This window comes from Sporosarcina sp. P34, assembly GCF_002743375.1.
Classification (GTDB): Bacteria; Bacillota; Bacilli; order Bacillales_A; family Planococcaceae; genus Sporosarcina.
In genome coordinates this window covers 1-57,671 of record NZ_PDZC01000002.1, presented here as the reverse complement: position 1 = coordinate 57,671, position 57,671 = coordinate 1, and the positions used below count along the sequence as shown (strand labels likewise).

General features: G+C 40.1%; 57 protein-coding genes and 3 riboswitches (1 of these 60 running past the window's edge). Of the genes, 36 read left to right on the top strand and 21 right to left on the bottom strand.

Translation table 11 applies throughout. From position 1 onward, the window contains the following. A protein-coding gene (locus tag CSV63_RS04050) for an LLM class flavin-dependent oxidoreductase (RefSeq protein ID WP_099694700.1) crosses the window boundary here: on the top strand, window positions 1–451 show its final stretch. 557 nt of this gene lie to the left of the window's left edge; the window shows 451 of its 1,008 coding nt (coding positions 558–1,008); the start codon falls outside the window, past its left edge; it ends in the stop codon at window positions 449–451. An 8-nt stretch (window positions 452–459) separates the two neighbouring features. Next, window positions 460–759, top strand: a complete 300-nt coding sequence (locus CSV63_RS04045) for a cupin domain-containing protein (RefSeq protein ID WP_099694699.1) — start codon at window positions 460–462, stop codon at window positions 757–759. Between the two features lie 63 nt (window positions 760–822). On the opposite strand, the gene CSV63_RS04040 is transcribed toward CSV63_RS04045, so the two are convergent. After that, window positions 823–1,266, bottom strand: a complete 444-nt coding sequence (locus CSV63_RS04040; protein ID WP_099694698.1) for a YaiI/YqxD family protein — start codon at window positions 1,264–1,266, stop codon at window positions 823–825. A gap of 88 nt (window positions 1,267–1,354) precedes the next feature. On the opposite strand from CSV63_RS04040, the gene CSV63_RS04035 reads away from it, so the two are divergent. The 3 genes from CSV63_RS04035 (at window position 1,355) to CSV63_RS04030 (ending at window position 3,285) form a co-directional block, all read left to right on the top strand. Further along, window positions 1,355–1,591 (top strand): hypothetical protein, encoded by a 237-nt coding sequence (locus tag CSV63_RS04035; protein WP_099694697.1) that lies wholly within the window; start codon window positions 1,355–1,357, stop codon window positions 1,589–1,591. Window positions 1,592–1,716: 125 nt separating this feature from the next. Then, a complete protein-coding gene (locus CSV63_RS16615; protein ID WP_199171269.1) occupies window positions 1,717–1,872 on the top strand; it encodes a hypothetical protein in 156 nt (51 codons plus the stop codon). Window positions 1,873–1,917: 45 nt separating this feature from the next. Then, on the top strand, window positions 1,918–3,285 hold the full coding sequence (locus CSV63_RS04030) for a leucyl aminopeptidase family protein (RefSeq protein WP_099694696.1): 1,368 nt from the start codon (window positions 1,918–1,920) through the stop codon (window positions 3,283–3,285). Window positions 3,286–3,476: 191 nt separating this feature from the next. On the opposite strand, the gene CSV63_RS04025 is transcribed toward CSV63_RS04030, so the two are convergent. The 4 genes from CSV63_RS04025 to CSV63_RS04010 form a co-directional block, all read right to left on the bottom strand. After that, window positions 3,477–3,680: a hypothetical protein gene (locus tag CSV63_RS04025; RefSeq protein WP_099694695.1), complete on the bottom strand. Its 204-nt coding sequence runs from the start codon at window positions 3,678–3,680 to the stop codon at window positions 3,477–3,479. Window positions 3,681–3,923: 243 nt separating this feature from the next. Beyond that, window positions 3,924–4,859: a TRM11 family SAM-dependent methyltransferase gene (locus CSV63_RS04020; RefSeq protein ID WP_099694694.1), complete on the bottom strand. Its 936-nt coding sequence runs from the start codon at window positions 4,857–4,859 to the stop codon at window positions 3,924–3,926. Continuing rightward, a complete protein-coding gene (locus CSV63_RS04015) occupies window positions 4,859–5,311 on the bottom strand; it encodes a protoporphyrinogen oxidase (RefSeq protein ID WP_099694693.1) in 453 nt (150 codons plus the stop codon). The genes CSV63_RS04020 and CSV63_RS04015 overlap by 1 nt, the downstream gene beginning before the upstream one ends. 4 nt (window positions 5,312–5,315) lie before the next feature. Next, window positions 5,316–6,248 (bottom strand): cation diffusion facilitator family transporter, encoded by a 933-nt coding sequence (locus CSV63_RS04010; RefSeq protein WP_099694692.1) that lies wholly within the window; start codon window positions 6,246–6,248, stop codon window positions 5,316–5,318. 306 nt (window positions 6,249–6,554) lie between these two features. Between CSV63_RS04010 and argH the strand changes: the two genes are divergently transcribed. After that, the gene (gene argH, locus CSV63_RS04005; RefSeq protein WP_199203600.1) at window positions 6,555–7,880 is read left to right on the top strand and encodes an argininosuccinate lyase; all 1,326 of its coding nucleotides are present in this window, start codon (window positions 6,555–6,557) and stop codon (window positions 7,878–7,880) included. Window positions 7,881–7,988: 108 nt separating this feature from the next. Here the strand turns inward: argH and brnQ are convergent, their stop codons facing one another. After that, the gene (gene brnQ, locus CSV63_RS04000) at window positions 7,989–9,308 is read right to left on the bottom strand and encodes a branched-chain amino acid transport system II carrier protein (RefSeq protein ID WP_099694691.1); all 1,320 of its coding nucleotides are present in this window, start codon (window positions 9,306–9,308) and stop codon (window positions 7,989–7,991) included. Between the two features lie 111 nt (window positions 9,309–9,419). After that, a complete protein-coding gene (locus CSV63_RS03995) occupies window positions 9,420–10,199 on the bottom strand; it encodes an enoyl-ACP reductase FabI (RefSeq protein ID WP_099694690.1) in 780 nt (259 codons plus the stop codon). Between the two features lie 199 nt (window positions 10,200–10,398). Here CSV63_RS03995 and argC point away from each other — a divergent pair, with 199 nt between their 5' ends. The 6 genes from argC to CSV63_RS03965 all read left to right on the top strand — a co-directional run bounded on the left by argC (window position 10,399) and on the right by CSV63_RS03965 (window position 18,445). Beyond that, window positions 10,399–11,433: an N-acetyl-gamma-glutamyl-phosphate reductase gene (argC, locus tag CSV63_RS03990; RefSeq protein WP_199203599.1), complete on the top strand. Its 1,035-nt coding sequence runs from the start codon at window positions 10,399–10,401 to the stop codon at window positions 11,431–11,433. 39 nt (window positions 11,434–11,472) lie between these two features. Continuing rightward, window positions 11,473–12,696, top strand: coding sequence for a bifunctional ornithine acetyltransferase/N-acetylglutamate synthase (gene argJ / locus CSV63_RS03985; RefSeq protein ID WP_199173164.1), 1,224 nt, complete (start codon window positions 11,473–11,475; stop codon window positions 12,694–12,696). Further along, window positions 12,659–13,438 carry an acetylglutamate kinase gene (argB, locus tag CSV63_RS03980; RefSeq protein ID WP_099694688.1) on the top strand — a complete coding sequence of 260 codons (780 nt, stop codon included), beginning with the start codon at window positions 12,659–12,661 and terminating at the stop codon, window positions 13,436–13,438. Before argJ ends, argB begins: the two co-directional genes overlap by 38 nt. Further along, window positions 13,435–14,565 (top strand): acetylornithine transaminase, encoded by a 1,131-nt coding sequence (locus CSV63_RS03975; protein WP_099694687.1) that lies wholly within the window; start codon window positions 13,435–13,437, stop codon window positions 14,563–14,565. Before argB ends, CSV63_RS03975 begins: the two co-directional genes overlap by 4 nt. A 333-nt stretch (window positions 14,566–14,898) precedes the next feature. Further along, complete coding sequence (locus CSV63_RS03970; protein ID WP_099694686.1) at window positions 14,899–16,440, top strand: NlpC/P60 family protein; 1,542 nt, start codon at window positions 14,899–14,901, stop codon at window positions 16,438–16,440. 388 nt (window positions 16,441–16,828) lie between these two features. Continuing rightward, window positions 16,829–18,445 carry a methyl-accepting chemotaxis protein gene (locus tag CSV63_RS03965; RefSeq protein WP_099694685.1) on the top strand — a complete coding sequence of 539 codons (1,617 nt, stop codon included), beginning with the start codon at window positions 16,829–16,831 and terminating at the stop codon, window positions 18,443–18,445. Window positions 18,446–18,559: 114 nt separating this feature from the next. Here the strand turns inward: CSV63_RS03965 and CSV63_RS03960 are convergent, their stop codons facing one another. Next, on the bottom strand, window positions 18,560–19,531 hold the full coding sequence (locus CSV63_RS03960; protein WP_099694684.1) for a DMT family transporter: 972 nt from the start codon (window positions 19,529–19,531) through the stop codon (window positions 18,560–18,562). Window positions 19,532–19,665: 134 nt separating this feature from the next. On the opposite strand from CSV63_RS03960, the gene CSV63_RS03955 reads away from it, so the two are divergent. The 5 genes from CSV63_RS03955 to CSV63_RS03940 all read left to right on the top strand — a co-directional run bounded on the left by CSV63_RS03955 (window position 19,666) and on the right by CSV63_RS03940 (window position 22,682). Beyond that, complete coding sequence (locus tag CSV63_RS03955) at window positions 19,666–20,556, top strand: LysR family transcriptional regulator (RefSeq protein ID WP_099694683.1); 891 nt, start codon at window positions 19,666–19,668, stop codon at window positions 20,554–20,556. 68 nt (window positions 20,557–20,624) lie between these two features. Continuing rightward, on the top strand, window positions 20,625–21,182 hold the full coding sequence (locus CSV63_RS03950; RefSeq protein WP_099694682.1) for a DUF420 domain-containing protein: 558 nt from the start codon (window positions 20,625–20,627) through the stop codon (window positions 21,180–21,182). Between the two features lie 111 nt (window positions 21,183–21,293). Next, window positions 21,294–22,292 (top strand): YcjF family protein, encoded by a 999-nt coding sequence (locus tag CSV63_RS03945; protein ID WP_099694994.1) that lies wholly within the window; start codon window positions 21,294–21,296, stop codon window positions 22,290–22,292. A gap of 15 nt (window positions 22,293–22,307) precedes the next feature. After that, window positions 22,308–22,457, top strand: coding sequence for a hypothetical protein (locus CSV63_RS16435; protein ID WP_155979564.1), 150 nt, complete (start codon window positions 22,308–22,310; stop codon window positions 22,455–22,457). A gap of 12 nt (window positions 22,458–22,469) precedes the next feature. Beyond that, window positions 22,470–22,682, top strand: a complete 213-nt coding sequence (locus tag CSV63_RS03940; RefSeq protein WP_099694681.1) for a cysteine-rich CWC family protein — start codon at window positions 22,470–22,472, stop codon at window positions 22,680–22,682. 12 nt (window positions 22,683–22,694) lie between these two features. On the opposite strand, the gene CSV63_RS03935 is transcribed toward CSV63_RS03940, so the two are convergent. Further along, on the bottom strand, window positions 22,695–23,195 hold the full coding sequence (locus tag CSV63_RS03935) for a ferritin (RefSeq protein ID WP_099694680.1): 501 nt from the start codon (window positions 23,193–23,195) through the stop codon (window positions 22,695–22,697). Between the two features lie 188 nt (window positions 23,196–23,383). Here CSV63_RS03935 and cobT point away from each other — a divergent pair, with 188 nt between their 5' ends. Then, window positions 23,384–24,424 carry a nicotinate-nucleotide--dimethylbenzimidazole phosphoribosyltransferase gene (gene cobT, locus CSV63_RS03930; protein ID WP_099694679.1) on the top strand — a complete coding sequence of 347 codons (1,041 nt, stop codon included), beginning with the start codon at window positions 23,384–23,386 and terminating at the stop codon, window positions 24,422–24,424. Window positions 24,425–24,462: 38 nt separating this feature from the next. On the opposite strand, the gene CSV63_RS03925 is transcribed toward cobT, so the two are convergent. The 3 genes from CSV63_RS03925 to CSV63_RS03915 form a co-directional block, all read right to left on the bottom strand. Beyond that, complete coding sequence (locus CSV63_RS03925; RefSeq protein WP_099694678.1) at window positions 24,463–25,710, bottom strand: quaternary amine ABC transporter ATP-binding protein; 1,248 nt, start codon at window positions 25,708–25,710, stop codon at window positions 24,463–24,465. Beyond that, window positions 25,707–26,567 carry an ABC transporter permease gene (locus CSV63_RS03920; protein ID WP_099694677.1) on the bottom strand — a complete coding sequence of 287 codons (861 nt, stop codon included), beginning with the start codon at window positions 26,565–26,567 and terminating at the stop codon, window positions 25,707–25,709. Before CSV63_RS03920 ends, CSV63_RS03925 begins: the two co-directional genes overlap by 4 nt. Before the next feature lie 113 nt (window positions 26,568–26,680). Beyond that, complete coding sequence (locus CSV63_RS03915) at window positions 26,681–27,673, bottom strand: ABC transporter substrate-binding protein (protein ID WP_099694676.1); 993 nt, start codon at window positions 27,671–27,673, stop codon at window positions 26,681–26,683. A 540-nt stretch (window positions 27,674–28,213) separates the two neighbouring features. Here CSV63_RS03915 and cyoE point away from each other — a divergent pair. The 6 genes from cyoE (at window position 28,214) to ribH (ending at window position 34,325) form a co-directional block, all read left to right on the top strand. Further along, window positions 28,214–29,125: a heme o synthase gene (gene cyoE, locus CSV63_RS03910; protein WP_099694675.1), complete on the top strand. Its 912-nt coding sequence runs from the start codon at window positions 28,214–28,216 to the stop codon at window positions 29,123–29,125. 136 nt (window positions 29,126–29,261) lie between these two features. Beyond that, window positions 29,262–30,389 (top strand): M20 peptidase aminoacylase family protein, encoded by a 1,128-nt coding sequence (locus tag CSV63_RS03905; protein WP_099694674.1) that lies wholly within the window; start codon window positions 29,262–29,264, stop codon window positions 30,387–30,389. A 217-nt stretch (window positions 30,390–30,606) separates the two neighbouring features. Then, window positions 30,607–30,755, top strand: a riboswitch (FMN riboswitch). 144 nt (window positions 30,756–30,899) lie between these two features. Beyond that, window positions 30,900–31,988, top strand: coding sequence for a bifunctional diaminohydroxyphosphoribosylaminopyrimidine deaminase/5-amino-6-(5-phosphoribosylamino)uracil reductase RibD (gene ribD / locus CSV63_RS03900; RefSeq protein WP_099694673.1), 1,089 nt, complete (start codon window positions 30,900–30,902; stop codon window positions 31,986–31,988). 3 nt (window positions 31,989–31,991) lie between these two features. Then, entirely contained in the window at window positions 31,992–32,636 is a 645-nt protein-coding gene (ribE, locus tag CSV63_RS03895) for a riboflavin synthase (RefSeq protein ID WP_099694672.1), read from the top strand. Window positions 32,637–32,650: 14 nt separating this feature from the next. After that, window positions 32,651–33,844 carry a bifunctional 3,4-dihydroxy-2-butanone-4-phosphate synthase/GTP cyclohydrolase II gene (locus CSV63_RS03890; protein WP_099694671.1) on the top strand — a complete coding sequence of 398 codons (1,194 nt, stop codon included), beginning with the start codon at window positions 32,651–32,653 and terminating at the stop codon, window positions 33,842–33,844. A 13-nt stretch (window positions 33,845–33,857) separates the two neighbouring features. Next, window positions 33,858–34,325, top strand: coding sequence for a 6,7-dimethyl-8-ribityllumazine synthase (gene ribH, locus CSV63_RS03885; RefSeq protein WP_099694670.1), 468 nt, complete (start codon window positions 33,858–33,860; stop codon window positions 34,323–34,325). Between the two features lie 270 nt (window positions 34,326–34,595). Here ribH and metE read toward each other — a convergent pair whose 3' ends face one another. Continuing rightward, a complete protein-coding gene (gene metE, locus CSV63_RS03880) occupies window positions 34,596–36,890 on the bottom strand; it encodes a 5-methyltetrahydropteroyltriglutamate--homocysteine S-methyltransferase (protein ID WP_099694669.1) in 2,295 nt (764 codons plus the stop codon). 147 nt (window positions 36,891–37,037) lie between these two features. Beyond that, window positions 37,038–37,170: riboswitch (cobalamin riboswitch) on the bottom strand. A gap of 400 nt (window positions 37,171–37,570) precedes the next feature. On the opposite strand from metE, the gene CSV63_RS03875 reads away from it, so the two are divergent. Both CSV63_RS03875 and CSV63_RS03870 read left to right on the top strand, forming a co-directional pair. Further along, window positions 37,571–39,760, top strand: coding sequence for a malate synthase G (locus tag CSV63_RS03875; protein WP_099694668.1), 2,190 nt, complete (start codon window positions 37,571–37,573; stop codon window positions 39,758–39,760). Window positions 39,761–39,897: 137 nt separating this feature from the next. Beyond that, window positions 39,898–40,437, top strand: coding sequence for a hydrolase (locus CSV63_RS03870; protein WP_099694667.1), 540 nt, complete (start codon window positions 39,898–39,900; stop codon window positions 40,435–40,437). 178 nt (window positions 40,438–40,615) lie between these two features. Here the strand turns inward: CSV63_RS03870 and CSV63_RS03865 are convergent, their stop codons facing one another. Together CSV63_RS03865 and CSV63_RS03860 are read right to left on the bottom strand one after the other, a co-directional pair. Further along, window positions 40,616–41,173, bottom strand: a complete 558-nt coding sequence (locus tag CSV63_RS03865; protein ID WP_099694666.1) for an SLOG family protein — start codon at window positions 41,171–41,173, stop codon at window positions 40,616–40,618. Then, window positions 41,170–42,327, bottom strand: coding sequence for an acyl-CoA dehydrogenase family protein (locus CSV63_RS03860; RefSeq protein WP_199203597.1), 1,158 nt, complete (start codon window positions 42,325–42,327; stop codon window positions 41,170–41,172). The genes CSV63_RS03865 and CSV63_RS03860 overlap by 4 nt, the downstream gene beginning before the upstream one ends. Window positions 42,328–42,883: 556 nt before the next feature. On the opposite strand from CSV63_RS03860, the gene CSV63_RS03855 reads away from it, so the two are divergent. Together CSV63_RS03855 and CSV63_RS03850 are read left to right on the top strand one after the other, a co-directional pair. Further along, window positions 42,884–43,417, top strand: a complete 534-nt coding sequence (locus CSV63_RS03855; protein ID WP_158233909.1) for an MCP four helix bundle domain-containing protein — start codon at window positions 42,884–42,886, stop codon at window positions 43,415–43,417. Window positions 43,418–43,420: 3 nt separating this feature from the next. Continuing rightward, window positions 43,421–43,735: a hypothetical protein gene (locus CSV63_RS03850; RefSeq protein WP_099694663.1), complete on the top strand. Its 315-nt coding sequence runs from the start codon at window positions 43,421–43,423 to the stop codon at window positions 43,733–43,735. Window positions 43,736–43,773: 38 nt separating this feature from the next. Here the strand turns inward: CSV63_RS03850 and thpR are convergent, their stop codons facing one another. Then, window positions 43,774–44,322 carry an RNA 2',3'-cyclic phosphodiesterase gene (gene thpR / locus CSV63_RS03845; RefSeq protein ID WP_158233908.1) on the bottom strand — a complete coding sequence of 183 codons (549 nt, stop codon included), beginning with the start codon at window positions 44,320–44,322 and terminating at the stop codon, window positions 43,774–43,776. Window positions 44,323–44,498: 176 nt separating this feature from the next. On the opposite strand from thpR, the gene CSV63_RS03840 reads away from it, so the two are divergent. Both CSV63_RS03840 and CSV63_RS03835 read left to right on the top strand, forming a co-directional pair. Next, window positions 44,499–45,293, top strand: coding sequence for an HAD family hydrolase (locus CSV63_RS03840; protein ID WP_099694661.1), 795 nt, complete (start codon window positions 44,499–44,501; stop codon window positions 45,291–45,293). A 67-nt stretch (window positions 45,294–45,360) separates the two neighbouring features. After that, window positions 45,361–45,807: a small multi-drug export protein gene (locus CSV63_RS03835; RefSeq protein WP_099694660.1), complete on the top strand. Its 447-nt coding sequence runs from the start codon at window positions 45,361–45,363 to the stop codon at window positions 45,805–45,807. A 44-nt stretch (window positions 45,808–45,851) separates the two neighbouring features. Here the strand turns inward: CSV63_RS03835 and serA are convergent, their stop codons facing one another. Continuing rightward, window positions 45,852–47,438: a phosphoglycerate dehydrogenase gene (serA, locus tag CSV63_RS03830; RefSeq protein ID WP_099694659.1), complete on the bottom strand. Its 1,587-nt coding sequence runs from the start codon at window positions 47,436–47,438 to the stop codon at window positions 45,852–45,854. Window positions 47,439–48,054: 616 nt separating this feature from the next. Between serA and CSV63_RS03825 the strand changes: the two genes are divergently transcribed. Beyond that, the gene (locus CSV63_RS03825) at window positions 48,055–48,369 is read left to right on the top strand and encodes a thioredoxin family protein (RefSeq protein WP_099694658.1); all 315 of its coding nucleotides are present in this window, start codon (window positions 48,055–48,057) and stop codon (window positions 48,367–48,369) included. A 106-nt stretch (window positions 48,370–48,475) separates the two neighbouring features. Here CSV63_RS03825 and CSV63_RS03820 read toward each other — a convergent pair whose 3' ends face one another. Continuing rightward, entirely contained in the window at window positions 48,476–48,745 is a 270-nt protein-coding gene (locus CSV63_RS03820; RefSeq protein ID WP_099694657.1) for an AbrB/MazE/SpoVT family DNA-binding domain-containing protein, read from the bottom strand. Between the two features lie 150 nt (window positions 48,746–48,895). Beyond that, window positions 48,896–49,002: riboswitch (SAM riboswitch) on the top strand. 93 nt (window positions 49,003–49,095) lie between these two features. On the opposite strand from CSV63_RS03820, the gene metA reads away from it, so the two are divergent. Together metA and CSV63_RS03810 are read left to right on the top strand one after the other, a co-directional pair. Then, the gene (gene metA / locus CSV63_RS03815; RefSeq protein ID WP_099694656.1) at window positions 49,096–50,004 is read left to right on the top strand and encodes a homoserine O-acetyltransferase MetA; all 909 of its coding nucleotides are present in this window, start codon (window positions 49,096–49,098) and stop codon (window positions 50,002–50,004) included. A gap of 66 nt (window positions 50,005–50,070) precedes the next feature. Beyond that, window positions 50,071–50,775, top strand: coding sequence for a YetF domain-containing protein (locus tag CSV63_RS03810; RefSeq protein ID WP_369823796.1), 705 nt, complete (start codon window positions 50,071–50,073; stop codon window positions 50,773–50,775). 172 nt (window positions 50,776–50,947) lie between these two features. On the opposite strand, the gene CSV63_RS03805 is transcribed toward CSV63_RS03810, so the two are convergent. Both CSV63_RS03805 and CSV63_RS03800 read right to left on the bottom strand, forming a co-directional pair. Further along, window positions 50,948–51,607, bottom strand: coding sequence for an HAD family hydrolase (locus tag CSV63_RS03805; RefSeq protein ID WP_099694655.1), 660 nt, complete (start codon window positions 51,605–51,607; stop codon window positions 50,948–50,950). A gap of 102 nt (window positions 51,608–51,709) precedes the next feature. Then, on the bottom strand, window positions 51,710–52,345 hold the full coding sequence (locus CSV63_RS03800) for a spore coat protein (protein WP_369823795.1): 636 nt from the start codon (window positions 52,343–52,345) through the stop codon (window positions 51,710–51,712). 147 nt (window positions 52,346–52,492) lie between these two features. On the opposite strand from CSV63_RS03800, the gene CSV63_RS03795 reads away from it, so the two are divergent. Beyond that, a complete protein-coding gene (locus tag CSV63_RS03795) occupies window positions 52,493–53,776 on the top strand; it encodes a glycoside hydrolase family 18 protein (protein ID WP_099694654.1) in 1,284 nt (427 codons plus the stop codon). Between the two features lie 50 nt (window positions 53,777–53,826). Here the strand turns inward: CSV63_RS03795 and CSV63_RS16610 are convergent, their stop codons facing one another. Continuing rightward, a complete protein-coding gene (locus tag CSV63_RS16610; RefSeq protein ID WP_199171272.1) occupies window positions 53,827–53,970 on the bottom strand; it encodes a hypothetical protein in 144 nt (47 codons plus the stop codon). Window positions 53,971–54,348: 378 nt separating this feature from the next. Here CSV63_RS16610 and gdhA point away from each other — a divergent pair, with 378 nt between their 5' ends. Both gdhA and ltrA read left to right on the top strand, forming a co-directional pair. After that, on the top strand, window positions 54,349–55,731 hold the full coding sequence (gene gdhA, locus CSV63_RS03790; RefSeq protein WP_099694653.1) for an NADP-specific glutamate dehydrogenase: 1,383 nt from the start codon (window positions 54,349–54,351) through the stop codon (window positions 55,729–55,731). 597 nt (window positions 55,732–56,328) lie between these two features. Beyond that, the gene (gene ltrA / locus CSV63_RS03785; RefSeq protein ID WP_099694652.1) at window positions 56,329–57,591 is read left to right on the top strand and encodes a group II intron reverse transcriptase/maturase; all 1,263 of its coding nucleotides are present in this window, start codon (window positions 56,329–56,331) and stop codon (window positions 57,589–57,591) included. The last annotated feature ends 80 nt before the right edge of the window (window positions 57,592–57,671 follow it).

Genomic DNA, 57,671 nt, shown 5'->3' with positions numbered 1-57,671 from the left:
ACCTTATATGTTTGCACAATTTATCAATAGTGAAGGGGGGAGGGAAGCAGCAAAGTTTTATCGAGAGCATTTTCAAGCTTCTGTATATACACCTTCGCCTAAGCAAGCAGTAGCAGTATTTTTGTTTTGTGCAGAGACGGAAGAAAAGGCAGACTGGATTGCGTCCTCATTGGATCTGTTACTGATTATGCAACAGCAAGGAATGAAAGTAGAAGGTACACCTTCACCAGAACAAGCAGCAGCTTATCCATATAGTCAACTGGAACGAGAGTTGGTTCAATTAAATCGTGAGCGTATGATTGTAGGGACGCCAGAAGCAGCTCGTAGGCAGTTGGAACAAATAGCGCAAGATTTTGGAGCAGAAGAAATCATGCTCGTTTCTATTACATATAACTTTCATGATAAACTAAAGTCATATGAACTGATTATGCAGGAAATTCTGAAAGGGTGAGAAGACTAATGAATTTGATTGATACAAAAAATCAGCTGTCTGAAAAGTATAAGCATGTGGAGAAAGTGGCAAATGTCGACAATGCAACGTTTATGAATATTCAATTGCGTGCAGGAGAAGAAGTAGTTGAGCATGATGCGAATAAAGAAGTATTCATCATCGTGCGTAAAGGAAAGGTACGGTTTATAGTGGAAGGCGAGCCGGTTGATGTCACACCAAATAATGTCTTGCATATGGTGCCATTAGAAAGACATAGTTTACATGCAGTAGAAGACTCTGATGTTTTAGTTATTCTAGTGAAGCCGTAAAGTTTATACAACAAGAGATCGTAAGTAATCATTGCGATCCCTTGTTGTATAATATCGTCTAATTTAAAGTTGAATGGATTTACATAATTCACGCAAACTAGTAATAAATCCTTCATTCTGATCAGCAGTTCGTTTTTTAGGGCCGCGTAAACGACCTCCTGCTCGGCGGATTTTCTGTGCTTTATGACGTGCTGCAAGTAATTGATCAATATTGTCATTAGTATACCATCTACCGTTCTGATCAAGAGGCAAACCTTGTTTCGCCAATGCCATAGCAGCCAAACCATAATCTTGCGTGACGACGATATCCCCCTTTTTTATACGGTTCACCAATACAAAATCAACTGCGTCGGCACCTTTGGAAACAGTAATCGTTTCAGCGCCTTCCCGATGCATTTCATGTGCCGTGTCACATATTAATACACAAGGTAGGCCGTATTCTTTCGCAATTCCGATCGTTTCATTAATTACCGGACAGCCATCTGCATCCACTAAAATCGTTGTCACGTTATCCCTCTCCTCCTACTTTTTCTAGTAGGTTTAGTATAGCAAATATCGGGAAAGATAAGTAAAAACAAGAGGTTGAGGTGATGAAATGGCTGATTTATCAAAAGAACAACGTACTACTGCAGAACAACGTGAGCAATATGGACGCGAAATAGATGCAAAGAATGCTGCCATGGAGAACGTAGAAGTGCCACTTGAAAACAAAGCATTAGCAGATCACGAAATTCCACCACCGTTGACAGAAGAAGAAGTAAGAGCTAAAGTCGGTAATCAAAACTACCGAAATGCAGCTGAAGATAACGCACCCACATCAATAAATAGCTAATAAAGTCATGCGAAAAAAGGAACAATACGGCTGTTCCTTTTTTTTGCGTTAACCGTTAGTAATGAAACCAACTTGTTTGGCAAAACGTATGTGTACAATACAACTACATAACGGAGTGATAAAAAATGAATGAAGGATATTTCGTGGGATGGGGTACATTAGCTCTAATCAATGCAGTATTGGCACAGGGAAAAAACAGAAGCGGATTGAACTGGTTTATCATCTCTTTGTTTTTAGGACCGCTAGCAACGCTCTTCTTAGCGCTATCAGGTAAAAAGTGATAAACTATTTAGGAAACCGAAATAGTGAAGGGAGCTATTATAACTATGCAAATCAATGCAGAAATTTTATTTTCAACAGATGGACAAATAACCAAGAACCTGTTGGTGAAGCAATTTGTCGACAATCAAGCCGGGGAATTTTCCACGTTTGTCCATGATGGAAAACAGCTAGTCGTTATAAAAAATAAAGAATGGAAAACAGCAGATGCAATTCGCAGTATTGCGGGTGAAATCTCTCGCAGTCTTGCAGCACAAAAAGTAGATTCTGCTTCGATTCAAGCAGAACAGCTAGGACAAATGTGGTCGTCTCAAGATGAAGCAGTCACAGCTTTCGTCGAAGGATGGCATCTTGGTGCCTATAACTTTGACCGCTATCAATCTAAAAAGGCGGATCCTGTCACTACATTAGATGTAAAAGGTGCAAATAAAGCAGCAGTCAAATCAGGCGAAGTACGTGCTGCCGCTATGTCGTTTTCTCGTGATTTAATGAATGAACTTTCTGATGTGCTCAATCCAGAGACATACCCGGAAGTATTAAAAGATCATTTCAAAGGGACAAAAGTGAAAATCGATGTTCTTGGTAAAAAAGAAATTGAAGAACGCGAAATGAATGGCGTTTTAACAGTTTGCCGCGGCAGTAAGTATGAGCCCTCATTCGTTGAGATGACGTTGCAGACAGATGCCTCAAAACCACTCGTGGCTCTTGTCGGAAAAGGCGTAACCTACGATTCAGGCGGTATTAGCTTGAAGGGCGGACGCGATGACAGTGACATGCGTATGGATATGGGCGGTTCAGCAGCTGTCAGCGGTGCATTATCACTCCTTGCTCATTCAGATGCAAAAGTGAATGTAGTCGTGCTGATTCCAATGGTTGAAAATACACCTGGACCTGATGCTGTTATGCCGGGCGAAGTGATTCAATACAAGAATGGCATTAGCGTACAAGTCGGGAATACCGATGCAGAAGGCCGTTTGATTTTGGCTGACGGATTGATTCGCGCAGGTGAATTAAACGCAGACTACACTGTGGATATCGCTACATTGACTGGCGCAGTTGTGGCTGCGCTTGGTACGGAAGTAGGCGGAGTGTTTGGTGACGAAGAGTTGTCTAATAAAATGAAGAAAATCGGCGATCAAAACGGTGACTTCGTTTGGCCACTTCCTTTAATTGATGAGTACGAAGAAACGCTTGATAGCGCCTATGCGGATTGCAACAATATGAGTTCTCTAACTGTGGCGGGTTCGATCACAGCTGGTCTCTTCTTGCGTAAGTTCGCACCGAAGAACAACTGGTTGCATGTCGACATGGCTGGCGTTATGGATAAGCAGAAGTCAAAGGGGTATTATACGAAGTCAGCAACGGGCTACGGAGCACGTTTGCTTGCGGATTATACGGTGTCATTGACTAAATAAAATCAAAAGAATGTCCTCGAAGTTACGATACTTCAAGGGGCATTCTTTTTTGTCTGTTTGATTACAGGGAGTTACCCATATCTTTGATGGGATGGATGCTCTAGCTGGGGAAACTTCCTGAGGGCGTGACGTGAGCCTTCACGTCGTAAATGCAAAGGCCTGCTCTGACGCTTTGACTTCGTTTTAAACTCTCATGTAAACAACGAAGGGGAGGCGAGTCCTGCTAGAATGATTAACAAAGATACCGATGCGATCATCGCAGGTTTCATAAATGCTGGTTCTTCCTTCACTAGCTCCTTGATTGCATAAATTATTGATATAACGAAAACGAATGGCCATACGAACCATGTCCATAGATAGAGAATACTTAAAAGCTTCATGATGCTAATAAACATAGATATCACTCCTTACTTAAGAATAATTGTTCACTGGAAAAACGAATAGTGTAAAAGATAATAGGCTCATTACTTCTGTTTCCCCCAATTTATAAAATTCACACTTCTTGTAATGAAACATATAACAAGTATGACGATTTATCAAGTTAACAAATAAGGGGGAGTATGTACTTGTGATTAGAATTGCTGATGCGCCAAAATGGAAAAAAGACACGTGAGGGAAAAGCCCCCACGCATCTTTCATTATTTACATAGAACTACTTCACGCGAAAAAGTACCTTTGCGAGCAAGACAACGATCTACTATCTCAAATCCAGCCATTTCGAGCATGTCGTCCATATTCTCGATTGTGATGATTAAACAGCTTTTAGAAAAACGACGGGCTTCTTTCAAAATTTCGAGTTGACCTTCTGCAGTAATATGTGTAAATAAATTATACGGCATGTCAATGATCGCCACATCGTATTCTTCCTCGACATCAGCAATTGGACCTATTGTGACATTGCCTTTCAAACCGAAGTAGTCGATGTTTTTTCGCGAACCATAGACGACGAGTGGATTAATATCACGACCTTCAATAGGTATCCCCATAGATAGTGCTTCAACAAGGACCGTTCCAATTCCACAGCAAGGATCGATGACGCGCTTCTCTTTAGGGTGTGGCACTGCGATATTGACGGCGGCTCTAGCTAAACGGGTACTCAGTGCAGTAGAGTACATATGCGGTTTCTGTTGGTGCACATGCCAGTCAGAAGAACTATAAAGTAATTTCCCAGCGTACCAGCGATTATTCAATTGCATAATGCCAATAAACACTTCCGGATGATCGAGTTCTGGTTCACCATTGATCTGTAAACCTATGGTGCGCTCAATGTTACGACGCGTATCATGACCAATTTTAGCTGTTTCCGCAAGCGTTATATCGTTTAAGCAGACTGTTTTAAATAATTGATCGATCTCCAATTCAGAAGCTTTGTCGGCTAGCAATTCCAAGTTGTCAGCATCCAGTAAGACCTCGAGTCGAGTTTGTATAAACGGGCTTCGTGATGGATCAACGCCAATATCACTTATAATCACGTTGTCTTCTACGTCATAACCGAAAAAAGCCCGCATTTCCATCCGACATAATTCTTTCTCATCACGGTGTCGAACATACGTGTAGATAAACTGCGATGCCATCAGCTATTTGCTCTCATTTTATGCAAATCATCCAGTACTACATACAGAAGTTGTAATGCATCTTTTATAGACATCGCCTCATCAAATCCATTAAGAGAATCTAACGGAACATTCAATTCCCAGAAACCTTCGTTATCCGAAAACGACATACTAAAACCATTTAAGTTGTGCTGAAGTTTTTCCTCAATAAATGTACGAATTAGTTCGCCTTCTTTTTTCTTGCCTTGTAAACCAAATAAAGCCATATACGTTTTGAAAATATCGTCCACTTCAAGTGCTAGCGAATCCACTTGGAGTTCATCAAATTCAGGTGACTCGACAAAAAGAAACTCAGCTATATTCGTATTCAAATATGAGATGGGTTCGTGTAAAAAACGTTCATCCGCAGTGCGTACTATTTCCTCTGTTTCCTTTACACATACTTCTATTGTTTTAATTGTTAATGTACTCATTTTTTCACTCCTCGTTAGTAAGTATACCGGATTGTTTTTCGGGATACCACGGATTTAAGTGAATTAACACTTCGTCGACATCTTCATTTTTTGCCATGATCAAATTACGTAATCTACTTGAAATAACATGACCTTCTTGTATAGTTAAATCACCACTGACACCGATACGAATATCCACCAATACGTAATGACCATGTTCCCTTGCACGCAAGCGATCAATTCGTTTCACTTCTGGAATGGAGTGAATCAATTCTTCAAAAGCAACTAATCGTTCATCGTCTACACTTTTTTCCATTAATATATCAATACTTTCCTTACCGATATCGATAGCAATTTTTAAGACAAGAATCGAGACGATAATACCTGCAATGGGATCACCGTATGTGAGAAGCGGCAATGCGTAAGCATCTCCAACTAAGGCGAGTCCAATTCCTACCACTGCGGCAAGTGAGGCATAGACATCTGCCAAGTGATCATAGGCCGTTGCAATCAGTCCTTTACTGTTCTCCGCGGTACCGATTCGAATGGTGTAGACATAGAGTATATATTTCCAAATTAGAGACACAATCGCAGTGAGTAAGGCAATTTTACTCGCTTTAGCAGGATCTTCGAATAAAGCCATTATAGCTTCGAAAGCAATATAGATTGCAGCTAACCCCAAAATGATAGCGACTATGCTTGAACCAATGACTTCCGCTTTGCCATGTCCATACGGATGATCTTCATCTGCGGGACGTTTTGAAATTCGCATGGATGTTAGTGCAGCGGCAGAAGCTACCACATCACCTGCGTTGTGGAAACCGTCTGCGAGTAAAACAGGACTTTTGAAAATAAATCCGACTACCAGTTTTAATACAGTTAAAATCACATTACTCAATAAACTAATCCAGATAGCTAAAATGGCAGACGTAGAATGTTCGCGTACTTGAATTGTCATAAAAGTTTCCCTCCTCTAAGAGTGTTTCCTATAAGCAACAAAAAAACCTCGCTTAGCTTAGGCGAGGTCATACATAATTTTAATTGTTGGATTGGGAAAAAGTTTCTCATTGTCATCACTCATTCATTAATAGTTCAATCATTATCCCATAAATATACGGTTTATGCAAACGGACACAACATCACTCAAAGTAGAAAAATTACTTCTACTGTGTCAAAATAAAAGAATAGATCTGATGTAAGTTGGCAATAGGGATAGTTAGTATACAAAAAAACGAATAAAAATACATATTGAGAGGAATGATAAATGATGAAACTTTGGGGCGGTCGTTTTAGTAGTAAAGCAGATAAGATTATGGAGAAATTCAACAGCTCTTTGCCTGTTGATTATCGACTATACAGAGAGGACATCGCAGGTAGTATTGCACACGTAACGATGCAAGTGCATTCAGATTTACTGTCACCCGAGGAAGGCGAATTACTTGTAAACGGCTTACAGTCCATTTTGGCGGATATCGAATCGGGCGAATTACAAATTGAAGGTAATTATGAAGACATTCATTCTTTCGTTGAAATGAATCTAACAGAACGAGTAGGAGAGACAGGCAAGAAATTACATACAGCACGTAGTCGAAACGATCAAGTAGCTGTCGATATGAGGCAATATGCGAGGAACCAAACTTCTGTCGTCATAGATGCGCTACAGGTCCTAATCGATTCACTTGAGTCAAAGGGAAAAGCCAACAATGTAATTATGCCAGGCTACACACATTTGCAACGCGCGCAAGTCGTCACTTTTGGACATCATTTGGGCGCTTATGCACAAATGTTCAAACGCGATAAAAAACGTGTGCAAAATGCTGCCGAGATTCTGAATGAAAATCCACTTGGCTGTGGTGCACTAGCTGGGACTACACATGATATTGATCGTCAAGTGACGACTGCATTACTAGGGTTTGATAAGCCGGTAGATAACTTCCTTGACGGGGTCAGTGATCGCGACTATTTAGTAGAATTGATGTCCGATTTCTCCCTCATAATGATGCATATGAGCCGTTTAAGTGAAGAACTGATTCTTTGGAGCAGCCAAGAGTTCCGTTTCATCACCATCTCAGATGCCTATTCAACAGGGAGTAGCATCATGCCACAGAAGAAAAATCCGGATGCAGCAGAACTGATCCGTGGAAAAACAGGACGTGTATATGGCTCTCTATTCGCTTTACTTACGACGTTGAAAGGATTGCCATTAACCTATAATAAAGACATGCAAGAAGACAAAGAACAATTCTTTGACGCACTTGATACAGTTCTGGATTGTTTGGAAATTATGTCTAAAATGATCGATACTCTACAGGTAAATGCAGATCAAATGAAAGCAGCAATTAAAGGTGGTTTCCTAAATGCAACAGAAGTGGCAGACTATTTAGTCGCAAAAGGTATCCCATTCCGTGATGCTCATGAAGTCGTTGGAAAAATTATTATTTATTGTGAACAAGAAAACAAAGCGATTGAAGATCTAACAGTGGTGGAACTCAAAGAGTACAGCGACCATATCAATGAGGATATCTACGAATACATCGATTATGAAGCAATTATTTCAAAAGGTAACAAAGGATTGATGAAAGAACAGTAATTCTAGAAAGGAAGCCATTTTTTTACTAGATACTGAAGAGTACTTCCTCAGTAAAACTAAATAATAATTAGCACGTAAAAAGCCTACGGAATATCCGCAGGCTTTTTATTATTCAACACGAGGCTTGCCTTGAGCAGAAGCGACTATAAATCCTACCGCGCCAAACACGATCGCAGGCAAAATCCAGCCAATACCTTGTTCATATAATGGTAGGAATTCCAAAATGTATGTAACCGGTACCAGATTGATATTGAATGCACGTAACACATCGAAGAATCCAATAAGACCAGCCGCTAGTAAACCGTAATTATACACTTCATGATAGCCTTTAAATAACGGATGTAACAATCTGAAAGTTATGAGGACAATGGCTAGTGGATACACTCCGACTAGTACAGGAATGGACACTGCAAGCAACTGCGTGAGGCCGACATTCGCAACTATCGTAGAAAATGAACAAATAATAAACACGAATGCTTTATAGGAAATCTTAGGTACGACTTTGGAAAGGTATGTAGCACTAGCGGTTGTCAATCCAACAGATGTTGTTAAGCAAGCTAGTGTTACTGCAACTCCAAGTAGATATAATCCATTATTACCCATCAGAGCATATGCAAGTTTTGCTAAAATATCACCACCGTTCGTTGCACCTTCTGCTACAGAGCGGCTCGTCATCCCTAAATATCCTAATCCGGCATAGACAAAACTCAGCCCGAGTACTGCGATGGATCCTGCTTTCATCGTAATGGAAGTAATTTCTTTTCTATCGGTAATACCTTTTGCCTTCACAGCATTAATTACGATAATAGCAAAGACGAGAGCTGCCATTGCGTCCATTGTTCCGTAACCTTCAATAAATCCTTTGTAAAAGTAATCTTCTACATAAGATCCTTGTGGGGCGCCTGCTTCACCCACTGGGTTGATCATTCCAATCACGACAATAATCGTTACGATAGCTAGCAATATTGGAGTTAAAATACTACCGAATCGATCGACAATTTTATTCGGCTTACAGGAGAGCCAAATCGTCACTGCAAAAAATAAAATGGAAAAGAGCGCTAATGCCAACTTAGCATACGAATCCGGCATAAATGGGGAAACCGCAATTTCAAATGAAACAGTCGCTGTACGAGGAACTCCGAAGAACGGTCCAAGTACTAAATAGATAACGAATGGAAAAAACATGGCGAATAAAGGCGACGCTCTTTTGGCTAAATCATTTAATTGATTGCCACTCATAGTTACTGCAATTATCCCTAGATAGGGAAGACCGACTCCCGTTATTAAAAAACCAGCTAATGTAATCCATGTTTGCGTTCCAGCTAGTTGACCGAGTAACGGAGGAAAAATCATATTTCCTGCACCGAAAAAGAGAGCAAACATCGTCAGCCCCAGTTTGAACGTATCGAATTTTGTAAATCTATTCATTTGGAATTCCTCCTGAGGTACTTTGAAAAGTGTATGTATTTCGATAATAAATTGCATTTTAATGAAAAGTGCCCATAAAAAAGGATTCTCCTAAGAGAATCCTTCATAAGATTACCCCATAATGTGGTAGCCAGCATCTACATAGATGACTTCACCTGTCACACCACTCGATAAATTACTTAGCATCGCCACGGTCATATCCGAAACTTCTTCAGGTTTAACGTTTCGTTTTAATGGCGCACGTTCCTCAATTTGACTGAGGATTGTATTAAAGGATGGAACACCTTTTGCGGACAATGTACGTACCGCTCCGGCAGAGATCGCATTTACACGAATGTCTTGTTCACCTAGCTCGGATGCTAAATAGCGTACTGAAGCTTCAAGAGCCGCTTTTGCAACACCCATTACATTATAGCCTTCAAGAACGCGTTCAGCGCCTAAATAACTCATCGTAATGATCGCTCCGCCTTCTGTCATATAATGACGGGCTTCACGTGCTGTTGCTACCAATGAATAGGCACTGGAATCTTGTGCGAACGCATAACCATCACGAGTCGTTTCCACGAATGGATTATGCAAATCTTGTTGATGTGCAAATGCAATGGAGTGAACTACCCCGTGGATCACACCAACTTGTTCGCCAATCGTTTTGAAAGCCTGCTCTATACTTTCATCACTATTCACATCACATTGAACAATTTGTGTGGCTGTAAATTCGCTTTTTTCTAATGCTTTTTCTAATTTATCACGAGAGCGATCTTTACGGTATGTGAAAATGACATTCGCACCAACTGAGAATAATGCTTTTGCTACTCCCCAACCAATACTACGTTCATTCGCAACACCCATAATCACAATGTTTTTACCGGATAATTTCAACAAATCTACCATAATAGCCTCCTGCAATCTTATTATTCATTTGATCATATTATACTCTCCATAATAATAACATATAGTGAAGGAGAAGTTATAGCTTTTCTAAAAGAACGAAAAGAGATTTTATAAATTAACTGTTAATAAATAAAAATACAGTTGACTTTATAATTATACATACGTATACTTGTCATTAATGAATAAAGAGGTGATGGCGTTGAAGGTTGGAATCGTAGGAGCGTCTGGATATGGTGGCCTAGAATTAATACGGTTGCTACAAAACCATCCGGAAATTGAACAGATTGATTTATTCACTTCCTCAGAAGTGGGGACGGTATTTTCTCAAAAATATCCACATCTCGTGAATATTCACGATCAGTCGATGAAGGCTATAGAACCTGAACATATTAGCAAGTTAGATACAGTATTTTTCAGTACACCAGCTGGCGTAACAACTAAGTTACTTCCACCATTGGTAGGTGCAGGTGCTAAATTAATTGACCTATCGGGAGATTTTAGACTGAAAGATCAAGCGGCATTCGAGCAATGGTATCAAAAAGATGCACCGCCACTTGAACACTTGGAGAAAAGTGTATATGGACTTCCTGAATGGAATAAACATCATATTGCCGATGCGGAAATCATTGCGAATCCAGGGTGTTACCCGACAGCAGTTCTACTATCTTTACTTCCGTTATTGAAAAATAAACTAATTGATGGTAACCGATTAATAATCGATGCAAAAAGTGGCGTATCTGGTGCAGGTAATAAGCCAAGCCAAGCGACACATTTCAGTGAAACGAATGAAAATTTCTCTATATATAAGATTCATCAGCATCAGCATATACCAGAAATTGAGCAAGCAATGAATACATTTGCTGATCAGCCGGAACCCATTATGTTCACTACGCATTTGGTTCCCATGACAAGAGGTATTATGACGACGAGCTATGCGAAAGTAAATGGACAAGTAACGCAAGAGCAACTTATAAATTGCTTACAAGAAACATATAAAGATAGTCCGTTCGTTCGGATTTTGACAGATGTGCAAAAGGTCAGTACGAAACAGGTATATGGTTCCAATTATTGCGATATACATGTCAAAGTAGATCCACGTACAAATCAAGCCACGATTATAGCAGTCATCGATAATGTGGTGAAAGGCGCCGCGGGACAAGCTATACAAAATATGAATATCCAATATGGTTTAAATGAAAAAACAGGAATTGATCTCATTCCATTATGGATTTAAACAAGTAATTTGAACACAAGAATTGAGGGGAGCACGATTATGGAAACTATCGAAGGTATGAAGCGCATCTCGCGTAAAAATATTATCTCACCAAAAGGGTTTAAGGCAGTCGGCATTCACTGTGGGCTAAAGCATAAGAAAAATGATTTAGCACTATTAGTCAGCGAAGTGCCAGCGAGTGTTGCGGGTGTCTTCACAACGAATGTAATCCAGGCAGCTCCACTTCAAGTTACAAAGAAAGTTGTCTACGAAACTCAAAAAATGCAGGCGATTGTTATTAATTCTGGTAACGCAAATGCATGTACTGGAAAGCAAGGCATGCGAGACGCAGTGAGTATGCAACGTAAAACTGCAGACCACCTAGGTATTGACCAGAATCTTGTAGGAATTGCGTCAACAGGTGTTATAGGTGAACAAATGAATATGGCGCCTTTACTCTCTGGTATTGAAAAACTTCAACCGTTGGATACATTAGAAGGTTCCATTCAATTTTCACAAGCAATTTTAACTACAGATACCGTAACGAAAAACACTGCATATGCAACGGTGATTGATGATCGTGAAGTAGTAGTTGCGGGTGTGGCAAAAGGCTCGGGAATGATTGAACCGAATATGGCGACGATGCTAGGTTTCATTACAACCGATGCCCATATCGAGTCAGAACATTTACAAACAGCACTAAAAGAAATTACGGATGTAACATTCAACTCCATTACGGTAGATGGTGATACATCAACGAATGATATGGTACTCGTTATGGCAAACGGACTTGCGGGTAACCATTCTTTAACGCCAGATCATCCCGAATGGCAATCTTTCGTCGATGCATTGCATGCCGTATCACGTGATTTGGCAAAAATGATCGCTAAAGATGGGGAAGGTGCTACCAAATTAATTGAAGCAAAAGTGACGGGTGCAGTTTCGGATGAACAAGCGCGTCAAATTGCAAAATCTGTTGTAGGCTCACCACTTGTCAAGACGGCAGTATTTGGCTGTGATGCCAACTGGGGGAGAATCATTGCGGCAGTCGGATATAGCGGTGCGACAATAGATCCTGAAGATATTAAAATCTATATCGGTGACACTGTAGTAGTAGAAGGCGGGGAACCTATTCCGTTTTCAGAAGAAGAGCTGTTGATTTATCTTAAACAACACGAAGTAAAATTTGCAATAGAACTAAACCAGGGAGCTGGTCAAGGAATGGCATGGGGGTGCGATCTTACTTATGACTACGTCCAAATCAACGCAACATACCGCACGTAAACGACAGGTTATTAAACTGGGTGGCAGTATGCTAGACGAATTAAGTGATGAGTTCTTTCAGGGTGTGAAAAAATTACAGCAAGATGGTGTTCAAGTGATTATTGTTCATGGTGGAGGACCGAATATTAATCAAGAGCTTGAAAATCGTGGAGTCACTTCGACTGTAGTTAAAGGATTCCGTGTTACGTCAGCAGAAGCGATTGGTATCGTCCAGTCAATCCTGATTGGTCAAGTAAATCCAGCGCTCGTACATCGCTTCAATGAGGCAGGAATCAAAGCAATTGGATTAAGCGGATTCGATGCGAACTTATTTACATGTGATGTCCTGGATTTTGAAACGTATGGTTATGTAGGAGAAATAAAAACAGTTGAAACAGAAGTTTTGGATGCGCTACTAGATGCAGGAATTATTCCTGTTATTTCTTGTATCGGTGCAACCACTTCTGGAGAACCATTGAATGTTAACGCGGATACAGTCGCGAGTCGAATTGCGTTAGCTGTTGAGGCAGAAAGTTTACTATTAGTGACGGATACATCGGGAATCCGTATTCAAGATCGTCCTCAGGCAGAAGTAGGGCCTGAAGCTATTTATGGCTGGATTCAAACAGAAGATATTTATGGAGGAATGATCCCGAAAGTTATGGCGGCTATCGATTGTCTAGAAGCGGGTATTCCATCTGTACAAATTGTCTGTCAAAAATTAAAAGGCACGGTCATTACCAATGAGGAGGCAATCGTGTGACGTATTTATTCAATAACTACGCAAGACGCGCGGTACATCTCGTAAAAGGAAATGGTACCGTAGTAACGGACGATAAAGGGAAAGAGTATTTAGACTTTACTAGCGGTATCGCAGTTGTCAGTTTAGGCCATGCTCATCCTGCGATTGTTAAAGCATTACAAGAACAAAGTAAAAAGTTATGGCATATTTCAAATTTGTTCGAAAGTCCAGAGCAAGAAAAACTTGCTGAATCATTGACAAAAAATACCGATCTGTCATATGCGTTATTTTGTAACAGTGGGGCCGAAGCGAATGAAGCTGCGATTAAACTAGCACGCAAACATACAGGCAAGCATCATATCTTATCGTTCAAACAGTCATTCCATGGAAGAACTTTTGGCGCAATGGCGGCTACCGGTCAAGATAAAATCCAAAAAGGGTTCGGTCCGATGCTTGAAAGTTTTGAAGCATTGCCCTTTAATGACATCGAGGCTTTGAAACAAGCGACGAACGATAACGTGGCTGCTATTATGCTAGAAGTCATCCAAGCGGAAGGCGGAGTGAACTCTATCGAACCGGCTTTCGCAGAAGCGATTATGGCTGCTTGTAAAGAACATAATATTCTCCTCATTATCGATGAAGTGCAGACAGGAATTGGACGCACAGGAACTCGTTATGCTTATGAGCAAACTGCATTAAAGCCTAATATTGTGTCACTTGCTAAAGGGCTTGGTGGCGGGTTCCCTATTGGAGCAATGCTAGCTAGTGAAGAGCTGTTCCATACATTCGGGCCTGGCACACACGGTACAACCTTTGGGGGTAATCCATTAGCGATATCAGTTGCCCAAACAGTAGTTGATCATGTATTTGATCCAGCATTCTTAAAGAATGTTCAAGAAAAGTCTGCGTATCTGAAGCAAAAACTCCAATCAGAACTACCAAATGATAAATATTCTATTCGCGGTAATGGCTTATTAGTTGGAATTCAGTCAAATAATGAAATCGGTTCATATATCCAAGAGGCCGAAAAACAAGGCTTGCTCCTTGTACCTGCTGGAACGAATGTCATTCGTCTATTACCACCACTGACGGTTTCAAAAGAAGAAATCGACCAGGCAGTGACGATATTAAAGAATGTATTAATTTGAGAAATATTTGAATTAAAGTAGTCTGTGAACTGCTATTCAGTAAACAAAAGATCTCCCTTGAAGTCTAATTACTTCATGAGAGATCTTTTTTGCGTGAGTTTAAGTTCAGATCGGATTTAAACTAAAGTACTAAATTAATTACAATACAAATATCGATGAACGACAACTAGTAATAACTGCATCTTTACTGACTACACTACTTCATTACGCTTATTCCTTTAAAAGTATTTTGAAAGAAAACCATAGCTGTTTTTCGAATTCTTTCTATACAAAGAATTATTGCTCAGGTATAGTTAAGGCAAAACAACCTAAGAGAATGGAAGTGTCCTAGAATTGAAAAAGATAAGTGCAATAGTGCTAACGATGATGCTAGTCCTATTGGCAATCCCACCGAATTCACTTGCCACCGTCTTCCAAGATGTACGTTCTCAGCACTCAGCAGCTGAAGAAATACAATACCTAGTTGAAAATAATATTATTATAGAAAAAGCGAACGCCAAATTCCGTGTAAATGAACCAATCACACGTCTCGAAGCCTCAGGAATGATCCAACGCGCACTAAAAATCACTGTTGATAATAGACCAGAAGTACAGCTGTCAGACGTAAAGCAGTCTCACCCACATTACGCACTGATCGCCACAATGGTCGATGAAGGTATCTTTATGGGTAACGAGAAAAATGAATTTCAACCGTATGGCAATTTGAAACGTGGACAGATGGCAGCGGTATTCGTTCGCGCATTCAACTTGACGGGTAATTCGACATATCGATTCCGTGATGTACCTGCAACATACTGGGGGGTATCTGATATACAAAAATTATCTGTAAATGCCATTACGACAGGCTATTTAGATAACACCTTTAAGCCAAATCAAACTTTAACACGTGGACACTTTGCAGTATTTCTTGCGCGAATTCTTGAGCCGAATTTCAGAGAACAATCTGCTTGTTATAAGCCGAGTAACACGCCAGTGCAAACAGTAAATGTTCCTGTTACAACACTGTGGAAAGAGCCGGGAAAATCACGAACGGTTGATGCTTACGCAATAAATAAATCGCCTGATATTACGAGATGGGTTGCTGCGATGAGCTTGCGTGAAAAACAATGGCTAGTAGGTAAATTAGAAACTCAAGCACTATATGGTCAAACAGTAAAAGTCCTACAGACAAAAGGTGACTGGGTTCAAGTGGCAGTAGTTGACCAAAAATCTCCTAAAAACGCAGCAGGTTATCCAGGATGGATGCTGAAGAATCATTTAACGACAGTATTTCCTAACTATGCAACATGCGACACAGCCATGGTGGCGACGAAATCAGCTACACTAACGATTGATGAAAATGGCAAGCAGCCTTTTCGTTCTATTAGCTTCAACACAACATTGCCTATTGTAAATGTCATGGATCATAAACTTGCTGTTCAGACGCCTGCTGACGGAGTGAAGTTTATTGATAAAAGTGCAGTGAAGATAGTAGGAGCGGATGGTGTCATGCCAAAGCCAACAACACAGCAAATCATAGAAACAGCCAAGCTCTTTGACGGATTAACATATCTATGGGCAGGAACTTCGGGATTTGGTTTGGATTGCTCTGGATTCACGTACTCAGTCTATCGGCAGCATGGTATTGATATACCACGTGATGCATCGGTGCAAGCACTGAATGGAACGTTGGTACAGAAGAAAGATTTACAACCCGGTGACCTACTGTTCTTTGCCTATAATAAAGGAAAAGGAATTGTTCATCATGTAGGGATGTACGCGGGGAACGGACAAATGATCCATGCTCCAAATCCTAAACGGACTGTAGAGGTTATTCCAATGACTGCGGAACCGTATAAATCAGAATATGTTTCAGCTAGAAGATATGTAAAATGAGGAAGAGGCTAGTACAAAACCTCAAAAGGTATGAAGGAGAAGACACCTTCATACCTTTTTTATTTCACGGAAACTTATTTATTAGGTTTAATTAGTTAGTAATCAAGAGTGTAGCGTAGGGGAACGGACTGTTTTTTAAGTTATGTCCCAGCTTATTTAGTGTCTCGTACTTTATTGAAAGGCATATAGAGGATAAACTACTGTAAAAATAGAATGAGTAAAGTAGTTCATCCCTACGAGAACTATATGTTACCGGTCAAGAGGGGATATACTTTTACATATCGCAATGTTATGAATACTTACACTTCGAAAAGAAAAAGTAAGACCTTTCTCATAATTTGTGATATAGTAATTATATAGTATAAAAGGACCTAAAGAGGTGACGTGATTGGAAAAGCTCTTAAGTACATCTTCTGCAAGGAATGCGCTTAAAAAAGTAGAACGGGTCACAAAACGTATCCAACCATTAATAGAAAGCGAACAATCATTTACTTTGAACTATCAAGTACTTCATCAATTATTGGATGAACAGCTGGAAGAAGATGAATACTTTGTCATTGTGGATGAAGTGGGTCGAAGCTATATTCATACTAATCGGTTGTGGGAAGGTACAGTATTTTCCGATGCCATTGGTTTGCGTGCTGCTAATACAACTAAGCCGTTGCTGCAAGTGTATGATCGAAAATCCGGTGAGCGACTTATCGATGCAGCTATGCCGATCATTCAAATAGGAAACAGCCAATTTACACTGCGATTAGGCAGAATAAATCATCAGAGATATATTCTATATGGAGCGACTTTAGCTGTTGTATTGCCGGCTTTAGCAATGGGGATACTTGCGTATATATTTAATCTATCTATCTTACAGGGCGTAACATTTGTTAGTACGTCTTTACTGCTTACGGGTATTTTCACATCTCTTCTTTATAAGATGGTTATGAAAGGTGTACGGTCTTGGCGCAAAGTCACAAGGAAAATTTCATCGGGTGACTTAACGGCCGAAGTAACTGCAAAATCTAGATCTGAATTTAATCAAATTGGTTTTGAAATTAATAAAATCGTGATTGGAACAAAGAATATCGTCACGGAACTCGATCGCTCTTCTGAAATCGTGGATCGAATTAGCGAAGTGCAGGCTTCAGAAGCGGGTCGATTATCAAATGTTTTCACTTCATATGGTGAAACTATGCAAAATTTCCAAGGTGGAACAGAGCAACAACTATCTTCACTGCAATCCGCCAATGCGATGGTTCAAACGATGATGGCAGGAATTCGGGAAATGGAATTGCGCATACAGCAAACACTTTCCAAGTCTGAAAATGCATCGATTGCTGCAACGGAAGGTAGTCAAGCAATTGAAGAAACAGAGGAAAAGATGCGGCAAATCAATGAAGCCGTTCACGTATCTTCACAAAAAATTATGCAGGTCGCTGAGGATATCAATCAAGTCATTCAAAAAGTTTCTCTTATTACAAAAATCGCTGAACAAACGAACTTATTGGCACTCAATGCCTCCATCGAAGCAGCAAGAGCCGGTGAAGCGGGGAGTGGATTCTCAGTCGTGGCGAATGAAGTTCGTAAACTAGCCGAAGAAACGAATGCATTCGCAAACGATGTTGTGCGAACATTAGAACAAACTAATAACGAAGTGAAAATTGCGGTACAACATGTGGAATCGAATGCGGATACTATTGATGAAGGCGTAGAAATCGTCAAAATAGCGGGACAATCGATTCATTATATGAATGACGCCGTGGTAGATACAAAGGCAGCCGTTACAAACAATAGTCTTCACGCGGAAGAATTAATCAAAGACGGGGAACAGATCGAAAAAATTATCGAACAAATTACGAAGATCTCTGAACAATTCACAGAAAGTGTCATTCAAACAGTAGCTGGCATGGATGAACAAGTAGAGGGAATCCAGCAGTTGGCAAGTGATGCTAGCAAACTAACAGATGAAGCAACAGCTTTAAGTCGTATCGTCCACCGCTTCACTTTTTAATCTTCATTTAACCTATTAAAGGAAACTCAGTATATTAAAACAAAGAAACACTCCAAATTATTGGAATGTTTCTTTTTTTTTTGTTGACTAAAATAGTTGCTTTCTAACTTTGCATTAAACGCTAGGCTGCATACTATGTTTTTTATATTGACGAGCTTCGTCTTTACGCTTCTGCTGTAAACGGAGGAATATATTATTGCCTAACAGCGCTGCAATGATAAATAGTGTGCCAATATAATCGAAAATTGTTAGCTGATATCCTTGTATATATGAAATTACTAGTGTAGTCACCGGTACAAAATTAATAAATAATAAACCATTTAATGGAGACAGGATGCGTACGCCCACATTCCAACCTACTAATGCAATAATGCCTGGAAATATAATCATAAACAACATATGGGGTGTTACTACTTGTAATGTTGTCACAGTTGGGACGGAAATATAACCTGTCCATGTTACGAAAAAGACTATTATACTGGCGGTTAGTGTACCGAGTAAACAGCTTAACGTAGAATAACGCAACGCCGACCATTCACTGAAGCGATTTCCACCCATTGTATAAATTACCCATCCGATAACCGCGATGAAAATCAGTAATGAAGGGACAATGTCGTCTGTTGCCGTGAAGAATGTACGTAAGTCACCTTTTGTAATGACAAGCATTACACCAACAAATGCAGTAAACACACAAGCGAGCGTGAAGCCATGTGGTTTATGTCTACTAATCATCCATACAAGAACGATAGAAATCATCGGCATCATGGCCTCTGAAATAGATGCCACCATAGTCCCGGGTTGTCCCATTAGATCTTGTCCCCAGAAAATGAAGAGGTTATAGACAACGAATGCCATCGTGCCGAAGAACCAAAGGGATAACCCTCTCTTCTCGAAACGGAAAGCTTGTTTTCCTTCTTTAAACCATAATATTACGACAAGTAGTAATGTGACTGAAAGATAACGAATTAATGTGAAATAGAACGGGTCGATATTTTTGAATGCACTATTGGCAACTGGGAACATTGCTCCCCATGACACACTGGCTAAGAAACACAGAAACGCTCCCCAGATAATTTTGTTTTTCAACTTGCTTAACCTCCTTGATGTACTATCTCTAGTAAACACTATATTAGACATCACGTAAAACGAATAATAATGATGACAACTATCGATTTTATTGATACCATATATATAAGAAGATTTTTAGTAGGAGGGTTCTCATGGAATTTAAAGACTTGGAGATATTTCAGATGGTCGCGGAGAAGGGAACGATCACAGCGGCTGCCAAAGAATTACGCTATGTACAGTCAAATATCACGTCCCGAATACAAAAACTCGAATCGGAACTAAAGACCCCATTATTTAACCGGCACAACCGTGGAATGATCTTGACACCTGAAGGGAAACGACTTCTCATTTACAGTGAAAAGATATTATCACTAACCAATGAAATGAGAAAAGTCGTGCAAAACGACAAAGAGCCTTCAGGAAAGCTTGAGCTAGGATCCGTAGAAACGGTCATCAAACTTCCTATTATTCTATCGAGATATAATACTAAATATAAGCAAGTTGATATTTCACTGTTGACAGGTGTAACAGAAGGATTGCAGTTTAAAGTTCTCAACCATCAACTTGACGGAGCTTTTATATCGGAAGGTACGATGCATCCCGACCTGGCTGTACACGATGTTCTTGAAGAAGAACTTGTGTTACTTTCGAGTAAACCGTTTCAGTCAATAGAAGATATTAAAGATGAGCCAATTCTTTGTTTCAGAAAGGGTTGTGGTTATCGGGCGCGTTTAGAGTCATGGCTTGAAGATGAGCGGTTTAAGCCAACGAAAATGATGGAGTTCGGAACACTGGAGACGATTCTTGGAAGTGTGGCAGCAGGGTTAGGTGTAACATTCGTTCCGAGATCAACTGTTTCTCATCTTCTAGATCAAGGTTTAGTCTATTGCTATCATTTGCCACCGAAATACAGCCAGATTAAAACGGTTTTTGTACGACGTGCTGATTCCTATTTAACGCCGACTATTGCAAAGTTTATAAAAGTTATTGATGAATTCAGAGAAAAAACAGATGAGCAATTTCAAAAGTCGACACAAATTTGACCTGCATAGCGTGCTACGTATGGTACGATATAGGGTAGTTATGAATATAGAATTAGGGGTGTCACAATATGAACTATACGAATCAAACAACACCGCACGCGAATTTCAAAAAACGGAATTACCGTCCGGCGATTATCATTATTTCAGTCATTCTTATCGGTGCGATTGGCATCTTAGCAGGTATGCCAGGTGTAGAGAATTTCACAGCATTCGATATTACGATTTTACCTTTATTGAATGCCATATTTAACAGTTTCACTTTTACGTTTCTCGTATGTGCATTAGTTGCGATCTTGAAGAAAAATGTCAAACTGCATGAACGCTTTATCTATGCAGCATTTGGCACAACTGCTTTATTTTTAGTGACGTATGTCGCATATCATTTTTTATCGGAGTCTACACCATTTGGCGGCAGTGGCTTCTTAGCTGGATTCTATTACTTTGTTTTGTTTTCACACATCGTGTTAGCTGCTGCAATCGTTCCGTTAGCGCTAACAAGTGTAGCAAGAGCATGGAATATGGAAATCCCACGTCACCGCAAAATTGCACGTTGGACAATGCCTATTTGGTTATATGTTAGTTTCACCGGGGTACTTGTGTATATCTTGATTTCACCTTATTATTAAGTAACGAGATAAATAGCGTAGGGCATCAGTCAAAAGTGGATGAATGACTGATGCTCTTTTTTACAATAGGGGTAATCTGAATAATCAAAATAAATGAAAGGACGTGCTGTAATGAAAACACCAAATTTTATGTCAGATGAATCATTTGATGAAGTGTTTAAACAAGAATCTGATCTTATCAATGAGCAATTAAATAAAGAAATTTTAATAGCGATGGTGGGCGACGTGAATGCGGGAAAGTCATCTACACTGAATCGTCTTATGCAAAAAGATGTTGCGGAAGTGGGCGCGCAACCGGGTGAAACGAAGGAAGTTAAAAAATTTTATTACACAGATAATATACTATTTGTTGATACACCCGGTCTTGACGATATCTATCAAGAACATTCAAATGAGACGCTGAAATTTTATAATCAAGCAGATGTGATTTTATTTTTCTTGAATGCAGCAGGTACTGTATTGTCAGATACGGAACTAAAATCATTAAATAAGATTGCTACACTCAACAAGAAAATCATTCTCGTACTCAATAAAATAGATGCAGCTGATGATATTCCGAGTTTAGTGAACTATGTTTTGGAGCATACTGGGTTTGCTTATCCGGTTATTCCAATCTCTTCGAAGACAGGAGAGCAAATGGAGTTCCTACAAAAAGAGATCCTTCAGCAATTAAAAGAAGCAAATAAAGATCTATTACTTGCAGCAAATATGGCGGATAAGTCATCGATTGCCAAACGATGGATTCTCGCAGCTGGTGCATCAGCTGCTACGATTGGAGCAGTACCCATTCCAGGTGCTGACTTTATCCCATTGACGACATTGCAAGTGGGCCTCATGTTGAAGCTGTCGACATTGTATGGAAAACCGATTACAAAAGACCATGCGAAAGAGTTGATCATTGCAACGATTGTAGGAAATATCGGGAAAACAGCATTTCGACAAATTGTTAAAGTGATTCCAGGTGCAGGGATGGTCGTAGCCGCAAGTGTTGCAGGTTCTATGACAGTTGCGCTAGGGTATGCAGTGAAATACATGTATGAAAATAATATGGAATTCACACCAGACACATTGAAAAAAGTATATGAATTATTTTTGAAAAAACAAAAGTAAAAAGGGGCGGGATGTATGGAGTGGTTTAACTACGCAACATTTGTGGTCGCTTTACTAGCTGGTTTGTATTCGATGGAAAGTATGAAAAGAAATAAAGAATTGGAAGAACGGGTGGAGGAGTTAGAGAAGAAAAATACAGCTGAGCTGGACAAGCATCGGTTATAGGAAGAGGATTATATGAAAAGTGAATGTCCTATTTGCGAAGGGAATAATTTATGTGGTACTTCAACCGAGAGTGGGGAGCATTGCTGGTGTACAAAGAAGATCTTCCCGGAAGAAGTGTTTCGGCAAATACCAGAAGAATATCTGTATAAACAGTGTATATGCGAAGCGTGTTTGATCCGTATCAATAGAATAGAACAGGCAAGCAAAAGGTCTATAGACCTCTAGCTTGCCTGTTTTTTATTCAGCTTCAAACGAACGGGTGGAAAGTTCCTTCTCGTAAATGAACAATGCGTTCTTATCTTCACGGATCCGCTTCAAATACTCGATGTGTCTATCGAATGTTGCTTCTTCTTCTACTTGTTCGTCAAGGAACCAGTTCAGGAAGGAAATCGTTGCGTGTTCTTTTTCTTCCCACGCTATATCCATGATTTGATAGAATGATTTGGTTACTTCTTTTTCTTGAACTAATGCCACTTCAAACGTGTGTACCAAGTTATCAAAAGAAGTAGTAGGTGCCGGTGTTTCTGTAATAATCGCACGAATCCCACGATCATTCAAATAAGAATAGATTTTCATTGCGTGATGCCGCTCTTCTTCTACTTGTTGTAGAAAGAAGTGCGCAAATCCGCTGTAATTTCGATATTCACAGTAAGATGCCATGGATAAGTAAGTTTGTGCTGCGGCGAATTCATTATTCATTTGTTCATTCAAAGCTTGTGCTAATTTTTCGCTAATCATGTGTATCGCCCCTTTTCTAATCGTAACGTAATTAGCGTACTGTATGATATGTCCGCTGTTTACAGTATACCTTTAAACGACATAATTTGCATGCCAGATATTAAATTGGATACTTATAATGATCAACTGATATACTTATAAGAGAAACTAGATGAATACTTATACATAATGAGAAGGAAGGTCATCACTTGAAACAGTATACAATACCTGTATTGGATGTATCTGCAGGAGCGGAAGCGAAGGCGTATGTAGACACATTGACGAAACCTATTGGAAGTTTAGGGAAGCTTGAAGAAATCGTGGTCACATTAGCCGAGATACAAGGTCGAAAACTGCCTAGCATAAACCAACTAGGTGTACTGGTATTTGCAGCAGATCATGGAATTGTGGAAGAGGGGATTTCGGCATACCCTCAACTAGTTACACGTCAAATGGTGCAGAATATGGCTGTAGGTGGTGCAGCAATCAATGTATTCAGCAGACAGCAGCAAGCAGAATTTTCATTGGTTGATGTGGGTGTAATAGGAGAGGCATTTCCGGAACCTGTGAAAGACCGGAAGATTCGACAAGGGTCGGAGAACTTTCTACATATCGAGGCCATGACTCAAGAAGAAGTAGAAAAAGCACTGGAGATTGGTTATGAAGAAGCGATTGCATTATTTGAAAAAGGTGCGGATTTCCTAGTAGTAGGGGAAGTTGGAATTGGTAATACTACGACAAGCAGTGCTGTAGTGGCGGCTATTACAGGGCTAGATCCGGCAGAGTTGGTTGGTTACGGAACCGGAATATCGTCTGGTCAACACCTTCATAAGATTAAAGTAGTACGGGAGGCACTAGCTCTTCATCAGCCTAATCCTTCAGATGGATTTGATGTGCTTCGTAAGGTTGGTGGTCTAGAATTAGCCGCGATGGTAGGTGCAATGCTCGCGGCGGCATCTAAACGCATCCCGATTATTTTAGACGGCTTTATCTCAACTGCGGCAGCTTGCGTAGCGGAGACCATAAGCAAAGGCGCAGCTGGATATATGTTGCTCGGTCATCAATCGATGGAACCAGGACATCAAAAGGCATTTCAATACTTAGGAAAAGAACCTATATTGTCCTTGTCCATGCGCTTAGGAGAAGGTACAGGTGCAGCAGTTGCATGTAGTATCATTCAATCGGCTGTCTTGATGGTCAATGAAATGGCTACATTTGAAAGTGCCGGTGTTTCGGGAAAAAGTGAATAAAAGGGAAGAGTGAGCAACGATGCTCATTCTTCCCTTTTTTATTCGGTTACCTCAACTGGTTTGACGGATTGGCTGAGTGTTTCCTCGCCTTCCACTTCACCATCAGCAGAGTGGCTAATAATGCTGGAAAGTACATGAACCCGTAAAATGATCCCTTCAATTCGGTTCGTTTCATCTATGACAACAAGTGGATATTTTGAACCTAGCACACGCGGAATAATATCTTGAACATATTCCTCCGGTGTTGCTGTCAAGACATCGGTTGTCATAACTTCCTCCAACGTTTTCTTGTTTTTCACGCCATCGATCGCACCATCTATTGTTACCAATCCAAGCAACTGTCGTTCTCGATTCGTAATGAAGACACTGGAAATCCCGTGTTCCTCCATATTCTTAATCGCTACATGCAGACCATCTTTGCCGTTCATGACACTTAATGGTTTAGACATGATATTCATTGCTTGTAACACTTTTGAGCGATCAATTTCACGAGTGAAGTCAATGATATAATCATTTGCTGGTGTTTCCAATAACTCTTCCGGTGTACCAATTTGCTCTACGTGACCATCTTTCATAACTGCCACACGATCACCGATACGGAATGCTTCGTTGACATCATGCGTGATAAAGATGATCGTTTTTTGAAGACGTGTCTGGATATCTAGAAGTTCCATTTGCATCTCTCTTCGTATGAGTGGGTCAAGAGCACTGAACGGCTCATCCATCAATAGAATATCCGGATCATTCGTCAAGGCACGGGCAATACCCACACGTTGACGCATCCCACCTGACAATTCATCAGGATATTGATTTTCATACCCTTTCAGACCAACCGTATTGATATGCTTTTGTGCGATATCGCGACGCTCGCTTTTCGATAAACCACGAATTTCCAGACCGTATTCAATATTCTCAATCACCGTTCTATGACTAAATAAACCAAAGTGTTGGAAGACCATTGCGATTTTCTTCTGACGGAAAAATTTTAACTGCTCTTTATTATAATTGACAATATTCTCACCATCTACATAAATCGCACCTGACGTAGGTTTGTTCAATAAATTGAAGCAACGGATAAGTGTTGACTTACCACTGCCGGATAGCCCCATAATTACGAAAGTTTCACCTTCCATGATTTCCATGTTGGCGTTATAGACACCGACTGTATGTCCAGTCTTTTCGAGGATATCGCGCTTAGAAGCTCCTTTTTCAATCATAGGAATGACTTTTTTAGGGCGAGGACCAAAGATCTTGGTGACATTTTCTACTTTAATTTTAACAGTCATGCTGATCTCCTCCCTGTACTTTGTAGGCGGTCTGCCACTCCGTTGGTTAAACGGTCAATAATAATTGCTAAGAATACGATACTGATCCCCGCTTCAAATCCTAATGATATATTAATCTGGTTGATCGAGAAGAGTACACGTTCACCTAATCCGTGGGCACCAACCATAGAACCCACAACAGCCATTGATAAAGCCATCATTGTAGTTTGGTTGATACCTGCCATCATAGTAGGCAATGCTTGAGGTAATTGTACTTTTACTAACATTTGGTTACGAGAAGATCCAAATGATTCTGCTGACTCAATCACTTCAGAATCAACGTTTCGGATGCCGAGTTCTGTTAGACGGATAACTGGCGGTAATGCGTAAATGATGGTCGCAATAATTGCGGGAACATTCCCAAGAGGGAAGAAGAATATTACAGGTATTAAGTAGACAAATGTAGGCATCGTCTGCATAGCATCTAATAGAGGACGTATAATGACGGAAAATGTCTTGCTAAAAGCCATCAAGATGCCGACTGGAATGCCAATCGCCAGGGATAGTACAACAGATATGACAATAATAGCGACTGTTGTCATTGTATCTTCCCATAAATTGAAGGAACCAATCAAAAAGATAAAGGCGGCAAACAGTATGCCGTTCAAAATGGAATTTAAATACCAACCAAGTAGGAACACCACAATCATAATAGCCCACCAAGGTGTAGCGAGTAGAGCTGTTTCAATAGTTCGGATTGTAGTGGAGGCAATCGTGAAGATTAAATCAAATAGCCAGCCAAAATTCATTGCAAGAAAATCGATAAACTTTTCTACATAATCTCCTACGGGTATTCTGACGTTAGGGAATTCATTCATAGGCAGTAAGCTAGGACGTACTAGCTTGTCCCTCTCTTTCTCTAGGTTTAGTAATAATACAAAAGATAAGGGGTGGAGCGGAAAGCGCCCACCCCGGCAAATTCAAAAATGTATTACAGTGCTGCTTTAACTTTCTCAGCAATATCTTCGGGTACCCATGAAGTCCAGAGATCTTCATGTTCTTTCATAAACCACTTTGCAGTATCATCTGGACTAGCTTCATTTTCACCCATATACTTTAACGCTTCTTCTGTCAATGCACTGCTAGTTTTGTAATGACTCAAGAACTCTACTACTTCAGGAGCTTGTGTTTTTAAATCTTTATGCACACTGACGTAGACATCATTAGGAGGAAATTCACCAGACTTATCTTTATCCCAAGCCTCTTGATTAAAAGGCTCGTCCTCTAAGAGTGTTAAGTCATATGTTGCAGTCACCCAGGTAGGAGACCAGTAATAACCAACCCATGGCTCACCTTTTTTATATGCACTAGCTAAGTCAGCTACGATGGATGCGTCAGAACCAGGAGCTAAGTACGTATACTTTCCATCTAAGCCATACGTGGTTATTTTTTCATCCAAGTGTTTACTGACCAACCAGCTAGATGGTGCACCGATGATACGTCCCTTATCCTTGTTTTCAGGATCTCGGAATAATTCAGGATACTTTTCTAAGTCTTTTACTGTTTTCAAATCAGGGGCTACGGCTTCGATGTTACGCTCTGGATCACCTTTAATTACGTATGTAGGAACATACAGACCCTGAGAGTTATCGTCGAAGTTTGTTGAAACTGTTTCGATGTCTCCGCTGTCGACTGCCTTTGTATACGCTTCACCCAAGTTATCAGACCAAACTTCTGTATAAACTTGTAGATCACCTTGTTGTAACGCTTGCAGTGTTGCAGGAGAAGTACCGTTTACTATTTCCGTATCATAGCCATAACCTTCTTCTAAAATAGTCTGTACAATGCTGTTGTGAATTCGAACACTATCCCAGCCTGCATCTGCCAGTTTAATCGTACTTATTGAATCTTTACTATCACTGTTACCGCACGCTGTTAAAAGTACTACTGTTAGAATAGATAAAAACGATATAAACTTTCTCAAAAAATCAAATCCTTTCTCTTTATAATTTTTACATCACGGAATGCTGTTTTTTGCTTGGATCTCTTAAAAGCAACCACGAGAAAAAATACGTAGGTAGTTGAAGAGATCAAGGAAAAATCATCATTTTTTCGCGATACTATTACACGAGTTTACAGGATAATTAAATTAATATCAATTTAATTATTTAGATAACTTGTAACTTCATGCGATTTTAAATAAACTATTAGAGGTTTTTGTAATGAAAAAAGTAAATTCTGTTAGATGGGTCGTGGTGAGTAAACTTAGGTGATAACCTATAAGGGGTATAGGCTCATGCTTTGTCGAATAGTAGGAGAAAGTGATACTATATGGTATGCTGATTACATATAACAACAGTGTTTTATCGTACACGAGGTTATATTTATGCACTTCGGACAAATCTTTGTAACAGTTTCTAAGGAATTGTCATGATTTTTTGATTTTACTTTTAAGAAAATGATATAGTTATATATACGAATGGAAAGATATTTAAATGTAACGTAAAAGGAGAACGGACCTAATATGACGAAAGAAGCCCATGTTGTTTCGAGTACTACTCAAAGCCGCTCAGCGTCTACCTTCTTCTCGGATATTAAATCATTAGTTAAAGGACCTGTACTCATCGCGAATGTATTTCCGGTTTTTACGGGGTTTTGGTTGGCACTATATTTTTCTGGCATGACACTCACGGGCAACTGGGGTGTGTTCCTGCTAACCATGATAGGTAGCACTTTGCTTGTTGCAGGTGCACTTGTAATGAATAACTGGTTTGATTCTGATATTGATACAGTTATGGAAAGAACAAAAAATCGTCCGACTGTGACAGGCCATTTTGCTTTGAAAACTGTATTAAATATTGGTTTGATATTATCGGGAATAGGAATGATATTGTTATTATTCACTACATTAGAAGCGGCAATTTATGCATTTATCGGATGGTTTACGTATGTAATACCCTATACGATGTGGTCTAAACGTAAATACACATTGAATACAGTGATTGGCAGTGTGTCGGGAGCGGTTACCCCTCTCATAGGATGGGCGGCTATAATGCCGGCAGATCATATTGTACCGATTGTTTTGGTCGTTATACTATTTATTTGGCAAATGCCTCATACATTTGCAATTGCTATGAAGAAGTACAAAGATTATAGTGCGGCTAACGTAGCGATGTTGCCTGTCGTTTATGGATTTAATATCACAAAACGTCAGATGCTAGTTTATGTATTATGTTTATTGCCGTTACCGTTTTTATTAACAATGTTTGGCACTACATTCATTATAATCGCGACGTTGATGAACCTTGGATATATTGCGGCTAGTATATACGGATTCTATGCAAAAGATGATTATAAATGGGCTAACTTGATGTTCTTGTATTCAGTCAATTACATGACGCTATTATTCGGCATGATGATTCTTTGGACTTTTTAATTATTACGAAAAAGACTTCCCTTCACGCGATGTGATAGAGAAGTCTTTTTTGTGCTAGAATTATTGAGGAGTTTGAAAATTTAGGAATAAACAGTTCGTAATAAATAATGAGAGTTGGATTTTAGGAGGTATATGAATGAAGGAGCAAGTACAATTACTGAGGCCAAAACTAGATGAAGTGTTTACACATTTGCACAATCATCCGGAAGTCAGTTGGAAGGAAACAAAAACGACAACTTACTTAAAAGAGTTTCTTCAGCGTGAAGGATTTAATGTAAAGTTATTCGACGGTATAACAGGTTTATCCGTTACGATCGGTGAAGGTAAGCCGGTAGTCGGATTACGTGTAGATATAGATGCGTTGTGGCAAGAAGTGGATGGTGTGTACCAAGCGAATCATTCATGCGGACATGATGGGCATATGACAATGGGAATTGGCGCATTGCTTATGGCGAAAGAACGTGGAATTCCCGAGAAAGGCACATTAAAAGTATTCTTTCAGCCTGCGGAAGAGAAGGGAAAAGGTGCGCTAGCTGTTCTGGAGCAGGGATTGATCGATGATATCGATTACTTATACGGCGTTCATGTAAGAGCAGCGGATGAAATGGCTGACGGTTACTCCGCTGCCTCACTGCGTCACGGTGCGGCGAAAATGATTAGTGGAACGATAAAGGGAACAGAAGCACATGGTGCAAGACCGCATCAAGGAAAGAATGCCATTGAGGTCGGGGCTACGTTGGTAGCAGGTTTACAGTCCATTCATTGTAATCCAATGGTTTCACATACAGCGAAGATGACGATGTTCCAAGCGGGAGGAGAATCTGCCAATATCATTCCCGGCAATGCTAAATTCAGTTTGGATTTACGAGCCCAGGAAAATGTGGTGATGGATGAATTATATGAACAAGTGGAACGTGTGATTCAAGCAGTAGAAAGACAATACGATGTAGACATTAACTATGAAGTTATGGCAGAAATGGTCGCAGCGGAAGTAAATGTTGAAGCAGAAGATCTAATGTACCAAGCGATTGCTAAAGTGATCGGTAAAGAGAAGACTACACGTACTGTTGTCACACCAGGCGGGGAAGATTTTCACTTCTATTCTGTAAAACGACCAACTGTCAAAAGTACAATGCTAGGATTGGGATGCGGCTTAACGCCAGGACTCCACCATCCACACATGACATTTAATCAAGACGCGTTGGCAACAGGAGTCGAAATTTTAACTACTGCAATTGAATTAACATTCCAGTCTAAAAAATAGAAGATGACAGTCTGAAGAAGGGTATAGAAGTCAGAAAATTGACGATTATCGAAGATATTCATTCCGTGCAAAAGCTTGAGAAGCGAATTTGGGTAATGGAACCAATCCCTGTACATCAGATCGTTATGATTGTCAAAAATGGATGTTGTCGTCAGAATAAATATTCAACTATTGTTATTTAGTCATCATATGTGCTAGACTTTTAGTTAATCGAATATGTTTCCTTCGGGGCAGGGTGTAATTCCCTACCGACGGTGATGAGCTAGCAAGCTCTTAGTCCGTGACCCGGATGCTTTCAATAAGCGGAAGGTGGATTTGGTGAAACTCCAAAGCCGACAGTTAAAGTCTGGATGAGAGAAGGAACAGTGCGTATATACTACATGTAATGATTTTTTATTACTGTTTATAACGTTTATTTAGTCATGGTTACAAGCCCCGCATAATCTTTTGTGGGGCTTTTTGTATGTAGAATTGTCACTAGAGGAATACCGTAAGCTGGAGTGTTGCTCAATGAATCAGAATTATATGGAAATGGCTTTGCAACTCGCAGAAAATGTGGCAGGTCAAACCTCTCCCAATCCACCAGTAGGTGCGGTCGTCGTAAAGACAAACCGAATCATTGGAATGGGCGCACATTTACAAGCGGGAGAGCGCCATGCGGAACGAATCGCACTTGATATGGCGGGAGCGAGTGCAAGAGATGCTGATTTATATGTAACGCTTGAACCTTGTTCTCACACTGGCAAAACTTCACCTTGTGCTGATGCCATCATTCAAGCGGGTATAAAGCATGTCTATGTTGCGACAACGGATCCTAATCCACTTGTAGCGGGTAAAGGTATTGCGAAACTTCGTGGAGGAGGAGTGGAAGTAACCGAATCTGTTTCAGTTGAACGCGCTAAAAAACTTTATCAACCATTTTTTCATTTTATTAAAACCAAAACACCTCATGTGACAATGAAAACAGCTATGACGATAGACGGTAAAATTGCGACTTCAAAAGGAGATAGTAAATGGGTGACGAGTGAGCAAGCGCGACTCGATGTCCATCAGCTTCGCCATACACAGGATGCAATTTTAGTAGGTGTACAAACACTTCTTCACGATAATCCTCTTCTCACCACCAGACTGCCCCTAGGTGGACAACATCCTATTCGAGTTATTTTAGATACATCATTACGGACACCGGAATCTAGTCAAGTCATTCAAAATGCAGAAGCCCCAACGTGGATTTTTTGCGGGAAATACGCGGAGTTAACACGTGAAAAGTTACTTGTGAAACCGCATGTCCAGATCATCCGAATGCAGAAAGCCCAGTTGATTGTAGAAGATATTCTACTAGAATTAGGAAGACGTGGTGTGATGACATTGCTTGTTGAAGGTGGAGCAGCTATTAATGCTTCATTTGTTAAAGCACGCGCAGTGCAGAAAGTCATTTGCTACGTAGCACCCAAATTGCTTGGAGGAATTGGATCTTTGACACCGATTGGCGGGCTAGATCCTCGATTGATGAATGAAGCGTTTCCCTTAACCTTTGAAAGTGTAGAGATGATTGGTCCAGACATTAAAATCGTAGCGGTACCGAAAGAGGGTCATTGAATTATGTTTACAGGAATAATTGAAGAAATTGGTTCAGTTAAGCAAATACAACCAGGTGCTCAATCTATGACAGTGACGATCGCTGCATCCCTTGTTTTGACAGATGTGAGAATAGGGGATAGCATCGCAGTCAATGGTGTCTGTTTGACGGTAAAGAGTTTTACAAAAGATCAGTTTGCTGCGGACGTCATGCCTGAAACCATCACCTCTACTTCACTACGACAATTAGCGACGGGAAGTCCTGTGAATCTGGAGCGGGCACTCGCGGCAAATGGTAGGTTTGGCGGACATTTTGTCACGGGGCACGTAGACGGAATAGCTACGATTCGTGACAAGCGAACAGTTGATAACGCATTATATATACGCTTGTCATTACCTCAAGGATATGACTCCTATCTGTTACATAAAGGCTCTATCGCATTGGATGGTACTTCATTGACGATCTTCGAAGTGCAAGATACGGATATTACGATTTCGTTGATTCCGCATTCACAGGAAATGACAGTCATTGCGAAAAAGCAAGTAGGAGATATTGTCAACTTCGAATGCGATATGCTTGCTAAGTATGTAGAAAATATGTTGCGAAAAAGACAAGATACGGGTCAAACGATGTCAAAAGACTTTTTACAACAACACGGATTTATGTGAAGGAGTGAATGAAGATGTTCCATACAATCGAAGAAGCATTAGAAGATTTACGACAAGGTAAAGTCGTCATCGTAGTCGATGATGAAGACCGAGAGAATGAAGGCGATTTCGTGGCACTAGCAGACAGTATTACGCCTGAAATCATCAACTTCATGGCAACGAAAGGCCGAGGCTTGATTTGTGTGCCGATAACAGAACAAAAAGCCGCCCAACTAGGCTTACAGATGATGACGGATAATAATACGGATTCACATGGCACTGCGTTTACAATAAGTGTCGATCATCGCTCTACACATACTGGAATCAGTGCATTTGAACGTGCGGATACAATCGTTAAAATGATGGATCCAAGTGCTACTGCGGGTGAATTCAAACGTCCTGGACATATATTTCCACTTGTAGCAAAGTCAGGCGGTGTACTAGAACGTACGGGGCATACTGAAGCTGCGATTGATTTGGCGCGACTGGCAGGCAGTGCTTCGGCAGGCGTAATTTGTGAAATCATGAGTGAAGACGGAACGATGGCGCGTGTGCCAGAATTACGACAGATGGCTGAAGAACTAGATCTGAAACTCATCACCATTCAAGACCTGATTCATTATCGTTTACAAAGAGAGCAATTAGTCATACGTGAAGCAGAGATCAAGCTACCGACAGATTATGGCGAGTTCCGCATGGTTGGCTATACTGAAACTATGACAGGAAAAGAACATGTCGCACTGGTAAAAGGAGACGTTACAACCGAAGAGCCGGTCTTAGTAAGAGTTCACTCAGAATGCTTAACAGGTGACGTCTTTGGATCGTGCCGTTGTGACTGTGGTCCGCAACTACAAACTGCTCTCTCTCAAATTGAAGAAGAAGGGCGCGGTGTCTTGTTGTATATGCGTCAAGAGGGTAGGGGAATAGGCCTAATTAATAAACTGAAAGCCTATGAACTACAAGAACAAGGTTATGACACCGTAGAAGCGAATGCAAAACTCGGATTTGCAGCTGATTTACGTGATTATGGTATCGGTGCACAAATTCTCAGGAATCTTGGCATTACGCAAATGCGCTTGCTAACGAATAACCCAAAGAAAATTGCTGGCTTAAAGGGCTATGAACTAGAAGTGGTTGAACGCGTCGCGATTCAGCAACCGTTTAATGAAGCAAACGAAAAGTACCTACACACGAAGGCAGAAAAACTTGGTCATTTATTAACTTTATGAGGAGAGATGAAACATGGGTAATTTATTTGAAGGGCATTTAGTAGGCACGGGATTAAAGGTAGGCATCGTCGTTGGACGATTCAACGAATTTATCACAGGTAAGTTACTTTCAGGTGCACAAGACGCGTTCAAACGTCATGGTGTAGATGAAGCGGATGTTGACATAGCATGGGTGCCGGGGGCTTTTGAGATTCCATTGATCGCAAAGAAAATGGCGGACTCAAAAAAATATGATGCAGTCATTACGCTGGGTACGGTAATTCGTGGTGCGACACCTCATTTCGATTTTGTTTGTAACGAAGCGGCAAAAGGTGTTTCACAAGCAAGCATGCAATCGGGTATCCCGGTTATTTTCGGTGTATTAACAACAGATACGATTGAGCAATCAATCGAGCGTGCAGGCACTAAAGCGGGGAACAAAGGCTGGGATGCAGCGGTATCCGCTATTGAAATGGCAAACCTAGCAAAGCAGTTCGACTGATTAGTAATGGAGTTAAAAGAGGATGTCCCTGAAGTTACTTTACTTCATGGGACGTCCTCTTTTATAATATGGAATTCAAATTCAAGTGCATGCTCGTAACACGTCATTTGTTCTTGCAAAGGATGCAAAAGAGGAGCGATTTCGCATGGCTATGTCCTCTCTGCAATGTAAATTCCTCTTCAACAACCGTGCAAGTTACTCAACTATAAACACTATGAATAAAAAACTGTCTTAGAAATCCTATTGATTTCTAAGACAGTCCTAAATTTATTATTTTACCGCTACTATACCTAACTTTTCGCGTGCCTGGACAGTTGCAACTACCATATTTTTTAAAGCTGCAACTGTTTCTTCACGCTTTCTCGTCTTCAAACCACAATCGGGATTGATCCAGAATTGAGAAGGCTCAAGCACTTCAAGACCTTTGTCAATAATCTCTGTCATCTCTTCGACTGCAGGAACGCGTGGACTATGAATGTCATAGACACCTAGACCGATTCCTTTGTCATAGTGATACTCATTGAAAGCCTCGACTAAGTCACCATGACTGCGTGACGTTTCAATAGAGATTACATCTGCATCGAGTGCGCTAATTGCTTCAATAAAGTCGTTGAAGTCACAATAGCACATATGCGTATGAATTTGCGTTGTATCTTCGACTGATGCAGTCGATACGCGGAATGCATTAACGGCCCAATCTAGATAGTGCTTCCATTCAGTTCTCTTCAATGGAAGACCTTCACGAAGTGCTGGCTCGTCCACTTGGATCATATGAATACCGGCTGCTTCAAGTGCTTCGATCTCCTTACGCAAAGCCAGTGCAATTTGGTTTGTCACTTCTTCTCTGGATAAGTCATCACGAACGAATGACCAGTTTAAAATGGTTACAGGTCCCGTGAGCATTCCTTTTACTTCGTGATCAGTAAGAGATTTTGCATAAACGGATTCTTCCACAGTCATTGGTTTAATAAACGTAACGTCTCCAAAGATAATTGGCGGCTTAACACAACGTGAGCCGTAGGATTGTACCCATGCTTTTTCAGTAAAAACAAATCCGTCAAGCTTTTCCCCGAAATACTCCACCATGTCTGTACGTTCGAATTCGCCGTGTACCAATACATCAAGTCCCAAGTCTTCTTGAATATCGATCCATTCTTTAATTTCCGCTTGAACGAAATCTTTATATTGCTGATTTGTAATTTCGCCTTTTCTCCATTTATTGCGTGTAGCCCGTACTTCCGGTGTTTGTGGGAAGCTACCGATGGTGGTAGTAGGGAGTAGTGGTAATTGGAATTTTTCCTGTTGTTTGACTTTGCGTTTTGCAAATGGAAGATTCCGCTTACTGTCTGATAGTAGACTTCCCGAAGTCGCTTCACGTACTTCTTTATTATTGCGGGCAGGAAGTGAATTAAATGCAGTCAATGCTGCTTCACTGTCATCCAATGCCTGAGAAACTTGTTCGTATCCATGTTGTACTGCTAGTTGAATAGCTTTAATTTCTCCAATCTTCTCGTCAGCAAATGCTAACGCGTTCAAAATAGTTTTATCTAGTTTCTGTTCCGAGCGAGTCGTAACAGGTGAGTGGAGCAGGCTACATGAAGGTTGAATCCATAAATTGTCAGCTGTAACATGCTGTTGAATATTTTCAGTCAATGTAAGTTTTTCACGTAAATTGGAACGCCATACGTTGCGACCGTCTACAATTCCCGCTGCAAGTATTTTATCTTCTGGGAAACCATATTGCTTCAAGTTCTCTAGATTTCTTTCGCGTCCGTGGACGAAATCTAGTCCGATAGCCGCAACAGGTAACGCGATCGTTTCACTATAATGTTCAACTGAATCGAAATATGTTTGTAGAAGAATATTCAGTCCACTTAGATTTTTCGATAGTTGTGAATAAATTTCTGTAACAGTCTTCATTTCATCTGAACTTATTGATGTACATAGAATCGGCTCGTCGATTTGGATCCATTGTACACCTTCATCCTGTAATTCTTGTAATACTTTTTGATAGAGGGGTATCAGTTGTAGGATAATAGATGGTACATCTTTATCCTCGTACCCTTTAGATAACTTTAGTAATGTATACGGGCCTAGTAGAACAGGTTTACCTTCAATACCCAGTTCGCTCTTGGCTTCACGATAAGCAGCTAGAGGCTTGTTTTCCGTTAGTTCAAAACGCTGGCCTTCGTATTCAGGCACGATATAGTGATAGTTTGTATTGAACCATTTTGTCATTTCGGAGGCAACCGCTTCATCATTACCGCGGGCCATCGAAAAGTATGTGGAAGTGGAAACTTGTCCACCTTTCCAGTTATAGCGGGAAGGAATGATTCCGAACATGGCTGACGTATCCAGTACGCGATCATACAATGTGAAGTCGCCTACAGCAATCCAATCAACGCCAGCATCTTGCTGTTTCTTCAAGTTTGCCAAGCGAATCTCTTTCGTTGTTTGAAGAAGCTCGTCTTCCGAGATCTTCATTGACCAAAATGCCTCAAGTGCACGTTTCCACTCACGATTTTCACCTATTACGGGATAACCCGTTATACTGCTTTTTACCATAGATAATTTCCCCCTTGATTTTTTTCAATAAAAAAAACATCTCTAGGGGAAATGTTAGAAATGCGAGTACGTATAAAATAACATGCTACTTATAAGCATGTGATTATACATTGCGTCTGTCTAACACTTCCCTATTCACCGTAGGATTAGCGTCATGAAAAATAGGCAGGTGTCTGGCTGGACGCATTAGCGTCTTCACAGTGGCGGGACCGCTCCAAGAAAAGGATTCCCTTTTAAGAAATGAAAATATTTTCATTCCACCTACTTTTCAAACTATTCAATTCAGATGATTGTCTCTAAAGCTATCACATGCTAAATAGTGTGTCAACTTGCTATTAGAATTTCATGATGAGTGGTAAAGAACAACTAACGATATGGAAGTAGACTACAAAAAGATATAACAACATATTACGCCAGCTGTTATATAACTGTTGCGAATAGGTTGTCTTAAAGATGAATAACTATGATGTGAAAATTTTCACAATTCAGTTGAAAGTAAACTAGACTTTAGGTATGATAAGTACTAACACGTCTTCATGTGAGGAAATCATTTGTCTTTATTGTGTCGATTTCTAATCGACGGGCTATGGGGTGTTGCCGGATAATGGACAATGATGGGTGTTCATCGCTATATGTTATACAACAGTGTAGCGGAAAAATATTAAGGGGTGGCTTTATCCATGACAAACTATGAACAAGTAGGTAAATTGCAAGTCGCAACAGAACTATATAACTTCGTAAAAGAAGAAGTTCTTCCGGGCTTAGAAATTCAAAATGATCAATTTTGGACAAACTTTGATTCGCTCATTCATGAACTTGCTCCTGAAAACAAAGCACTATTAGAAAAACGTGATGAATTACAAAAGACCATTAATGAATGGCATCAAAATAATAAAGGCGAAATTGATTTCGTTAAATATAAAGAGTTTTTACAAGAAATTGGCTATTTAGAGCCAGTTCCCGAAGATTTCAAAGTGACAACAGCTAATGTTGATCATGAAATCGCAAACCAAGCTGGCTCACAATTGGTAGTGCCAATCGATAATGCTCGTTATGCATTAAATGCAGCGAATGCACGATGGGGAAGTTTATACGATGCACTATACGGATCTGATGTAATCAGTAATGAAGCGGGTGCTGAAGCTGGTGTTGAATACAATCCGGTACGTGGACAGAAAGTAATTGATTTCGCGAAAAACTTGCTAGATCAAGCGGCGCCTTTGGCTGAAGGTTCACATGCAGATGTAACTGCTTATAAAATTGTTGAAGGCAAACTTGAAGTAACGCTTGAGAGCGGTAACAAGACTCAATTGCAAGATGAGTCCAAGTTTGTTGGATATAATGGATCCAAAGATGCACCGACTGCAGTATTGTTGGTGAATAACGGATTGCATATCGAAATCGCTATTGACAAGAACAACCCGATTGGTAAAAGCGATAAAGCGGGTGTGAAAGATCTTGTAATTGAAGCAGCACTCTCTACGTTAATGGACTGTGAAGACTCTATCGCCGCAGTTGATGCTGAAGACAAGGTGGGCGTATACCGTAACTGGCTTGGTTTAATGAAGGGTGACTTGGAATCCACATTCAAACGAGGTAGTAAAACAGTTACTAGAAAATTGAATGCTGACCGTACGTATGTAGGTGTAGACGGCAAAGAGTTGACACTTCGTGGTCGTTCATTAATGTTCGTACGTAACGTAGGTCATTTAATGACAAATAATGCGATTCTCGATGAAAACGGTAATGAAGTACCTGAAGGCATCTTGGACGGTGTTCTTACATCTTTAATTGCTACGCATAACTTTAAAGAAAATGTAGCGTTTAAAAACTCGCTTCATAATTCTATTTATATCGTAAAGCCGAAAATGCATAGTCCAGAAGAAGTGGCATTTGCGAACAAATTATTCAATCGTATTGAAGATTTGCTAGGTGTTGAGCGTCATACAATTAAAATCGGTGTCATGGACGAAGAGCGCAGAATGTCACTGAATTTGAAATCCGCAATCAATGAAGTGAAAGAACGTATTGCATTTATCAATACTGGATTCCTTGACCGTACGGGTGACGAAATCCACACATCTATGGAAGCTGGTCCTGTTATTAGAAAAGCTGATATGAAGGCATCTGAATGGCTATCTTCTTATGAAGCTGCAAACGTGGCAGTGGGAATCCGGGCGGGCCTACCTGGACATGCGCAAATTGGTAAAGGAATGTGGGCTATGCCTGACTTAATGGCTGCAATGCTTGAACAGAAAATTGCACATCCAAAAGCAGGAGCGAGCACTGCGTGGGTTCCATCTCCAACAGCTGCAATTATACATGCATTGCACTACCATGAAGTAAATGTTAAAGAAGTACAGGCTGGAATTGACAGTTCGATCGATTATCGTGATGGTATCCTAACTATTCCATTGGCACCTAATACAGATTGGTCTGCTGAAGAAGTACAATCGGAGCTGGATAACAATGCACAAGGGATCCTGGGCTATGTTGTTCGCTGGATTGACCAAGGTGTAGGATGTTCAACGGTTCCTGATATTAATGATGTCGGATTAATGGAAGATCGTGCAACATTGCGTATTTCCAGCCAGCACATTGCCAACTGGTTACGTCACGGTGTTTGTACGAAAGAGCAAGTACAAGAAACATTGGAGCGTATGGCAATAGTAGTGGATCAGCAGAACGCTGATGATGAATTATATCAGCCGATGGCACCGAACTATGATGACTCCATCGCATTCCAAGCAGCTTCTGACCTAATCTTTAAAGGGGCAGAACAGCCAAGCGGATATACAGAGCCAATCTTGCATGCTCGTCGTATTGAAGCAAAAGCGAAAGCAAAACAAAAAGCAGCCGTTCAAAACTAATCACCATTTCAAACCGTCTCTCTTTCAGTGAAGAAAGGGAGACGGTTTTTTACTTACTAATCAGAGATAGAAATATTTCTGATGAATCTGATAATATGCTATACTAACAAGAATGTTGGAAAGGGGATGACTTCATTATGTTGCAAACCGATCAAACAGTTTTCGTTTTAGTAGATGTACAAGGAAAACTCGCACAAATCGTCAATGAAAGCCAGGAACTACATGATAACTTGGAGAAGCTGATTAAAGGATTACAAGTATTGGATATTCCTATTCTATGGCTCGAACAATACCCAGACGGTCTAGGGCCGACTACAGAATCGTTATCGAACTTACTTGAAGGACAACATCCCATATCAAAAATGACATTCAGTGCAATGGGCAACGAAGAGTTTGTTAAACAACTTAATGAACTGGGTAGGAAGCAAGTGTTAATTGCAGGAATTGAAACGCATATTTGTGTCTATATGACAGCGGCTGATCTTGTGAAGCAAGGTTACGAAGTAGAAGTGGTTGTGGATGCAGTTACTTCCAGAACAGAAGCTAATAAAATGATTGGCTTACAAAAGATGAAACACCTTGGGATCTCAGGCACTTGTGTAGAGACAGCGTTATATGAATTGTTAGGTGAGGCAGGGACAGATGAATTTAAGCGGGTTTTAAGAGTAATTAAGTAGAACATTCATCAAATAGAAAAAGAGGTTAGGACAAAACCTAAAAAGGTAGGAAGGAGAAGACACCTTCATACCTTTTTAAATTCAATAAAAAATTATTTATAAAGTTTAATTAGTTGGTAATCAAGAGTGTAGCGTAGGGAAACGGACTGTTTTTTTAGTTATGTACCAGCCTATTTTCTTACTCCCATTGTTCTCGCTGTAAATCTTCTGCAATGAGTTGTAGATCATCCGCAGTAATCGATAATAATTCATAAGCGGTATTTTCAGCTAGTTGCACTGCCATTTTTTTTAGAAACTTCGGTGATCCTTCATTTTCTTCATCATATAGAAGCAACAAAGCATCTGAATTTCGAAGTAGAAACTTGTTCTTCTCTACAAATTGCCAAGGTGCTTCATAAGGTTTGTTTGTCAAACTCACTGTGTAATCCGCAAGTGATATGATTTGTTCATATGTTTCTTGTTTTATTTCATTCCAGTTCGATTGTTGATCGAGAAATGGTGTAATGACCGCGTATTGTAAATTTGGATAATCTTCTTGCAAGTCCCACACGCATTCAATAATCCACGTTTCAACTCCAAGCTGTCCACTGACTATAACCCATTCGAGTCCTTGATCTAGAAGAACTAGCAATTGATCTGTCAATGCCTTCTTGATGATAGGTATGCCTTTATGGTCTTCGTTAAAGATTCCTAATTCATGGGCTTTATACCCGCTCACGAGTAAACGTTTAATCATTGTTGTTCACTAATTGCGGCTTGAGCAAGCTTGGTAATCGTCATATCATCCATCGGTGGATTGTGAAGTCCGGCCCGCACATCGCGATAATATCGCTGGAGGGGATTCGACAATTCCAAACTTTTAGCGCCTACAATGCGCATCGCTAAGTTAACAATTTCTATCGCACTATTCGTTACAATCGATTTCGCTACCCCGAGTTCGTTTTGTAAATGAACTCGACGAGTACGGTCATCGTAAATTCTCGCGATATCGTAAAGTAAGTGACGTGCTTTAATCAGCTCTAAATCCATCTTTCCGATTTGTGTTTGGATACTGAAAAGGGAAGCAATGGGTTCATTAAGACTATTCGGCTGATAAGTGGCTGCAAAGTGCACCGCGTAATCACGTGCCGCTTGGGCAATTCCCATGTAACAAGCGGGAATATGAAGAAGCCAGCCGTTTTGGTTGTTGCCACGTTGTGCCTCATTCACTTCTACCAACTGATCATCCGTTGCTTCCACTTGATTTAGTACAAGTGTCTGGCTTTCCGTACCGCGCATGGAAATCATATGCCAAGTATCTCTAATGGAAAGGCCGGCCGTGTCACTTGGCAACAAGAAAAAACCTGTTTTTTGTTTTTCTTCAATCCAAACAGATACGAGAATATGGGTAAGAGCAGGCGCCATAGTCGTAAATGTCTTTTCACCTGAAATCACCCAACCATTCTCCGTACGAACAGCAGTTGTTTGTGGTCGGCCGCCACGTGTAGGGCTACCGGTCTGTGCTTCGGTAACGGAACGATTCACAAGGGCGCCTTGTTGGATCGCTTCACTAAACTGGGCTAACTGTTCTTCCGTCCACTTCCGGCTCTCATACAGTTCACCAACGACCCCTTGATGCCAGCCAATAGCAAGAGCGGTAGCACTATCGAAACGAGCGATGGTCTCCTGAAAGAGCACCATATCAGTCACTGTGATACCCGCACCTCCTAATTCTTTAGGTAAGGTCAGCGTTGTATAGCCCATTTTTACGAGTTTATCTATATTCTCTTTTGGAAACTTTGAGTGCTCATCAGATTGTTCTGAAAAGCTGCTGAAAAACGGACCTGCCTCAGTCAATTGATTGACCCATCGGCGTTGAAAGTCCGTTGTGATAAAAAGTTCTGTTGACACGAGTAACACATCCTAACCACTTCATTCTTGTACTGCTTTACACTGCTGGCTCACTGTCAATTTATATACAAACGCAAAATTGCCTCGAGTACTTCTCTCAAGGGTCATGAAATTCTATTATACTAGAAAAACGAAATAAATACCATTCTGACGAAAGAAAAAAATACATGTCAAACTCTGTCAGATTTCACAAATAGAACTAAGAGAATGGTATAACTATTCGCAGTCACAATAGAGATTTCGATTTAAGTCTAAACTCCTGTGTGTAATTTATTTGTAAAAAAAGTCCATTTTATAAATTAAGGACCTTAGGATCAATCACTATCCATTTTTGAAAGTATAAAGACACATGTTTTGTTGTATTTATAGTAATGAAATGTATATAAATAACTAAAAAGATGCATTGAATGAAAATGTACGATAAAATTTGCTACATTTTTTAATCTGGCTGAAAGTTTTAATTTCGCTATACGGATATGAATATTGTAGGGTATAATTGGCATTGTGTACCAAATATATGTAAAAGTTGAAAATTGAATAGGGGAGAATGTTTAAGATGAAATTCACAGTTGGAAAAAAGTTATGGATTGGATTTATGAATCTAGTCATTATTATCATTATCATTGGATTAATAGGGTTCTTAGCAATGAGGAATATTAACGAAAAGTATTCATTTTTAATTAACGATCGGATGCATAAGGTCATTTTGTTAGAGCGCCAGCAAAACGATCAAAATAACTTAACGAAAAATATTAGGGGATATATGTTATATGGCTCGGAATCTTACATAAAAGAATTAGAAGAAACCCGATCACGTATTAATAATAACTTAACTGAATTGGAGAAAATCCTGAAGAATACCACTATGCGGAATGCATTAGCATCCATTCGGGTAGCAAACAAAGAATACGATAAGGTACTACTATCTATTATAGAAGAAAAACGCGCAGGAAATAATGAACAAGCGCTTGTTATTGGAACAAATGGAGTAGGTTTTCAACTAACGATTTCCGACTCTATCAATCAAATGATTGATACGATCATTCATGATGTAGAAACAGTGGTGACGAGCACGAATGAAGGTAGATAACGTGTGGCTGAACTATTATTGTCAACAGAGAAAACAAACGCCGTCTTCTTGGACATCGAGCACGCAACATCAGACGTTAGTGAAAAAATTTCTACAGTATCTGCAGCAATCGAAGAAATTCGTGCGATGACAGATGAAGTAACAGAAGGAGCTAAACGAGTAGAAGAACTAGCGGTTCAAGCAGCAGCAGAAGCGGAATCCACTAGTGCTGCAACAGAAGAACAGTTAGCGGCCAATCAGGAAATCACATCTAGTTCACAAACATTGGCGGAACTTGCAGAACAACTTCAACATGATATGTCACGATTTAAAGTATAGTAAATCCCCCAAAAAAGAGTTGGTTGCGCAGTTGGCAATCAACTCTTTTTTAATGGGAAATGCGCGATGGCCTCATAGGAGGGAGTTGCTTTAGGATGAATCTTAAATAGGGTAAAACCTTCTATTATGATGGAAACAGGTTCAATAGATTTTTTTTCTAATTGCATTTTATCTCTAGTCTTACGTTTTTTAGCTATCGTGATGTGTGGAACGAAGCGAGTATCTCTTTCTAAGTCAAGTATCTCCTCTGTACGTCTAGTGATTTGCTTTTGTAGTTCGCGTAATGACTCGGAATCCTGAACTGCTAGAAAAACAACACGTGGTCCACTTGCAGATCCGAAAAATGATAGACCTTTTACGTACACCGTGAATTCTGTATGCGATTTGGCGATTTTTTGTAGACAGGATTTTAACCAGGGGAGTTTGGTGTCATCAAGCTCCCCAATATAGCGAAGGGTCAAATGCAAATCCTTATCATGTGGAATTACTTTGTATTTCTCGTTCAATTGATATTCTGTGCGAAATTGTTGTGCTATATCATCGACAGGATGAGCAATAGAGATGCCGATAAAATAATGTTGTACCAATTCCAGCTCACCTCCTATTCAATAGGTTCCCTCACTTCTTGAAATATATGCATAGTAGCATAAAAAATCTCCGTATGGCTTGCTGTTTAGGGAACCCACTAACAAAACACATAAGTAATGTGTATAATAAGAGGAAGATATAACTGAATTATTACAATTGCAAAGGGGATGCCACGATGATTAAGACGTTGATTTTTGATCTGGATGATACATTGATATGGGATGCCAAGAGTATTTCCATGGCTTTTCAAAAAACTTGTGAGTATGCAACAAAGAAAAAAGGGGTCAATCCAGTAGAACTTGAGCATGCAGTGCGCGAGGAAGCAAGAGCTTTGTATGCTACATATGAAACATTTCCACATACTCAAAATATCGGAATTAATCCTTTTGAAGGGTTATGGGGTGTCTTTGACGATGAAGGGGAAGAGTTTCAGAAAATGAAAGAGCTTATTCCAGGCTACCAAAAGGAAGCATGGGTTAAAGGGTTGAAGAAACTAGGGATTGATGATGAAGCATTTGGCAGGGAATTAGCTGATGTATTTCCAAGAGAGCGTAAGAATCACCCATATATTTATGAAGAGACGTTTGAAGTGTTAGATGAATTGAAGGACAACTATCAGTTAATCCTTTTGACAAACGGTTCACCAAGTTTACAACAGATTAAACTGACGATCTCACCAGAGATACCTGAATACTTTGATCATATTATCGTTTCTGGTGCATTTGGCAAAGGAAAGCCTGATGCCTCTATATTCAAGCATGTTCTTGAGTTAAGTGGGGTCCAAGCAGATGAAGCATTGATGATCGGTGATAACTTGATGACAGACATTTTAGGCTCAAGTCGTGTCGGTATGCGTAATGTATGGATTAATCGTGAAAATAAGTTACTGCATGAAGAAGTGAGACCTACATATGAAATCGATAATTTACATGGTCTTTTTCCTATACTGGCCACATTAGAAAACCGATGAGTTGATCTCATCGGTTTTAATCCTTGTCCACTCATGTTTCACTGTTTGTACAGCAAGGAGGTATATCATGCTGGAATATATCATGGTGTTTTTGGGAGCGGCTATTCCATGGATCGAAATTATGATTGTCGTTCCGTTAGGTATTATTCGGGGGCTATCGCCTATATGGGTAATAGTTCTTTCATTTGCTGGCAATATGGCAACAGTTCTTCTATTGATTGTTGGTTTCCAAAGTATTAAAGAATGGGTAGCACGAAGAAAGCGAAAGAAAGGGAATAGCGAATCGAAACGCCAACGACGTGCAGAAAAAATTATGAATACATATGGGTTGCCAGTTTTAGCACTTGCTGGTCCAATATTGATTGGAACCCATATCGCGGCCTTTATTGGCCTCGTATTAGGCGCCAAGAAAATGAATACGGCTATTTGGTCGGCGGTCAGTATTGCGCTATGGTGTGTAGTGTTCGGAATGCTAACCGTTATGGGATTTGATTTCTTCATCGGGCGCACATAAAAAATCCAGCTGAAATGTAAATTTCAGCTGGATTTTTTATATTTTTATAAATCGATTGCTTTTGCATCGTTTATATTTTGAACTTCTTTGATACGTTTGATAGAAGCTGACTCGACGTGGTTGTCAACAGCTAACATCATAATAGCATATCCGCCTTCAGTGGAACGTCCGACTTGCATCGCTGCAATATTGATATTCTCTTCTGCTAGAAGTGTACCTACACGGCCAATTGCGCCTGGCTGGTCCATGTGTCGGATAAATAGTAAGTGACCGCTTGGAATCACATCTACTACATAATCGTCCACTTTTACAATGCGTGCTCCAAGACCGTTTAGAAGTGTACCTGCTACTTTGCGAATACCTTTTTCAGTAACAATTTCTACTGAGATTAAGTTCAAGAATCCTTTACCAGTAGTTGTTTTTTGCTCGTTCACTTTGATGCCATAACGATCAGCCAATAACTTCGCGTTTACATCATTAACGGTTTCTCCGAGATTGCGCTTCAAAATACCTTTGACTGTGTTACGTGTTAATGCGCGCACATCGTAGTTTGCCAATTCACCAGCATATTGAATATTGATTTCATGGATAACCGAGTTTTGAATTTGGGATAAGAATATACCCAACTTCTCTGTAAGATCGAAGAATGGTTCGATCTTTGCCAATACATCACGGGAAACAGATGGCAAGTTTACTGGGTTACGAACCGAACCAATTGTCAAGAAGTTTACTACGTCACGGCTTACGTCAACTGCAACTGATTCTTGTGCTTCGAATGTACTTGCACCCAAGTGTGGAGTTGCTATTACTTCAGGTAATGTCAATAATTTATGGTCGAGGAATGGTTCTTCTTCGAACACATCCAGTGCCGCACCCGCCACTTTACCAGCAACAATTGCATCATATAAAGCATCTTCATCAATGATTCCACCGCGTGCACAGTTGATAATTTGTACGCCATCTTTCATTTTCTCGAATGCTTCTTTGTTGATCATTCTGCGAGTTTCTTTAAGTAAAGGTGTATGAACTGTAATGAAATCAGCTACTTCAAGCACTTCATCTACAGTTCCAATTTCTATGCCCAATTTTTTCGCAACATCTTCCGTTAAGTAGGGGTCATATGCCACTACATTCATACGTTGTCCTCTCGCACGTCTTGCAACTTCAGCACCGATACGGCCAAGTCCAATAATTCCTAAAGTTTTGTCTTTCAATTCCACACCAAGGAATGATTTTCTATCCCATTTATTGTTTTTTAACGAGTTGAAAGCTTGAGGAATTTTGCGTGCCATGGACATCATCATTGCAACTGTGTGCTCGGCTGCAGAGTTTGTATTGCCATCCGGCGCATTCACAACAATAATTCCTTTTTCGGTAGCTGCGTCCAAATCGATATTATCGACTCCTACACCTGCACGACCAATGATCTTTAATTGATCAGCTGCTTCCAACAATTCTTTTGTAACTGTTGTCTGACTGCGTACTAGTAATGCATCGAAATCTTTAATACGTTCTTTTAGCTGATCTGGCGTCATGTCCGTCTCCATTACTATTTCAAAGCCTTCTGCCTGTCGTAATGGGAAAATTCCGTCTTCGCTAAGTGGGTCACTAATAAGTATTTTAAAAGCCATGATATTCATTCTCTCCTTCAATTGTTTGTAGTGGATTTTTTGTTGGAAAAGCTAAGTACAATTGATCATCTATGTAAGTTGCGCGCTACCCCCCTTATAGGTAAAATAAAAAAGCCTTCCATCCCTTACATATTAGTAAGGGGCGAAAAGCTCAATAAACTAACGCGGTACCACCCTTTTTTGCTGCAATTGCAGCCTTCATTCAGCATGCGTAACGTGCATGTGACGGATCAGCCTACTAAAATGTTCAGCGAATCAATTCGGAAGTGCCTCCAACCTCGGAATTTGCTAACTTTCACCACTGTGTCAGCTCTCTGGAAAATTCTTTTTAGGAAGGTATATCTTCGTCAAAATTGTTTAGCAACTATTAATTTAGAATTAATCATAACACGTCAAAAACTATTGTCAATTGCTTTTCCAGAAAAAACGAAAAACTGTTAAAAGCGAACGGTATTATTGAATTATTTGTGAACGTTCGTGTTTAGAGAGTTAATTATAAGAAAACACCTTTGATTTAACTAAATGAAAGGAAATAGCATAAGTCGTCTGATAGGGAGAAGTGCAGGTATACGTGTTATAGTGTGCGTATACTATTCATTTAGAGGAGTGTTGGAAATTGAAAAAGTTAGAATCTGTTGAGCAATTTGAGCAACTTAAACAAGAGGAAAGAGTGATTTTCTTATTCACTGCAGATTGGTGTGCTGATTGCAGAGTGATTGAACCATTCTTGCCGACATTGGAAACAGAATTTGCAGAGTATGAATTTGTTACGATTGATCGTGATGAATTTATAGATCTGTGTAGTCAGTTGGATATATTCGGTATTCCTAGCTTCGTAGCATTCAGCGAAGGAACAGAGACAGGTCGTTTTGTCAGTAAAAATCGTAAAACTAAGGAAGAGATCGAAGAGTTTATTAATAGCTTAACGTAATGAAATAATTGCCCATGGGAAGATATATGGCAATTAAACAAAAGGACTGAAGACAACTGTAGAAGTTGTTTTCAGTCCTTTTTACAAGAAGCTTTTATGTCATGGCTTACGTAAAATCTTTTAGTTGTTCCATAAGGATTCTAGCGCCTTGTGGACTGATATATAGTCCGTTTGACAATAGTTTGTTTTCATCCATCACATCACCCGTGATAAAACATGCTCTGTTGATCTGATATTTTCTCAAAATGATTCCATCATCTTCTACAAAAATTTCAATCGGGTCGCCCTTATCGATCAACAAAAAGTTTCGAAGTTCTTTTGGAATAACAATTCTACCGAGATGATCCACTTTACGAACGATACCTAATGACTTCATAAGCTCCTCCTCGAAGAAAAGTAATGGGTAATTTTTATTATACACCAAAACATGCTATCTACAATTTGCAAAACTTAAATGCGCAGAACAATTTGATAATTCTGCTATACAATTAATTTATTAATGCTATAATAGTCAGTAATTAAATATTTCTTATCAAGAGAAGCTGAGGGATTTGGCCTGATGAAGCTTCAGCAACCTCTGTGCATACAGGAAGGTGCTACCTCCAACAAGATTGTTGTCTTGAGAGATAAGAACGGTGAACGGTCAACCCTCCTTTTCTTATCTAAGAGAAATGAGGGCTTTTTTGTATAGAAATTGTAATAAATGAAAGTCAAGGGGGAAATAGCATGCCGATTAACATACCAAAACATTTACCTGCAGTAGAATTACTGAAAGAAGAAAAAATCTTTATTATGGATGAAGAACGTGCGACAACACAGGATATCCGCCCAATCAATATTTTGATTTTAAACTTGATGCCTGAAAAAGAGAAGACGGAGTTACAATTGCTCCGATTACTTGGTAATACACCTTTACAAGTGAATGTCACATTTCTTAATACAGCTAGCTATGTTTCGAAAAATGTCAGTCAGAATCATTTGGAAACGTTCTATACCACTTTTGAACATGTGAAAAACCGTCGTTTTGATGGCATGATTATCACGGGTGCTCCAATCGAACTTCTAGAATTTGAAGATGTCGTCTATTGGAGGGAGTTGGAAGAAATCATGGAATGGACAAAAACGAATGTTACATCTGTCCTCCATATTTGCTGGGGTGCCCAGGCAGCTCTTTATCATCACTACGGAATTGAAAAGTTCGAGTTGCCAAAGAAATGTTTTGGCGTATTCTCACATGATATTACCGATCCGACAGTAAACTTGGCACGTGGATTCAATGATGTATATGTAGCGCCACACTCCCGCCATACCGGAGTTTCATTAGAAGAGATAAAGAATCATCCCGATTTGACGCTACTTTCTGCTTCTGAAGAGGCTGGTGCATTCATTGTAATCTCAAATGATGCAAAACATATTATGGTAACTGGACATTTAGAGTACGATGCACACACATTGGGAGATGAATATGCCCGCGATTTAGAAAAAGGCGTTGACATTGATATTCCTGTAAATTATTATCCGAACGATGATCCATCCGAGGAACCTATGAATACTTGGCGTTCTCACACGCATTTATTATTCTCCAATTGGCTCAATTACTATGTTTACCAGAAAACTCCTTATAACTGGAAGTAAAAGAATGAGTGTATAAACTTCTATAGTTTGCACATACTCCGACTACTGGAGGTGTCTGCAGTGAACATAGATGAGTTTTGGCAATTATCCTTTTGGGAAATGACTTTGCGAACGGTGATCTCATTTGTTGTGCTGTTGATTTTGGCGCGTTTTATGGGGAAAAAACAAGTGTCACAATTGACTTTCTTTCATTATGTGACAGGTATAACAATCGGTTCGATTGCGGCCAATTTGGCGGGAGAGTCTGAAACGCCGTTCTTGAACGGTTTATATGGAATGGTTTTGTGGGCAGTATTAACAATTCTTGCTAACTTTTTATCATTCAAATCCATTAAACTCCGCGTATTACTCGATGATAAACCGATGATTGTCATTCAGAACGGAAAAATCTTGGAAGGTTCCCTGCGTAAATTACGGTTGAGTTTCAATGATATAAATATGATGCTACGGGAGCAGTCGATATTTTCGATGAAAGACGTCAATTACGCCATATTCGAAACGAATGGTAATTTAAGTGTCATGCTGAATGCAGGTGAGAAATATGCTACAAAGAAAGATGTCAAAGCACCAGCACCGCCGCCAAAATATATCCCGACAGAGATTATTACTAACGGGAAAGTAGAAGAGAAAAATATGAGAGAACTTCAATTGACCGATACGTGGCTAACTGAACAGTTAAAAAAACAAGGGATTTCCAAGCCAGAGCATGTTCTCTATGCAGAAATTCAGACAGATGGCAGTTTATATATTAATACATTAAAATCTACTTGACGTGAAGTGGCTGGGACAACGCCTAAAAAGGTATGAAGGATAAGACACCTTCATACCTTTTTTTCATTCACTGAAACTTATTTATAACGTGTAATTAGTTAGTAATCAAGAGTGTAGCGTAGGAGAACGGACTGTTTTTTTTTAAGTTATGCCCCAGTCTCTTCAGGTTTTTTTATAAAACTTCCCAATTTCTTTGTTTAGCCACAACAGTAAGTTTCTGATCTGGACGAACAGCTACCGGGCACCCGACCTTCTCTAAGACTGGAAGGTCGGAAATGCTGTCTCCATATGCGAAGCTATTGTCCCAGTCAACAAATACTCCTTGTAGCGCTTGATAAATTTGTTCGTTTTTACGCGTACCTTGAATATGTAGGAATGGCCGATCCATCGCAATTTTTTCACCAATAGAAGGGATTTCTGTGCCAATAACTTGGTCAAATGTCAGGTGACTTGTGACTGCTCTTAAAAAAGGAGTATAAGCCCCAGAAACAAGGAGGACATGGTAACCTTCCTTTCGATGTTCTGTCAGTCGATTAATGACTTGCTCATTGAAGTCAGGCATCATTTTATTATGCATACTTTTGAAAAACTCATGAAGTTCTGTCATCGTCAATGAATCCAGGGCTTGTAGATAAAGACGCATAGAACGCTCCTTCATGATAGATTCGGGTAGTATTTTTAATTTATAGCGAATATACAGCGGTAATATCGAACGATAAAACTTTTTATAATACTGCTTGTACGTAGGATGATTCTTTAAATGCTCCATGAGTAATTTAAAGGTTTCTTTAGTGTACAACGTACCATCAAAATCAAAGATCGCCACCCTCATATAAATGTTCCTCCATTCTGTTCTTCTTCATAGTATACAAATATAACGAGTGTAAAAGCAAAAAGCAGATGGAGAAAAACTCCATCTGCTTGAATCGTTAACTTATTGCAGGTTGTTTGGCATCCCGGGTTGACCTTGCGAAGGAGCGAAAGAATTAAGCAACATATTCATATCCTGATCAGTTAATTGTGGAACTTGATAGTAGTGATGTTTGTTTTGGTAAATGGACAACTCGTATGCCATTTCTATACAGTTGGGCACGGAATCTGCCAACACACGACGAACGACTGGATTACATACTTCTAATGAAGCAGCCGTTTTGCCTGTAGCGGCTTCTTTTGTAGCGCCCAACAAAAAGCCGGAGATGATTTCATCACTGATTTCACCTGTAGATTGAATAGGTTTAGCAGGTGCTTTTTGTTTCATGCCGTAAATGAAATCGCTGCCTGCTTTCATTTGATAGCGCTGTGTAGGATGTGAAGGATCTTTGCCTGTCTTAAAACTTTCGACAAGGATATTGTACTCATCCAGTGTAAATCGGTATTGTCGATCAAGAATATCGAGAAGTTCTGGATCTTGGACGTGTGGGCGTAAAATCATCGCTTGGTTCAATGCTCCAACGGTCGCACTTAGTACCTCTTTAACATCAAATAATTCATGTCCACCGTGATTCATCGATGGGGGAACTTGTCCGCCTTGCATGTGCTGAGATGTTTCGAATTGATTTGTCAAATGTATTTCCTCCTTCAATTATCATGTACATCGAGAGTAGTATGTGAAATCATCGAAATCTTATACACATGGAATGGCATTCACGACTCATGCATAGTTTGTAACGCACTATCATATCATAAGGATAGAACTCAAGAAGGGTAGTGGGGATACATGCAGATTCATGTAGTTTCGCAAGGGGAGAGTTTATATGAAATTGGTAAAATATATGGTGTGCCATACGAGCAAATAGCAAGAGTTAATGAATTAGAAAGCGATATACGATTGGCTGTAGGACAAGCACTTGTCATTCCGATAATTGGTTCGTATTATTGGGTGCGACCCGGTGACAGTCTCTATACAATTGCACAAAGGTATGGTCTAACAGTTGCGCGCTTGGCAGAAATTAATGCAATCAACCCAACGAGACCGTTAATGATTGGTCAGCGTCTATATATACCACAAGAAGAGAAAACGATGATTGATTCATTATTATATGTAGAACCGCGTAATCCAGTCAGTCAGGATATGCTCTCCGAAGTTCGTGAACGTGTGGATAGTCTTACGTATCTCGCGATGTTTAGTTATGAAGTACAACGTGACGGATCACTGAAAGCACCAGCACTAGCCGATATTCCGACTATCGCAAAAAACGCAGGCGTTGTAAATTTGCTAGTTTTGACGAATTTAGAAGACTTTACATTCAGTGCGGAATTAGCGCATGTTATATTTACAGATCAGGCAGTGCAAAACCGAATGATTCAAAGCGCAATTGATATAGCAAAAGAAATCGGCTATGGCGATATTCACTTTGATTTTGAGTTATTATTCCCGGAAGATCGGGAATTATATAATCAATTATTACGCAATGCACGCGATCAAATTCATAAAGCAGGCCTTACAATTTCCACAGCACTTGCACCAAAAGCCGGGGAAGTCACGACAGGTATTTATGGAGCTCATGATTATAAAGTGCATGGAGAAATTGTAGATTTCGTTGTATTGATGACCTATGAATGGGGATATACGTATAGTGCACCACAGGCTGTTAGCCCAATTGGTCCGGTCACAAGAGTAGTAGAATATGCAGTTAGTCAAATCCCGAGAGAAAAAATTTTTTTAGGTCAGAATCTATACGGCTATGATTGGACAGCCCCATTTGGTCAATCGGACAGTAAAGCTGCCAGAGCATTAAGCCCGCGTGCCGCTACTAATCTGGCAATTGAGCAGAATGTTGCAATCGAATACGACGCACTAGCTCAAGCGCCACATTATACGTATTACGATGAACAAGGAACCGAACATGAGGTGTGGTTTGAAGATGCACGAAGCATCAACGAGAAATTTAACTTGCTGAAGAGATTTAAGTTGCGGGGAATCATGTATTGGAAACTCGGCTTAGCATTCCCACAAAACTGGCTACTATTAGACGATCGATTTACTATTCGCAAGCGATAAATATAAGAGCCTTTCCTTAAGAAAAAGGAAAGGCTTTGTCATATGAGTTTTCATTCGTTAGTTAACAATTTCATTGCGCTTTGGAACATCTCCATATCTGGATTTACGAGTAAAGCAGGTAGGAAAGCAAAAGTCATGATCAGGAGTAGATTCGCTCCTAAGATTGATCGAATTGTACTTGTTTTCTTTGTCATAACGCTTCGCCTCTTTCTTTTCGTATTGTTCTCACTAGTATGTGTATGCGCTTACATTTATAACCCACATAGTTTGTTTGAATAGTTTAATAATACTCCGAATTCACGTAATTGTAAATGATAAAGTTAAAGATAGTACATAAAATTGACACAAAAGTTAAGTCAAAACACAGATATTATAAAAAAATCTTGTAACTTACTATCTTTTCAGTGATAATATTGGAATACAAAGAAATATTTAGAACAATTAAAATTCAGTTTATCTAATAGAATTTACTCTTTAATCATATAAGTATATTAAATTATAGCCACTGAGTAAATGAGTGACTGGTCAGTCGACAGTTTTTAATTAATACCTAAGGAAAGGGATGATTGCAAATGACAAAGATTGATGAGGTAGAATATAATAATCGCAAACGAGCAAATGATTACGTTCATAATGTATATGAATTGGTGAAGAAAAGGAATCCGGATGAAAAGGAATTTCTACAAGCGACAAGAGAGATTTTTGATTCTCTTCGTCCTGTCTTTGCTAAGCATCCCGAATTTATAGAAAACGGAATTCTAGAACGTATCACAGAACCGGAAAGAATTATTTCCTTCCGTGTAGCGTGGGAAGACGATAAGGGTAAGGTACAAGTAAATAGAGGGTTCCGTGTTCAGTTTAATAGTGACCTCGGACCTTATAAGGGGGGACTTCGTTTCCACCCATCTGTCAATAATAGTATTATGAAATTCCTCGCTTTCGAACAAATTTTCAAGAATGCCTTGACAGGTCAACCAATCGGAGCGGGTAAAGGTGGCTCTGATTTCGATCCGAAGGGTAAGTCTGATCGCGAAGTCATGCGCTTTACACAAAGTTTCATGACAGAACTTAGCAGACATATTGGACCGGACATTGACGTGCCAGCAGGTGATATTGGTGTAGGTAAACGTGAAATCGGCTATCTATTTGGTCAATACAATCGGATTAAAGGTGGCTATGAAGCAGGTATTTTAACTGGGAAAAATCCTGATCACGGTGGAAGTCTTGGTCGTAAAGAAGCAACTGGTTATGGCACAGTTTACTTTGTGAATGAAATGCTAAAAGAAAACAATCTTTCATTGGAAGGTCAGACTGTTGTAGTTTCAGGTTCAGGTAATGTTTCGACGTATGCAATGGAAAAAGTCATGCAGCTCGGAGCGAAAGTTGTGGCATGTAGTGATTCAGATGGCTATATCTATGACAAGAACGGAATTGATCTTGACTTAGTGAAGGAGCTAAAAGAGTACGGCAATAAACGTATTTGGGAATATACGAAAGAACATATTGATGCCGAGTATCATGCTGATTGCAAAGAAATTTGGTCTATTCCATGTGATATTGCATTACCGTGTGCTACACAGAATGAAATCGATGAAATTGCAGCACATATGCTGATTGCAAATGGTGTAAAAGCAGTCGGTGAAGGCGCAAATATGCCTTGTACAATTGAAGCGATTGAAATTTTTCAAGAGCATAATATACTATTCGCACCAGCGAAAGCTGCCAATGCTGGCGGTGTAGCTGTGTCTGCTATGGAAATGTCTCAGAACAGTCAACGCCTATCATGGTCAGAAGAACAGGTGGATAAGCATTTGAAAGAAGTTATGCAGAACATCTATAAAGACTGCAGTACTGCAGCAGCTGACTTCGGTAAACCAGGCAATCTAGTAATGGGTGCCAACGTAGCAGGCTTCTTGAGAGTAGCAGATGCAATGGTTGCGCACGGAATTCGATAAGTAATATAAAACAGACACATTTTTGATAATGTGTCTGTTTTTTTTGTGCGCCCAGCATGGGCGTAGTCTATAGGGTGCAAGTCCCGAACTGTGAAGGCGGAAGTAACAGTTAGCTTAACGCAAGGGTGTCCGTGGTGACGCGGAATCTGGAGGAAGCGAGCGGCAAACCTCTGGTCTGAGGAACACGAACTTCATATAAGGCTAGGTGCGATTGGGTGAGTTTGCGAAACAAAACAAAGCCCTTTCTGCCAAAGGTTGCATCTAGTAAATGGAGCAGATAGGTGGAGGGAAAGACTACGTCCTTACCTGGGGAGGTCTGATTGATACGTCAAGTACACTTGATAACCTATCCAGTGATGGATAGCTGAACAGTCAGAAGTCAGCAGAAGTCATAGTACCATTTCTGTCTCGAGAAGAATGGGAAGGGCTGAACAATTAGGAGAGAACAACGCCTTTGCATTCAGTACACTGCGATGAACACAGATAACCGTATAGGCATACTTGAAGGAGGAAATGGTGAATTCCATAGGGGACTTCAAGATGGTGGAGCAGAGCCGGCATAAGAAGAATCGTTGTTCACGGAAAGAGGCGTATCGAATGTTGATGGAACGAATCGTATCACGGGAGAATCTACTATCTGCCCTTAAACGGGTAGAACGCAATAAAGGTAGTCACGGTGTAGATGAAATGCCCGTACAAAACCTACGAGCGCATATCGTACAACATTGGGATTCCATAAAAAGGGAACTTCTAGAGGGAACTTATGAACCGCAACCAGTCCGCAGGGTCGAAATCCCGAAACCTGACGGTGGTGTGCGCTTATTAGGCATCCCTACTGTGATGGATCGATTCATTCAACAAGCTATTGCCCAAGTACTTACTTCTATATATGATCCAACATTTTCAGATCATAGTTATGGATTTCGTCCAAAACGAAGTGCTCATGACGCGGTCAGAAAAGCAAAAGGATATGTAGCAGAAGGAAATCGCTGGGTAGTCGATATAGACTTAGAGAAATTCTTCGACAAAGTGAACCATGATCGTCTTATGGGAACACTTGCGAAACGAATTGAAGATAAACGTCTACTGAAGTTAATCCGTAGCTATCTGAAATCAGGCATCATGGTGAATGGTGTGGTGACAACTAGTGAAGAAGGTACACCGCAAGGTGGTCCCCTCAGCCCTTTACTATCTAATATAGTTCTAGACGAACTAGACAGTGAACTGGAAAGAAGAGGTCACTTATTTGTCCGCTATGCCGATGACTGCAATATCTATGTGAAAACAAAGAAAGCAGGACATCGCGTGATGAATTCAGTCACTTCATTTATTGAAGGGAAACTGAAGCTGAAAGTGAATGTATACAAATCCAAAGTGGACCGTCCGTGGAAGAGGAAATTTCTTGGGTTTAGTTTTACCGTCAATAAAGAACCGAAGATTCGGATTGCCAAAGAAAGCATCGAGCGCATGAAGAATAAAATTCGGGAGATTACCTCTAGAAAGAAACCCTATCCTTTAGAATATCGGATCAAGAAACTAAACCAATACCTGATGGGGTGGTGTGGATATTTCGCACTGGCAGATACGCCAAGTGTCTTCACTACATTCGATTCGTGGATTAGAAGAAGATTAAGAATGTGTATGTGGAAGGACTGGAAGAAACCCAGTACCAAAGTGAGGAAACTCCTAGGATTAGGCGCTCCGAAGGAGAAGGCTTATGAATGGGGAAACACTCGCAAAAGTCACTGGAGAACTTCGAAAAGCCCCATACTACACAGAACCCTCGGGAACTCCTATTGGAATTCCCGAGGGCTCAAAAGTCTAGTATCTCGTTATGAAACTTTGCGTCATCAATCTTAATTGAACCGCCGTATACCGAACGGTACGTACGGTGGTGTGAGAGGTCGGGAGTTAATCACTCCCTCCTACTCGATTATCCT

Bases quoted from the DNA above. Each gene is read 5' to 3' on its own strand.
- CSV63_RS03945 (WP_099694994.1), top strand. From the start codon at position 21,294: ATGAAAACACCAAATTTTATGTCAGATGAATCATTTGATGAAGTGTTT.
- CSV63_RS03950 (WP_099694682.1), top strand. From the start codon at position 20,625: ATGAACTATACGAATCAAACAACACCGCACGCGAATTTCAAAAAACGG.
- argH (WP_199203600.1), top strand. From the start codon at position 6,555: ATGATGAAACTTTGGGGCGGTCGTTTTAGTAGTAAAGCAGATAAGATT.
- CSV63_RS03920 (WP_099694677.1), bottom strand. From the start codon at position 26,567: ATGAATGAATTCCCTAACGTCAGAATACCCGTAGGAGATTATGTAGAA.
- CSV63_RS16435 (WP_155979564.1), top strand. From the start codon at position 22,308: ATGGAGTGGTTTAACTACGCAACATTTGTGGTCGCTTTACTAGCTGGT.
- CSV63_RS03840 (WP_099694661.1), top strand. From the start codon at position 44,499: ATGATTAAGACGTTGATTTTTGATCTGGATGATACATTGATATGGGAT.
- serA (WP_099694659.1), bottom strand. From the start codon at position 47,438: ATGGCTTTTAAAATACTTATTAGTGACCCACTTAGCGAAGACGGAATT.
- CSV63_RS03855 (WP_158233909.1), top strand. From the start codon at position 42,884: ATGAAATTCACAGTTGGAAAAAAGTTATGGATTGGATTTATGAATCTA.
- CSV63_RS04030 (WP_099694696.1), top strand. From the start codon at position 1,918: ATGCAAATCAATGCAGAAATTTTATTTTCAACAGATGGACAAATAACC.
- ribE (WP_099694672.1), top strand. From the start codon at position 31,992: ATGTTTACAGGAATAATTGAAGAAATTGGTTCAGTTAAGCAAATACAA.
- CSV63_RS03795 (WP_099694654.1), top strand. From the start codon at position 52,493: ATGCAGATTCATGTAGTTTCGCAAGGGGAGAGTTTATATGAAATTGGT.
- CSV63_RS03820 (WP_099694657.1), bottom strand. From the start codon at position 48,745: ATGAAGTCATTAGGTATCGTTCGTAAAGTGGATCATCTCGGTAGAATT.
- CSV63_RS04045 (WP_099694699.1), top strand. From the start codon at position 460: ATGAATTTGATTGATACAAAAAATCAGCTGTCTGAAAAGTATAAGCAT.
- brnQ (WP_099694691.1), bottom strand. From the start codon at position 9,308: ATGAATAGATTTACAAAATTCGATACGTTCAAACTGGGGCTGACGATG.
- ltrA (WP_099694652.1), top strand. From the start codon at position 56,329: ATGTTGATGGAACGAATCGTATCACGGGAGAATCTACTATCTGCCCTT.
- CSV63_RS03955 (WP_099694683.1), top strand. From the start codon at position 19,666: ATGGAATTTAAAGACTTGGAGATATTTCAGATGGTCGCGGAGAAGGGA.
- argB (WP_099694688.1), top strand. From the start codon at position 12,659: ATGACTACGTCCAAATCAACGCAACATACCGCACGTAAACGACAGGTT.
- CSV63_RS03805 (WP_099694655.1), bottom strand. From the start codon at position 51,607: ATGAGGGTGGCGATCTTTGATTTTGATGGTACGTTGTACACTAAAGAA.
- gdhA (WP_099694653.1), top strand. From the start codon at position 54,349: ATGACAAAGATTGATGAGGTAGAATATAATAATCGCAAACGAGCAAAT.
- metA (WP_099694656.1), top strand. From the start codon at position 49,096: ATGCCGATTAACATACCAAAACATTTACCTGCAGTAGAATTACTGAAA.
- CSV63_RS16615 (WP_199171269.1), top strand. From the start codon at position 1,717: ATGAATGAAGGATATTTCGTGGGATGGGGTACATTAGCTCTAATCAAT.
- CSV63_RS16610 (WP_199171272.1), bottom strand. From the start codon at position 53,970: ATGACAAAGAAAACAAGTACAATTCGATCAATCTTAGGAGCGAATCTA.
- CSV63_RS03935 (WP_099694680.1), bottom strand. From the start codon at position 23,195: ATGATTAGCGAAAAATTAGCACAAGCTTTGAATGAACAAATGAATAAT.
- CSV63_RS03995 (WP_099694690.1), bottom strand. From the start codon at position 10,199: ATGGTAGATTTGTTGAAATTATCCGGTAAAAACATTGTGATTATGGGT.
- CSV63_RS04015 (WP_099694693.1), bottom strand. From the start codon at position 5,311: ATGAGTACATTAACAATTAAAACAATAGAAGTATGTGTAAAGGAAACA.
- argJ (WP_199173164.1), top strand. From the start codon at position 11,473: ATGGAAACTATCGAAGGTATGAAGCGCATCTCGCGTAAAAATATTATC.
- metE (WP_099694669.1), bottom strand. From the start codon at position 36,890: ATGGTAAAAAGCAGTATAACGGGTTATCCCGTAATAGGTGAAAATCGT.
- CSV63_RS03925 (WP_099694678.1), bottom strand. From the start codon at position 25,710: ATGACTGTTAAAATTAAAGTAGAAAATGTCACCAAGATCTTTGGTCCT.
- CSV63_RS04025 (WP_099694695.1), bottom strand. From the start codon at position 3,680: ATGTTTATTAGCATCATGAAGCTTTTAAGTATTCTCTATCTATGGACA.
- CSV63_RS03835 (WP_099694660.1), top strand. From the start codon at position 45,361: ATGCTGGAATATATCATGGTGTTTTTGGGAGCGGCTATTCCATGGATC.
- CSV63_RS03940 (WP_099694681.1), top strand. From the start codon at position 22,470: ATGAAAAGTGAATGTCCTATTTGCGAAGGGAATAATTTATGTGGTACT.
- CSV63_RS04020 (WP_099694694.1), bottom strand. From the start codon at position 4,859: ATGGCATCGCAGTTTATCTACACGTATGTTCGACACCGTGATGAGAAA.
- CSV63_RS04035 (WP_099694697.1), top strand. From the start codon at position 1,355: ATGGCTGATTTATCAAAAGAACAACGTACTACTGCAGAACAACGTGAG.
- CSV63_RS03865 (WP_099694666.1), bottom strand. From the start codon at position 41,173: ATGATTAAACGTTTACTCGTGAGCGGGTATAAAGCCCATGAATTAGGA.
- ribH (WP_099694670.1), top strand. From the start codon at position 33,858: ATGGGTAATTTATTTGAAGGGCATTTAGTAGGCACGGGATTAAAGGTA.
- CSV63_RS03890 (WP_099694671.1), top strand. From the start codon at position 32,651: ATGTTCCATACAATCGAAGAAGCATTAGAAGATTTACGACAAGGTAAA.
- cyoE (WP_099694675.1), top strand. From the start codon at position 28,214: ATGACGAAAGAAGCCCATGTTGTTTCGAGTACTACTCAAAGCCGCTCA.
- CSV63_RS04010 (WP_099694692.1), bottom strand. From the start codon at position 6,248: ATGACAATTCAAGTACGCGAACATTCTACGTCTGCCATTTTAGCTATC.
- CSV63_RS03875 (WP_099694668.1), top strand. From the start codon at position 37,571: ATGACAAACTATGAACAAGTAGGTAAATTGCAAGTCGCAACAGAACTA.
- ribD (WP_099694673.1), top strand. From the start codon at position 30,900: ATGAATCAGAATTATATGGAAATGGCTTTGCAACTCGCAGAAAATGTG.
- CSV63_RS03905 (WP_099694674.1), top strand. From the start codon at position 29,262: ATGAAGGAGCAAGTACAATTACTGAGGCCAAAACTAGATGAAGTGTTT.
- CSV63_RS03870 (WP_099694667.1), top strand. From the start codon at position 39,898: ATGTTGCAAACCGATCAAACAGTTTTCGTTTTAGTAGATGTACAAGGA.